16 protein-coding genes (1 of these 16 only partly in view) are annotated in these 46,611 nt (G+C 75.1%); 10 read left to right on the top strand and 6 right to left on the bottom strand.

All coding sequences use genetic code 11. The features are described from left to right. Window positions 1-118: 118 nt before the first annotated feature. From CLV43_RS43855 to CLV43_RS43810, 10 genes are all read left to right on the top strand, one after another. Window positions 119-640 (top strand): DUF6630 family protein, encoded by a 522-nt coding sequence (locus tag CLV43_RS43855; protein WP_106196417.1) that lies wholly within the window; start codon window positions 119-121, stop codon window positions 638-640. A 102-nt stretch (window positions 641-742) separates the two neighbouring features. Next, on the top strand, window positions 743-2,176 hold the full coding sequence (locus tag CLV43_RS43850) for a fatty acid desaturase (RefSeq protein WP_106196415.1): 1,434 nt from the start codon (window positions 743-745) through the stop codon (window positions 2,174-2,176). Between the two features lie 9 nt (window positions 2,177-2,185). Further along, window positions 2,186-2,785, top strand: coding sequence for a TetR family transcriptional regulator (locus tag CLV43_RS43845; RefSeq protein WP_106196413.1), 600 nt, complete (start codon window positions 2,186-2,188; stop codon window positions 2,783-2,785). 4 nt (window positions 2,786-2,789) lie between these two features. Beyond that, complete coding sequence (locus CLV43_RS43840; protein WP_106196412.1) at window positions 2,790-3,389, top strand: class I SAM-dependent methyltransferase; 600 nt, start codon at window positions 2,790-2,792, stop codon at window positions 3,387-3,389. A gap of 136 nt (window positions 3,390-3,525) precedes the next feature. After that, on the top strand, window positions 3,526-4,779 hold the full coding sequence (locus tag CLV43_RS43835; protein ID WP_106196410.1) for a glycosyltransferase: 1,254 nt from the start codon (window positions 3,526-3,528) through the stop codon (window positions 4,777-4,779). Window positions 4,780-4,811: 32 nt separating this feature from the next. Beyond that, window positions 4,812-6,317 carry an NDP-hexose 2,3-dehydratase family protein gene (locus CLV43_RS43830; protein WP_245887480.1) on the top strand — a complete coding sequence of 502 codons (1,506 nt, stop codon included), beginning with the start codon at window positions 4,812-4,814 and terminating at the stop codon, window positions 6,315-6,317. Continuing rightward, window positions 6,317-7,327 (top strand): Gfo/Idh/MocA family protein, encoded by a 1,011-nt coding sequence (locus CLV43_RS43825; RefSeq protein WP_106196409.1) that lies wholly within the window; start codon window positions 6,317-6,319, stop codon window positions 7,325-7,327. Before CLV43_RS43830 ends, CLV43_RS43825 begins: the two co-directional genes overlap by 1 nt. Beyond that, on the top strand, window positions 7,327-8,085 hold the full coding sequence (locus tag CLV43_RS43820) for an NAD-dependent epimerase/dehydratase family protein (protein WP_106196407.1): 759 nt from the start codon (window positions 7,327-7,329) through the stop codon (window positions 8,083-8,085). Before CLV43_RS43825 ends, CLV43_RS43820 begins: the two co-directional genes overlap by 1 nt. Before the next feature lie 1,143 nt (window positions 8,086-9,228). Further along, window positions 9,229-10,038, top strand: coding sequence for an AfsR/SARP family transcriptional regulator (locus CLV43_RS43815; RefSeq protein WP_170156283.1), 810 nt, complete (start codon window positions 9,229-9,231; stop codon window positions 10,036-10,038). 73 nt (window positions 10,039-10,111) lie between these two features. Further along, window positions 10,112-11,248 (top strand): acyl-CoA dehydrogenase family protein, encoded by a 1,137-nt coding sequence (locus CLV43_RS43810; RefSeq protein WP_106196404.1) that lies wholly within the window; start codon window positions 10,112-10,114, stop codon window positions 11,246-11,248. A 61-nt stretch (window positions 11,249-11,309) separates the two neighbouring features. Here CLV43_RS43810 and ccrA read toward each other — a convergent pair whose 3' ends face one another. From ccrA to CLV43_RS43755, 6 genes are all read right to left on the bottom strand, one after another. Then, window positions 11,310-12,644, bottom strand: a complete 1,335-nt coding sequence (gene ccrA / locus CLV43_RS43805) for a crotonyl-CoA carboxylase/reductase (protein WP_106196402.1) — start codon at window positions 12,642-12,644, stop codon at window positions 11,310-11,312. A gap of 33 nt (window positions 12,645-12,677) precedes the next feature. Then, complete coding sequence (locus CLV43_RS43800) at window positions 12,678-13,646, bottom strand: class I SAM-dependent methyltransferase (protein WP_106196401.1); 969 nt, start codon at window positions 13,644-13,646, stop codon at window positions 12,678-12,680. An 80-nt stretch (window positions 13,647-13,726) separates the two neighbouring features. Next, a complete protein-coding gene (locus tag CLV43_RS43795; RefSeq protein ID WP_106196399.1) occupies window positions 13,727-14,929 on the bottom strand; it encodes a cytochrome P450 in 1,203 nt (400 codons plus the stop codon). Then, window positions 14,926-20,772 carry an SDR family NAD(P)-dependent oxidoreductase gene (locus CLV43_RS43790; RefSeq protein ID WP_425445805.1) on the bottom strand — a complete coding sequence of 1,949 codons (5,847 nt, stop codon included), beginning with the start codon at window positions 20,770-20,772 and terminating at the stop codon, window positions 14,926-14,928. Before CLV43_RS43790 ends, CLV43_RS43795 begins: the two co-directional genes overlap by 4 nt. Window positions 20,773-20,789: 17 nt before the next feature. Further along, entirely contained in the window at window positions 20,790-41,651 is a 20,862-nt protein-coding gene (locus CLV43_RS48300) for a type I polyketide synthase (RefSeq protein ID WP_170156285.1), read from the bottom strand. 35 nt (window positions 41,652-41,686) lie between these two features. Then, window positions 41,687-46,611 carry the final stretch of a type I polyketide synthase gene (locus tag CLV43_RS43755; RefSeq protein ID WP_425445803.1) on the bottom strand. The gene runs 9,097 nt beyond the window's last position, so 4,925 of the gene's 14,022 nt are visible here — the last part of the coding sequence; its start codon lies off the right edge, out of view; it ends in the stop codon at window positions 41,687-41,689.

The following is a 46,611-nucleotide window of genomic DNA, read 5'->3' as shown; positions in this document are numbered from 1 at the left end:
ACGAGCCACGGCCCTATGTATGGACCAAGACCGCCGACCAGATCCTCGACTCCATCGCACGCTACTGCACACGAATTAACAACTCGGGACACTAGCTCCCACCGAGCAGGAGAACCCCATGGCGTCGACCGCCCGAGACTCGCTGGCCGCCCTCGCCGCACTGCTCGCCCCCGGCATCCCGGACGTGGCGGAGAGGGTGACGAGCGCGCACGACGACCCCGACGGCCACCTGCGGGCGCACGCGGACCGGCTCGACGACCGCGGCGTCGACGAGCCGGTCCCGAACCTGGCGTGGATCGCGCTGGTCGACGCGCTCACCGACCACGGCCTGCTGGCCGAGGTCGACTGGAAGGAGGAGCCGGAGGAGGTCGTCGCCCGGCTGCGGGCGCTGGGCTCCGCTCCGGACGCGCCCGCGTGGGCGTGGCTGGACGGCGCCGACACCGGGGTCCCCACCTACGACTTCCTCGAGCTCGCGGGCGACGGCCTGCACGAGGCGGGCACCGCGCTCGCCGTCCTCGACATCGAGTCGGACTGCTACCCGCTCGTCCTGCTCCCCGCCGCCCAGGGCCCCGACCTCGTCGACCTGGCCGCCGAGGCGGGCTTCCGGGCCGACGTCCTCGGCACGCCCGAGGCCGAGTAGGACCCCCGACCACCCCGCAGGAGGTTGACAAAAACCTCCCCCTTGTCCAACCCGCTTTACAAAAGCTACCGTCTTGTACAACGGCGGACGCGGGAGGTCGACATGGCGGGAGACGACACCGGCACGGTCACAGCGGGTTCCACGCAGGGGTGGCGGGACCGGAAGCGGTACCTGTGGCTGATCGGGCTGGTGGTGCCGTCGCTGGCGTTCGCGGCGCTCGGGCTGCACGCGTGGACGGGGTGGGGCGCGTGGTTCTGGCTGGGGCCGGTCGTCGTGCTCCTGGTGGTGCCCGCGGTCGACCTGCTGACCGGCCTGGACCGCTCGAACCCGCCGGACGACGTGATCGAGGCGCTGGAGAACGACCGGTACTACCGCTGGATCACGTTCCTGTTCCTGCCGATCCAGTACGCGGGCCTCGCCGTGGCGTTCTGGACGATCGCGCGCGGCGACCTGTCCACTGTGGACAGGATCGGGCTCGCGGTCACCATCGGGTGCGTGGGCGGCATCGGCATCAACACCGCGCACGAGCTGGGGCACAAGAAGGAGAGCCACGAGCGGTGGCTGTCCAAGATCGCGCTCGCGCAGAGCTGCTACGGCCACTTCTACATCGAGCACAACCGCGGCCACCACGTGCGGGTGGCCACGCCGGAGGACCCGGCCAGCAGCAGGGTCGGCGAGAGCTTCTACCGGTTCTGGCCGCGCACTGTGGCCGGGTCGCTGGTCAGCGCGTGGCGGTTGGAGCGCAAGCGGTACGCGCGGCGCGGCAGGCACCCGTTCCGGATCGGCAACGACGTCCTCAACGCGTGGCTGATGTCGGTGGTGCTGTGGGGCGCGATGGTGGCGTGGCTGGGCGTCGGGATCCTGCCCTACCTCCTGGTCCAGGCGGTCGTCGGCTTCTCGCTGCTGGAGGTCGTCAACTACATGGAGCACTACGGCATGGCGCGCCGGGTGGTCGGCGCGCCCGGTCGCAGGCGCTACGAGCGGGTGGCGCCGCGGCACAGCTGGAACTCGAACAACGTCGCCACGAACGTGCTGCTCTACCACCTGCAGCGGCACAGCGACCACCACGCGAACCCGACCCGCCGCTACCAGTCGCTGCGCGACTTCGAGGAGTCGCCCGCGCTGCCGACCGGGTACGCCGGGATGATCCTGCTGGCGCTGGTGCCGCCGCTGTGGCGCCGGGTCATGGACCCCAGGGTGCTGGCGCACTTCGGCGGGGACATGAGCCTGGCGAACGTCGAGCCGCGCCGCCGGGAGGCCGTGCTGGCGAGGTACCCGGTGCCCGTGACGGCCCCGCGCCCGACGGCGGACGACCCGCCCGTCGTGGCGGCCGCCCCGGTCACCGCGGTCGGCGGGCGGTGCCCCGGCTGCGGCTACGTCTACGACGAGCGGGTCGGCGACCCGCGCGAGGGCTTCCCCGCGGGCACGCCGTGGTCCGCCGTGTCGGACTCGTGGTGCTGCCCGGACTGCGGCGTGCGGGACAAGACCGACTTCGTCGTGTCCACACGGGAGCCGACGCGGGAGGCATCCGCCTAGGATGGCGCCATGACGGAGCCAGCCACGGCCGCGCAGGGCACCGGCGGCGCGCACCGGGCGCGGATCATCGCCGCCGCGATCGAGCAGACGGCGCGGGAGGGCTGGTCGACGGTCACCATGGCCAGGCTGGCCGTGGCGGTCGGCGTGAGCAGGCAGACGGTCTACAACGAGATCGGGTCCAAGCAGGCGCTGGCCGAGGCCATGGTCCACGACGAGCTGGGCCGGTTCCTCGCCGTGGTGGAGCGGGCCTTCGACGAGCACGCGGGCGACCTCGCGGAGTCGGTCCGCGGCGCGGTCCGGGGCGTGCTCGACCTGGCCAGGGACAACGTGCTGCTGCGGGCCATCGTGTCCGCGACGCACGACGCGGACACCGACCTGCTGCCGCTGCTCACCACGCACGCCGGTTCCCTGCTGTCCGCCGCGAAGGCCGTGCTCGGCCACCGGCTCGCGGCGTTCGAGCTGCCGCTGGAGGACCACCGGCTGGCCGTGACGATCGACGTCGTCGTGCGCGCGGTGCTCAGCCACGTGATGCAGCCGTCCGACAGCCCGGCGCGCACCGCCGACGACATCACCTGGCTCGTCGGCCGCGTGCTCGGCGCGGCCGCCTGAGCCCGTGCCGTTCGACCACAACGACCACTACCACCGGCTGCTGCTCCGGCACGTGCCGCCCGGCGCCCGGACGGCGCTGGACGTCGGCTGCGGGACCGGCCGGTTCGCCCGGCGGCTCGCGGACCTCGGCCTGGCGGTCGACGCGATCGACCCGGACGAGGCGGTGATCGCGCGGGCCCGTGGGTCGGAGAACCCGCGGTTCACCCTCGCGGACGTCACCGAGGTCGACCTCCCCCGCGGCCACTACGACTTCGTGTCCTGCCTGGCGAGCATCCACCACATGCCGTTCGCCACCGTCACCGCGCTGCGCCGCTCCCTCGCGCCCGGCGGGGTCCTGGTGGTCCTGGGCTGCTACCCCGAGCGGACCCCGGTCGACTGGGCGTGGAGCCTGGCGGCCGTCCCCGTCAACGCCGCCGCCCGGCTCGCCACCGCCGCGGCGGACCGGCTCCGCCCACCACCCGAGCCGTCGGTGCGGGCACCGGTGCGGCCGCCGACCACTCCCCTGCCCGTGATCCGCCGGGAGTCGGCGGTGCTGCTGCCCGGCCGCCGGGTGCGCAGGCTGCTGTTCTGGCGCTACCTGCCGGTGTTCCGCGCCGCCCGGTGACACCCCCGCCCACCAGCGGGTCCGGCCTCGCGCGGCGGCGATATCGGGACGCTACGACGGCGACCTAGCGTGGCGACCGTCCACCACGGTCGTCCCTGGTCGCCCGCTCGACGGTGCCGCCGACACGAGGAGCACCATGCGCGTCGTCCTGCTGACCATCGGTTCCCGCGGCGACGTGCAGCCCTTCGTCGTGCTGGGTGCCGAGCTGCGCGAGCGCGGCCACGAGGCGGTCCTGGTCAGCGGTGCGGACTTCAAGGGCATGGCCGAGCAGGCCGGGATCGGGTTCCAGGCGCTGGACACGATCGGCACCGACCACGCCACCTCCGTGCTGACCGACCCCAAGGTGCGCGCCGCGCTGCTCAAGGGCCCGTCGCTGTACCGGATGGCCGCCGCGGCGCCCCGGCCGAGCCGGGCGGACCGGCAGGCGCTGACCGACGAGATGGTGGCCGCCGCCGAGGGCGCGGACATGATCGTCAACACCACCCTGACCAGGATCGGCGCGCTGACCAAGCCCACGGTGCCGTGGTGCTCGGTCGCGTCCTGGCCCATCACCGGCACCGCCGCCTGGCCCGCGCTCGGCATGCCCGCGCTCCCGCTGGGCGGCGGCTACAACCGGCTCACCCACCGGGCGACCGGCGCGCTGGAGTGGCTGCTGTACCGGCCTGAGGTCAACGCGGGCCGGACCGCGGCGGGCGTGCCGCCGCTCGGCCTGCGATCGCCGTTCCGCGACGACGGGGTGCTCCGGCCGATCCTCTACCAGTTCAGCCCGCACGTGTTCGCGCCGCCCGCCGACTGGCCCGCGCGCTGCCACGTGACCGGGTACTGGTCCGACGACGTGCGCTGGGACCAGCCCGCCGAGCTGACCGACTTCGTCGAGGGCGGACCGCCGCCCCTGGTGGCCGCGTTCGGCAGCGCCTGGCTGGTGGGCGGCAGGCGGCTGCTCGACGCGAGCGTGGCCGCGGCCGTCGAGACCGGGCGCAGGCTCGTGGTCGTGGGCGGCCCGGTCGACGGCCTGCCCGACCACGTCGACGCGATCCGCACCGAGGGCGCCGACTTCACCTGGCTGCTGCCCAGGGCGGCCGCCGTGCTGCACCACGGCGGCCAGGGGACGACCGCCGCCGTCGTGTCCGCGGGCGTCCCCCAGGTCATCGTGCCCACCTACGCCGACCAGCCGGTCTGGGCGGCCAGGATGGCCGCCCTCGGCGTCGCGGCACCGCCGGTGGCCTACTCCCGGCTCACCGCCGGGGCGCTGGCCGCCGCCGTCCGCGCGGCCGTCGACGACCCCTCGGTCGCCGCACGGGCCGCCGCCCTGGCCACCGCCGTGCGCGGGGACCGGGGCGTGCGCGAGGCAGCGGACGTCATCGAGGCCTACGCCGCGACCGCGCGCTGACGCCGACCGGACCACCAAGACCCGGAGGCCCCGTGACCCTGTCCCCGATCACCCCCGGCAGTCCACTGCGGACCCAGGTCTCCGGCCTGCCGCTGCGGATCGCCCGGTCGACGCTGTCCCGCCAGGGCTCCGCGACGTCCACACCGGAGTTCCACCGGTGGTTCGCCGCCCGGCTGGCCAGGGCGCGGGCCACCGTCGTCACCGGGGTCGACTTCGCCGACCTGGTCGGCTGGGGCTTCGACCGCGACACCGGGAACCTGGTGCACGACAGCGGGAAGTTCTTCTGCGTCCAGGGCCTGGCGGTGACCACCGACCACGGCCCGGTGGCGAGCTGGTCGCAGCCGATCATCAACCAGCCGGAGACCGGCGTGCTCGGCATCCTGGTCAAGGAGTTCGACGGGGTCCTGCACTGCCTGATGCAGGCCAAGGTGGAGCCCGGCAACGCGGGCGTGCTCCAGCTGTCCCCGACCGTGCAGGCCACCCGCAGCAACTACACGGCGGTGCACCGCGGCCGGGCCGTGCCCTACCTCGACCTGTTCCTGTCCGCGCGGCCGGAGTCGGTGCTCGCCGACGTGCTGCAGTCCGAGCAGGGGTCGTGGTTCTACCGCAAGCGCAACCGCAACATCGTCGTCGAGGCGACCGGGGACGTCGAGGTGCGCGACGGGTTCCGGTGGCTGACGCTGGGGCAGCTGCACGAGCTGCTGGCGTTCGACAACCTGGTGAACATGAACTCCCGCACGGTGCTGTCCTGCCTGCCGTTCTCCGGACCCGACCTGCTGGAGGCGCTGGGCTGCGACGGCGAGGGCTTCCGGGCGGCGCTGGTGCGGTCGATCGGGTCGGCCTGGGGCGCGGTGCACACCAACGGCGAGATCCTGAGCTGGCTGACCGACCTGCGGTCGCGCCGGGAGGTCGAGGCCACCCCGATCCCGCTGCGCGAGGTGCGCGGCTGGACGCGCGGCGCCGACCGGATCGCCCACGAGACGGGCGCGTTCTTCGACATCCGCGCGGTCGCGGTGGCGGGCGGCGACCGGGAGATCGACACCTGGTCCCAGCCGATCATCGCCCCGCACGGGCTCGGCGTCGTGGCGTTCCTCGCCGCCCGGTTCACCGGTGTGCTGCACCTGCTGGTCAACGCGCGGGTGGAGCCGGGCTACCTGGACTTCGTCGAGCTGGCACCCACGGTGCAGTGCACCCCGGAGTCCTACGAGCACCTGCCCGCGCGGGCGCGGCCGCCGTTCCTGGACCAGGTGCTCGACGCGGCGCCCGACCGGATCCGGTTCGACACGCTGCTGTCCGAGGAGGGCGGCCGGTTCTACCGGGCGGTCAACCGGTACGTGATCGTCGAGGTCGACCCGTCCGAGGTCTCCGAGGACGTCGGCCCGTCGCGCTACCGGTGGATGACCGCGGACCAGGTCGTGGGCCTGCTGCGGCACAGCCACTACGTGAACGTCCAGGCGCGCAGCCTGATCGCGTGCCTGCACAGCCTGGTCGGCGGCTCCGCGGCCGACCCGGTCGCGACGCGGGACGGGGTCCGCTGATGGGCACCGGACCGCTCGAGCCCGTGCGGGTCGGGGTGCTGGGCGCGGCCTCCACGGCGTGGCGGCGGATGCTCCCGGCGCTGGCCGGCACGCCCGGTGTCACCGTCACCGCGATCGCCAGCCGCGACCGCGCCAAGGCCGCCCGGTTCACCGACCGGTTCGGCGGCGAGCCCGTCGAGGGGTACGCGGCGCTGGTCGGGCGCGCCGACGTGGACGCGGTGTACGTGCCGCTGCCCAACGCGCTGCACCACGAGTGGACGACGGCGGCGCTGCTGGCGGGCAAGCACGTGCTGGCCGAGAAGCCGATGACCACCGACGCCGCCGCCACCGCGCGGCTGCTGGGTCTGGCGGAGGCGAACGGGCTGGTGCTGCGGGAGAACTTCACGTTCCTGCACCACCCCGCGCACGCGACCGTGCGGGACCTGTGCGCGGCGGGCAGGCTCGGCGAGGTGCGCTCCTTCACCGGCTCGTTCTGCTTCCCGCCGCTGCCCGCCGACGACGTGCGGTACCGGCCGGACCTCGGCGGCGGGGCGCTGCTGGACGCCGGGGTCTACCCCATCAGGACGGCGCAGCTGCTGTTCGGCGACGACCTGGAGCCCGTCGGCGCCGTGCTGCGGGTGGACGCCGACACCGGCGTGGACGTGGCGGGCACCGCGCTCCTGGTCTCCGCGGCGGGCGTGGCCGTCACCGCCGAGTTCGGCTTCCAGCACAGCTACGCGGGCGGCTACCGATTGTGGGGGTCGACCGGGCGGCTGTCCCTCGACCGGGCGTTCACACCGCCCGCGACGCACCAGCCGGTCCTGCGGATCGACGAGCAGGACCACGCCGAGGAGCTGGTGCTGCCCGCGGCCGACCAGTTCGCCCGGTCGGCGGCGGCGTTCGCGGACGAGGTCCGCGCCGCACGGGCCGGGACGCCACCACAGCGGCAGGCGGGCACGCACCGCACCGCCGAGCTCGTCGACGCCATCCGCGCCCTCGCGCGCACCACCACCACGTCCGGAGGCCGTTGATGCGCATCGTCGGACGAGGGTTCATCGCGGGCAACCTGGCCGGGATCGCCGGGCGGCACCCCGACGCGGTCGTGCTGGCCGCGGGCGTGTCCAGCACCCACGTGACCGACCCGGCCGAGTTCACCCGCGAGCACGATCTGCTCGCCGACGTCGTCCGCCGGTGCGCCGAGGAGGACCTCCGGCTGGTCGTGCTGTCCAGCGCGTCGCACGCCATGTACGGCTCGACCGACGTGCCCGCAACCGAGCTCGACCCGGTCGACCCGGTCTCGCCCTACGGACGGCACAAGCTCGCCCTGGAACGGCGGGTCGCCGAGTCCGGTGTGCCCTGGCTGGTGCTCCGGCTGTCGCACGTGGTCGGTGCGGGCCAGCGCCCGCACCAGCTGCTGCCCGCGTTCGTCGAGCAGGTCCGCTCGGGGGTCGTCCGGCTGCACCGGGACACCTTCCGCGACCTGGTTGACGTGCGCGACGTCGTGTCCGCAGTGGACGGTCTGCTGGCGGCGGGCGTGCGCGACGAGGTCGTCAACGTCGCCTCGGGCACGCCCTACCCGGTCGGCGCGATCGCCGAGGGCGTGCGGGCCAGGATGGGCCTGCCCGCCCGGCAGGAGGTCGTGGACGCCACCCCCGTGCGGACCGCCGTGTCCACGGCCCGGCTGCGCGCCGCGGTGCCGGGCCTGGCGCCGCTCGGGGGCGACGCCTACCTGGAGCGGTTGCTCGACCGGTACGTGCGCCATTACCCGGCCCCGGTGCCGACGCCCTGACGCGACGATTCCGCCGGGGTCCGCCGATCCCCGCGGAATCGACTCCGCCGACCGGGGCGGACGACTCGGGAACAGCGCGGGCCGGACCGGCGCAAAAGGGGAAACCCGTTCGGTCGACCGCATTTCCCGGCGCCCGAACGGCTCACCCCACTTCTCCCCGCCGATCTGCACGTGCAGATGACTTCCACGCTCGACATCCTCACGCGGATCCCGTGCAACCGATTTCATTTCGCCGGTCGGCGATGAACCGATCGGTGCGCTCCCGCGCCGAACGCGAATCGGCGGCGCACGCGGTCCGGTCAATTGACTCCCGCACCGCGGCAAACGGGCACGAAACGGGTCCGGCGATCACGGCGAACGGGCAGGAGCACGATTCCCGGTCGTCCGACCGGAGGCGTCCCGTTTACCGGAAACCAGGTAAATAAGGTTGCCGAATTCCTTCGGGCACCCTACCCGAACACCTTCCCGCACCGCACCAGCACCACGCCCGATCGAGTGACGCACCCCGTGGACCAGGCACAAGGTCGACCACGAGGAGGAAGTCCATTAGCACATGGTCGCGAGTGGTGCGATGTGGACCACTCGACGCACTCCCCGCATCTCACCCAACTGTGGATGAACAAACATTGACCAACCCCGCGACTCCCGGTTATGTCGACCATGAGGCGGAGAGGCGTTGCGACGAACACCGGCACGCATTGCCGGTACCGAAGTTCCAATGCTGCGTGACCTACATCACTGCAATTCACCTTACCAGTGGCGATTTATACGGTTAACACCATCCGGGTGAGCAATACCGAAGGTGATTTTTCACGCTAGACCCCCTGAACCATCACCCGATCGGCCTAGCGATCAGGGCTCTCCGTCACCACGTTCCACCGAACGTGTCAGCACATGGGCTGCCGCGAAGAGCAAGCCAATCAAGACGGTAATCGAAAGGGGAACCACCCGAGTGTGCGCTGTACACACAAAGCCCATTGATCTCCGTGGTATCAACACTCCACGATAGGACCGCATTCACCGAGTCGGCACAGGCACAACAGGGAGAGAGGCCGCTCTATGGGGCGTGCACGGGAGCTTCGTCCACGAGAGACACGAATCCGTTTCGGGATATTCGGGCCAACACAGGCCGTTGTCGACGACGTGGAGGTTGCGATACCGGCCGCCCAGCAGCGGATCATCCTCGCCGGACTGCTGCTCTACAACAACCGCGTGGTGTCCATCGACCGCATCGCGTGGTTCCTGTGGGGCGAGAAGCTCCCGCCGAGCGCGGTGCCCACGATCCGCACGTACGTCATGCGCCTGCGCCGCACGCTCGGCCCGCAGGTCGCCGAGCGGATCGTCACCAAGGCGCCGGGCTACATGATCACCGTGAGCCCCGGCGAGAGCGACCTCGCCTCGTTCTTCGACCTGCACGGCCGCGCGGGCGAGCTGGCCGCGGAGGGCAGGCACGCCGAGGCCTCGACCGCGCTGTCGTCGGCACTGGCGCTGTGGCGCGACGCCCCCCTGCTCGACGTGCCGTCGCCGACGTTGCAGGACATGGAGGTCCCGCCGCTGCTGGAGCTGCGGATGCAGACCCTGGAGTGGTGGATCGACCTGGAGCTGCAGCTGGGCAGGCACGCGCGGCTGGTGCCGCAGCTGTCGCACCTGGTCCGGGCGCACCCGTTGCGGGAGACCCTGACCGCGCAGCTGATGCTCGCCCTGCACGGCGCGGGCCGCCAGTCCGACGCGCTCGCCGCGTTCCTGCACACCCGCAACCTGCTCATCGAGCAGCTGGGCAGCGAGCCGGGCCAGGAGCTGCGCCACGTGCAGCGGCTCATCCTGCGCACCGACGGCGGACCCCGGCACGCCCGGCCGCAGGTGCCCGCGCAGGCCACCGACCGCGGCTCGGCGCACAGCGGCCACCTGGAGAACCGGTGGCGGCTGATCGGCTCGCCCAGCTTCGGCTGGTGACCGGGACGCGGTGCTCACCACTCCCCCGGCGGCCTCGCGCCGCCCGGACCACGGAAGGCGAAGAGGGCAGGGCATGGGCGTGACGACCGCGGTGACCGGATCCCCCGCCGAGCGGGCGGCCGAGCTGGCGGAGCTGGTCGGTGACCGAGCGGGCGCGTGGGACAGGGCGGGGCTGCTGCCGCCGGACCTGCTGCGCGGCCTCGGCGCCGACGGCCTGCTGTGCGCCGAGGTGCCCGTCGAGCACGGCGGCCTCGGTTGGACGAGCCTGGACAACGGCGAGCTCACCGCCGCCACGGGCGCGCTGTGCAGCTCGCTGCGCAGCGTGCAGACGTCGCAGGGCATGGCGGCGTGGACCGTGCAGCGGCTGGCCGGACCGGCCCAACGCGGCGAGTACCTGCGCAGGCTCACCGGCGGCGAGCTGGCCGCGGTCGGGTTCAGCGAGCCGCACGCGGGCAGCGACCTGATGTCGATGTCCACCACCGTGCGCCCCGACGGCGACTCGGTCGTGGTCGACGGGCACAAGGTGTGGGTCACGGCCGCCCACTACGCGGACCTGCTGGTCGTGTTCGGCCGGTACACCGAGGGCGGCGGCGCCGTGGTCGTGGTGCCCGTGGGCACGCCGGGCGTGCGGATCGAGCGGGTCGCGGACCCGCTGGGCTGCCGCGCCGCCGGGCACGCCGCCGTGGTCCTCGACTCGGTGCGCGTACCCGCGTCGGCGGTGCTCGGGGCGGGCGCCGGACTCGGGCTGCTGGTGTCCTCGGCGCTGGCGTACGGGCGCAAGTCGGTGGCGTGGGGCTGCGTCGGCATCCTGCGCGCGTGCCGGGACGCCGCCGCGCGGCACGCCGCGACGCGCGAGCAGTTCGGCCGACCGCTGGCGGAGCACCAGCTCGTGGCCCGGCACCTCGCGACCCTGGTCACCGGCGAGCAGGTGGCGACCCGGTTGTGCGAGCACGCCAGCCGGTGCTGGGACAGCGGGTCGCCGGAGTCGGTGATCGCCACGCTGCTGGCGAAGAACGAGAGCGCGCGCCGGGCGGCCGAGGGCGCGGCCGCGGCGGTGCAGGTGCTGGCGTCCGCGGGGGCCCAGGACGGGCACGTGGTGGCGCGGGCCTTCCGGGACGCGAAGCTGATGGAGATCATCGAGGGCAGCACCGAGATGTGCGAGCTGCTGCTGGCCGAGCACGTGGTCCGCGGCGTCCGGGGCTCCCGGTAGGACGGTCGCCCGATCGGGCGGACGGCCTCGGCGCCCGACCGGGTGCCGAGGCCGTCCGCCGTCACAGGTGGACCTTGGTCTCCAGCACGGGCGGCCGGACCGCGGCCAGCCGCTCGCGCTTGGCCGGGTCGCTCACCCCGAGACCGGCCTCCGGGGCGAGGCAGAGGACCCCGACCTTGCCGACGTGGCCGTTGGCCTGCACGAGCCGGGCCGCGTCGCCGACGTTGTCGAGCGGGTGCACCTCCGACAGCACCGGCAGCACCTGCCCGAGGTCGAACAGGCGGTTGGACTCCCACTGCTCCTGGAGGTTCGCGCCGTGGCTGCCGATGAGCCGCTTGAGCTTCATCCACAGGTACCGGTTGTCGTAGGTGTGCTGGTAGCCGGTGCTGGAACCGCACGTGACGACCGCGCCGCCGCGGCGGGCGACGAACATCGAGATGCCGAACGTGGCGCGGCCGACGTGGTCGAACACGATGTGCGGGTCGTCGCCGGTCTCCTTGCGGATGATCGACCCGATCCGCTTGCCCGCCTTGAGCACCGCCTGCGGGTCGCCGGGGTCGCCCATGCCGATCTCGGAGCGGTCGATGACCACGTCGCAGCCGAGCCTGCGGACCAGGTCCGCCTTCTCGCCGGACCCGACCACGCCGACCGCGATCCCGCCCGCCTGCTTGACCATCTGCACGCCGAACACGCCGAGACCGCCCGCCGCGCCCCAGACCAGCACGACGTCGCCGAGCTTCATCCGGGCACCGCGCTCGCTGATGAGCATCCGGTAGGCGGTGGCCGCGCACACCGGGGTGCTGGCGGCCTCCTCCCAGGTGAGGTGCGCGGGCTTGGGCACGAGCTGGCTGGCCCGCACGACCGCGTAGTGGCCGAGACCGCCGTAGTTGGTCTCGTACCCCCACGCCCGCTGCGACGTGCCGATCATGCCGTCGCCGTGCACGGCCGGTTCCTGGTCGTCCACGTGCACCGGGGTCACGACCACGCGGTCGCCGACCTGCCAGCGCCGCACGCCGACGCCCGTGCGGACGATGACGCCGGAGGCGTCCGAGCCGAGCACGTGGAACGGCTGGTCGTGCCGCCGCGCCCACCCGCCCTCGCGCCCGAAGTGCTTGAGGAACGCGAACGTCGGCACCGGGTCGAAGGTGGCCGACCAGACGGTGTTGTAGTTGATGGAGCTGGCCATCAGCGCCACCAGCACCTCGTCCGGCGCGAGCTCGGGCATCGGCACGTCGCCGACCCGGATGGACTTGCGGACGTCCTTGTCCTCGACGCCCTGGAACATGTCGGCGTCCTCGGCTCGGATGTGCGCGGCCCGGTACCGCTCGGGCACCGCGTGCCCGAGCAGCTCGTCCGCGTCTGCGCCGCGCACCGCGGCCGCTGCGAGAGCATCCATGGCTGTTCGTCTCCTCGGTCGGGTCGGACGCGGCTACTCGGGGCGCCTGCGGGCGACGCTGTGGACGTAGCTCTCCACCGGGAGCGTCCACGCCGAGGGCAACTTGCCCATCTTCTGCAGGGCCCGCACTGCCGGGCTGGTCTCCATGCCGATGAAGGGGCTGCCCATGGTGGTCGCCTGCATCTGGAAGGCGACGTGCCGCTTGAGCTTGCTGGTTCCCACCTCGGACACCCGGCGGAAGTGGCTGCCCGGAGCCATCCTCTTGCGGATGCCCGCGCGCACGAGCTCGGAGATGTCCACTTCGGACAGCCACTCGAACCCCGGCACGTCCCGCTTGAGCAGGGTCGTCTGGTCGTAGCGGTGCTCGGTGAAGCCGTCGAGGTAGGAGAAGTACCCGCCCGGCTTGAGCACCCTGGCCACCTCGGCGATGAACCGGTCCGGGTGCGGGTAGTTGTGCGAGCTCTCGACGCTGATCACGACGTCGGCCGAGGCGTCCTCCAGCGGCAGCGACTCGGCGTCGCCCTGGACGTAGCGCAGCTCGTCGCCGCGGGCCAGCAGGGCGTTGGCCCGCCGCACGGCCATCGGGGACAGCTCGACGCCGAGGAACCGGCCACCGGGCGCGGCGCGGGACAGGAAGTTCAGCCCCTCACCGGCGCCGCTGCCGATCTCCAGCACGGTCTTGCCCGCGTAGTCGCCCAGCGCGAGCGGCAGCTCCCGCAGGGCGCGGAAGTAGAGCTGCTCGGACACGCCGTCGGTGCAGAAGTCCAGGCTGCCGGGGAGGACCTCGTCGATCTCCTTGGCCAGCACCGGGTCGTCCATGCCCCAGTTCCAGATCTCGCCGCGCGCGGCCATCATCGCGGCCACGTCGTAGAGCCAGATGGAGTGGCCCTTGAACTCGTCGCTGGCCTCGGCGTCGAGCACCGCGGACTCGCTGGGACCGTTGAACCGGCTGACGGTGTCCATGAACGCGTTGATCGCGGCCGGACCGCCGGTGGATTCCATGTGCTACCCCTGTCGGTTCGCTGATGGGCTCGAGTCTCGCGGGGCGCCGTAGCGCCCGGATATCTGCGCGGTGGCGGCGGTCACCAGGTGACGGGCAGCGAGTTGAGGCCGTACGCGGCGGCCTCGTCCTTGAACGACAGCTCCTCCGCGGGCACCGCGAGGCGCAGCCCCGGCACGCGGCGGAAGAGCGTCTCGAAGACGATCTGCAGCTCGGTCCTGGCCATGTGCTGGCCGATGCACATGTGCGCGCCGTAGCCGAACGATAGGTGCCGTCCGTCGGTGCGGGTGACGTCGAGCCGGTCGGGGTCGGCGAACACCTCCGGGTCGCGGTTGACCGCGGTGCCCAGCGCCACCACGCCCTCGCCGCGGCTCATGGCCACGCCCGCGATCGTGACGTCCTCCTTGACCACGCGGTAGGACACCGGGTTGAGGATGCTGCAGTAGCGCAGCAGCTCCTCGACGGCGGCGGGCCAGCGCTCCGGCTCCCGCCGCAGCAGCTCCAGCTGGTCGGGGTGCTGGAGCAGGGCGGCGATGCTGAGCGAGATCTGGTTGGCGGTGCTCTCGAACCCCGCCACCAGCAACGTGAGCGCGAGCTCCACCAGGGACTGGTGGTCGGTGCCGTCGCCGTCCTCGCGGGCCTTGAGGACGCGGCGGCCGATCAGGTCGTCGGAGGGGTTCTCCTCCTTGCCCGTCACGAGCTGGTCGATGTAGCCGAGCAGCGCGCCGATCGCGGCCATCCGCTCCTGCGGCGGGGTGAACAGGTCGATCATCGTGGACGACCGGTCGCGGAAGGTGTCGCGGTCGGCGTCGGGCACACCGAGCAGGTCGCAGATCAGCGTGGTCGGCACCGGCAGCGCCAGCGCGGGCACCAGGTCCGCGGGCTTGGGACCGTCCAGCATGGCGTCGATCAGCTCGTCGACGACCTTCTGCATGTCGGCCCGCATGGTGTCCACGCGGCGCTGGGTGAACTCGCCGTTGATGGCGCGGCGCGCGGCCCCGTGCTCGGGGGCGTCCATCTCGCCGATGGAGGCGCGGAACCCGACGTCGGCGTTGTAGGGCACGAGAGCCGGGAAGTCGGGCTGCTTGCGGTCCACGCTGAACGCGTCCGACAGCAGCAGCTCGCGGGCGGCCGCGTGCGTCCACACCGCCCACGCCTCCTTCCCGGACCCGAGGCGCACGCGGGTGACCGGTCCCTCCTCGCGGAGCTCGGCGTTGCCGTCGGGCTCGCCGTACGGGCAGCCCCGCCGGATGGCGAGATCGGGCGCGGACGGGGTCTCGGTCATGCGGTCGCCTCTTCCTTGTCGACGTCTTCGCGGTGACCCGGCGGAACCGGGTCGAGGGTTCGGAGCCACTTCTCCACCGCGGCGGTGCAGTGCTCCAGGTGCTGCTCGGCGAGGGTGAAGTGGTTGCCGGGGACGTCCACGACGGTCTGCGCGGTGTCCCAGCTGGCCCGCCAGTCGTCGGACTCCGGGTCGTCGGTCATGCCGTCGATCGGCTCGGAGGCCCGCACCAGCAGCAGCGGCGCGGCGCACGGCCCCGGCGTCCAGTCCTCGAACATGCCGCCGTACCAGGCCATCGCGGTGAGCCGGTCGGCGTCCATCCGCACGTACTGGTCCTCGCGGTCGAACATGCCGCCCATCAGGTACTCCTGGACGCGGTCCTTCATGATCGTCGGGTCGCCGATCAGGTAGGTGTCCAGCAGCGCCACGCCGGCCGGGCGGACGCCGCGGGCCTCCAGCGCGGTCGCGGTGGCGTGGGCGAGGTAGCCGCCCGACGAGCTGCCCAGCAGCACGAACGACCCGCCGACCCGCTCGGCGATCGAGTCGGCGTACGCCCCGACGAGGGTGTCGACGTCGGCGGCGAGCAGCTCACCGGGGCCGAAGCCGGGGACGTCGAACGCCAGGAAGGGCCGCACGCCGCGGAACTGGCCCGCGAACCGGGCGAACTGGTGGGCGCCCGCGATGGCCACGATGGACGAGAAGCACACCAGCGCGGGGCCTTCCGGGCCGTCGGCCAGGCTCACCGGCTCCGGCGGGGCGGGCCACTGGTCGGGCGAGGTGGCCATGGGCCGCAGCCGGGCCGCCTCGCGGACCAGCCGCTGGCCGGCCTTGCGGTGGCCGAGGCTCAGCGCGTGCCGGAACAGCCCGTCGAGCGCGTCCATCGGGTTGGCGGTGGGAGCCGGGGGCTCCGGCGCCGGGCGGGTGACCCGCGCGAGCTCGCGGACCAGCTCGTCCGGCGTACCCGCGTCGAACGCGACCGTCGCCTTGAGCCGCAGCCCGGTGACGCGGCTCAGCCCGTTGCGCAGCTCGACCGCGGTCAACGAGTCCAGCCCCAGCTCCAGGAACCCGCGGTCGCCCACGACGGCCTCCGCGCCGGGGTAGCCGAGGACCTCGGCGACCTGGCCGAACACGGCGTCCCGCAGCGCGGGGCCGTCGAGCGCCACGACCGGGCGGCGCTGGGCCGGAGCGGCGCCGCGGACGAGGGCGCGCAGCAGCGGCGGCACGTCGGCGGTGAGCCCCTTCGGCAGGGCCAGCCGGGCGGGCACCAGCAGCGGTGCGCCGTCGGCCACCGCGGTGTCGAACAGGTCCAGCGCCTCGGCGGGGCTCAACGGAGCGCCGAACCGGCGCAGCCGTTCCCGTTGCGCCCGGTCGAGGTCGCCGACCACGCCCTCCTCGACGTCCCAGGTGCCCCAGGCCAGTGACTGCGCGGGCAGGCCCGCGGCGCGGCGGTGGTGGGCGAGCGCGTCCAGGAAGGAGTTCGCGGCGGCGTAGGCGCTCTGGCCGGGGCTGCCGAACACCCCGGCGGCCGAGGAGAACAGCACGAACGCGGACAGGTCGAGGTCGCGGGTCAGCTCGTGCAGGTGCAGCGCGCCGTCGACCTTCGGGCGCAGCACGAGGTCCGCGCGCTCGGCGTCGGTGTCCTCCAGCAGACCGTCGGCCAGCACGCCCGCGGCGTGGACGACGGCGGTCAGCGGGTGCTCGGCGGGGATCGCCGCCAGCACGGCGGCCAGCGCGTCCCGGTCGGTCACGTCGCAGGCGACGACGTCCACGTGCGCGCCGGGTACCGACACCTCGGCCTGCGTGCGGCCGACCAGGAGCAGCCTGGTGACGCCGTGCGCGGCGACCAGGTGGCGGGCCAGCCGCGAGCCCAGTGCCCCGGCTCCGCCGGTGACGAGCACGGTGCCGTGGGAGGGGAACGCGGTCCCGTCGTTCCCGGCGGGAGCCCGGACGAGCCGCGGCGCGAGGAGCGCGCCCGCGCGGACGGCGATCTGGGGCTCGCCGGTGGCGAGCGCGGCGGCCACCGGCGGATCGTCCGCGGTGTCCACGTCGACCAGCACGAACCGGTCCGGGTGCTCGGACTGCGCCGCGCGCACCAGCCCCCGCACCGCCGCACCGGCCAGGTCCTCGACGTCCTCGGTGGCGGTCGCCCGGCGGGTGAGGACCACCAGGGTGGTCCGCTCGCGGCGCTCGTCGGCCAGCCAGTCGCGCAGGGTGTCCCGCACCCGGTGCACGGCCTCGCGGACGGTCGCCCGCTCGTCCACCAGGGACAGCACGACGAAGTCGGCCGTGTGGTCGGGCACGGGGGTCGGGACCGGCTGCCACTGGACGCGGAACAGCGAGTCCGCCGCGGACCGCGGGGGCGCGCCGGCCTCGCGGAGCACCAGGGAGTCGATGGTCAGCACCGGGACGCCGTGGTGGTCGGTGGCCTCGATGGTCAGCCCGCCTCCGGCCGGGCGGGTGCGGACGCGCAGCGCGGTCGCGCCGGGCCGGTGCACGGTGACGCCGCCGAAGCCGAACGGCAGCGCGCCCTGCGGCACGGTTCCCGACGGCAGCAGGCCCGCAGTCTGGACTGCGGCGTCCAGCAGGGCCGGGTGCACGGCGAACCCGGCGGCGTGGCAGCGCTGGTCGTCGGCGAGCGCGACCTCGGCGTACACGTCGTCGCCGAGCCGCCACGCGGACCGCAGGCCGCGGAACGCGGGTCCGTAGTGGACACCGGCCGCGGCGAAGTCCTCGTAGCGCCCGACCAGGTCGACCGGCTCGGCACCGGCGGGCGGCCACTCCCCCAGCCCGTCCGGGGTCCGGTCGGAGTCGGACACCGTGCCGGTGGCGTGCACTGTCCACCCGGTGTCCTGGCGGGAGTGGACCTCGACCTCGCGGACGCCGTCGTCGGCGGGCGGGCCGATCCGCACCTGCACGGCCACCTCGCCGGAGGCGGGGAGCACCAGCGGGGCCGACACGGTGAGGTCGTCCACGGTGGCGTCGGCCGCGTGCAGGACCAGGTCGACGAACGCCGCCCCCGGCAGCACGGCGGTGGAGCCGAGGGCGTGGTCGGCCAGCCACGGACTGGTGGCCAGCGAGAGGACACCGGTGAGCACCGCGCCACCGCCCGCCAGCTCGACCCGTGCCCCGAGCAGCGGGTGCGGTGAGGTCTCCAGGCCCGCCGCGGCGAGGTCGGCGGGTCCGGTCGTGGCCGGGCCGAGCCAGTACCGGTCCCGTTGGAACGCGTAGGTGGGCAACGGGATCCGGCGGGCGGTGGTGCCCGCGAACACCGGCGCCCAGTCCACCGGCACGCCCCGCACGTGGGCCTCGGCGAGCGACCGGGTCATCCGGTCCGCGCCGCCGTCGTCGCGGCGCAGCGAGCCGACGGCCACGACGTCCTCGCCCGCGTCCTGGGCGGTGTCGAGCACGGCGGGGACCAGCAGCGGGTGCGGGCTGCACTCGACGAAGGTGCGGTGGCCGGAGCCGAGCAGGTCGCGCACCGCCCCCAGGAAGTCCACGGGCCTGCGGGCGTTGGCGAACCAGTACTCCGGACCCAGGTCGGCGCCGCGGACCCAGTCGCCGGTCGCGGTGGAGCGCAGCGGGATGCGCGGCACGAGCGGCCGGATCCCCGCTACGACGTCGAGCAGCCGGTCCCGGATCTGGTCCACCTGCGGGGAGTGCGAGGCGTAGCCGATCGGGATCCGCCGGGTGCGGACGCCCGCCGCGGTCAGCTCGGCGGCCAGCTCGTCCAGGTCGCCCAGCGGTCCGGACACGGCGACGGCCTCGGGGCCGTTGACCGCGGCGACCGACAGCGCGGGCCTGCCCACCAGCCGTCGGCCCACCTCGTCCGGGGACGCGGACACCGACAGCATCCCCTCCAGGCCGGCCAACGCGGTCAGCTCGTGGCCGCGGCGGGCCACGACGAGCGCGGCGTCCTCCAGCGACAGCGCGCCCGCGAAGCAGGCGGCGGCGATCTCGCCCTGCGAGTGCCCGACGACCGCGGCGGGCCGCAGGCCGTGCGAGCGCCACACCTCGGCCAGCGACACCATCACCGCGAACAGCACCGGCTGGATGACGCCGTCGGAGTCCAGCGGACGCCCGTCGCGCAAGGCCGCGGTGAGCGACCAGTCCAGGTGGGGCGCGAACGCGGCCTCGCACTCGGCCATGCGGTCGGCGAAGACCGGTGAGGTGTCCAGCAGCCCGGCGCCCATGCCCGCCCACTGCGAACCCTGGCCGGGGAAGACGAACACGACCCGGCCGCCACGCCGGACGCGGCCGGTGACGAGCCCCGCGGCCCGACCGCCGTCCGCGAGGGCCGCCAGGCCGTCGGCGTGGTCCGGGCCCAGCACGGCGGCGCGGTGCTCGAAGTGGGTGCGGGTCAGGGCGAGCGAGCACCCGACGTCGGCGGCCTCCCCAGCGGCGTGCGGGGCGAGCCTGGCGGCCTGGTCGGCCAGACCGCGTTCGGTGCGGGACGACAGCAGCCACGGCACGGAGGCCGGACGCGATCCTTCGGGGACCGGTGCGGGAGCAGGTGGTTCCTCCAGGATCACGTGCACGTTCGTGCCGCTCGCGCCGAACGACGACACCCCGCCGCGGCGCGGGCGCTCCCCGCGCGGCCACGGGCGGCCGCCGGTGAGCAGTCGGACGTCGCCCTCGGTCCAGTCGACCTGGCGGGTCGGCGCGTCCACGTGCAGGGTCGGCGGCATGGTCTCGTGCCGCAGCGCCAGCAGCACCTTGAGCACTCCCGCCGCACCCGCGGCTGCCTGGGTGTGGCCGATGTTCGACTTGAGCGAGCCGAACCACAGCGGGTCGGCGCGGTCCTGGCCGTAGGCGGCGAGCACGGCCTGCGCCTCGATCGGGTCGCCCAGGGTCGTGCCGGTGCCGTGCGCCTCCACCAGGTCCACGTCGGACGGTCGCAGCCGGGCGTCGGCCAGCGCGCTCGCGATGACCCGTTGCTGCGACGGGCCGTTGGGGGCGCTCAGGCCGTTGCTGGCACCGTCGGAGTTCACCGCCGAACCGCGCACGACGGCCAGCACGGGGTGGCCGCGGCGCAGGGCGTCGGCCAGCCGTTCGACCAGCAGCACCACCACGCCCTCGCTGAACCCGGTGCCGTCGGCGGCGTCCGCGAAGGACTTGCAGCGGCCGTCCGGGGCGAGCGCGCCCGCCGCGGACGCGGCCCGCAGGTACTCCGCCGGGTCGGGCAGCACGGTGGCGCCCGCGGCCAGCGCGAGGTCGCACTCCCCCGCGCGCAGGGCACTGGTGGCCAGGTGCAGCGCGACCAGCGACGACGAGCACGCGGTGTCGACCGTGACCGTCGGCCCCTCCAGGCCGAACGCGTAGGCCAGCCGTCCCGACGCCACGTTGACCTGGGTGCCCATGGTGACGAAGTTCGCCACGCCCTCGGGGAGGTCGTAGGCCGACGCGTGGGCGTAGTGGGTGCCCATCACGCCCGCGTAGACGCCGGTGCGGCTGCCCTTGAGCTCGGGTTGGGTGAGCCCGGCCCGTTCGAACGCCTCCCACGACGTCTCCAGCAGCAGCCGCTGCTGCGGGTCCATCGCCAGCGCCTCGCGGGGTGAGATGCCGAAGAACGCGGCGTCGAAGTGCCCGGCGTCGCGCAGGAACCCACCGCGCAGGTCCTCGCGCACCGGGCGTTCGCGGTCGGTCGGCAGCGGGCCCACGGCGTCGCCGCCCTCGGCCAGCAGCCGCCACAGGGCCTCGGGCGTGTCGATGCCGCCCGGCAGCCTGCACGCCGCGGCGACGATCGCGACCGGGGCGTGCGCGGCCTCCGCCAGCGCGCGGTTCTCGGCGCGCAGGTGCTCGTTGTCCTGCAACGACTTCCGCAGGGCTTCGACGATCTTGTCAGGCACAGCCATCGGTCGCTCCGTCATTCGTCGTCGGGGAGACCGGAGCCGCCCATGGCCAGCCGGACCAGGTCGTCGGCGTCCAGCTCGCTCAGGTCCCTGGGGGCGGCGTCGGGCACGGGTACAGCATCGGGCGCAGGGGTCGCGGCGAGCCGCAGGAGGCCGTCCAGCAGCCCGGCGGCCCGCAGTCGGTCCACCGGGATCGTGCGCAGCAGGTCGCGGACCTCGCCGTCGCCCACGACGGCCACCGGTCGCGCCGGAACGGCCGGGGCCAGGCGGACCGCGAGGTGCGCGGCCACGGCCGCGGGTGTCGGGTGGTCGAACACCAGCGTCGGCGGCAGCCGCAGCCCGGTCGCCGCGCCGAGCCGGTTGCGCAGCTCCACGGCGGTGATCGAGTCGAACCCGGCCTCGCCGAACGCCCGGTCGGGGTCGACCGCGGCCGGTCCGGTGTGGCCGAGCACGGCCGCGACCTGGGTGCGCACCAGCTCGTCCAGCAGCAGCCCGACGCCCTCGGCGTCCAGTCCGGCCAGCTTCCGCCGCAGGTCGGCTCCCCCGTCGGCGGGAACGGCGGCCGCCGCCGTCCGGCGGGTGCGCCTGCCCGTGACGAGTCCGCGCAGCAGCGGCGGCTCGTCGCCGGGGCGGACGCCGCGCAGGTCGATCCGCAACGGCAGCAGCAGTGCCCGGTCCGGTCGGGCCAGGGCGGCGTCGAACAGGGCGAGCCCGTCGGCGTCGGAGAGCTCACCGACGCCGTCGCGGTAGCCGCGGGCGACCTGGGCGTCACCGAGACCACCGGTCATCGCACCGCGCCGGGCCCACAGGCCCCAGCCGAGCGACTGCGCGGGCAGCCCGCCCGCGCGACGGCGGCGGACCAAGGCGTCGACGAACGCGTTGGCGGCGGTGTAGGCGGCCTGCCCCGGTGACCCGGTCGTGCCGGACGCCGAGGAGAACAGCGCGAACACCGGCAGCGGCAGGTGCGCGGTCAGCTCGTGCAGGTTCAGCGCGCCGTCGACCTTGGGCCGCAGCACGCGGTCGAGCCGGTCGTCGGTGAGCGCGGTGACGGGGGCGTCGTCGGTCACGCCCGCGCAGTGCACGACCCCGACCAGCGGCCGGTCGGCGGGAACGGACTCGAGGACGGCGGCGAGCGCCGTCCGGTCGGCGACGTCGCACACGGCGAACGCGACGTCGGCGCCCAGGGCGCGCAGGTCGGCCACCAGCTCGTCCGCGGTGTCGCTCCGGCCGACCAGCAGCAGGCTGGTGACCCCGCACGCGGTGACCAGGTGCCTGCTGACCGCCCCGCCGAGGACGCCGCCCGCTCCGGTCACCAGCACGGTGCCGTCCGGGAGCCACGGGGACTCCGCGGCGGTGGGGTCGCCCGCCCGTGCCAGCCGGGGCACGCGGATCCCGCCGTCGCGCAAGGCGATCTGGGGTTCCCCGGTGGCCACGGCCGCGGCGAGGCCGTTCTCCGACGTCCCGTCGGTGTCGACTAGCACGAACCGGCCGGGGTGTTCGGCCTGCGCGGTGCGGACCAGACCCCAGACGGCGGCACCCGCGAGGTCGAGCACGTCCTCGTCGTCGACGCCGACGGCCCGGCGCGTCACCACGACGAGCGGCCGGTCGTCGGTCTCGTCCCGCTCCAGCCGGACCCGCACGGCCTCCAACGCACGCCGGAGAGCCGCGCGCACGTCGGTGTCGGCCGGGTCGAACCGGACCACGACGGGCTCGGCGTCCACCTGTTCGGGCTGTGCGGGCGGCACTTCCGGCCAGTCGAGGACGAACAACGCGTCCGGCACCGACACCGCCCTCGGGTCCGGCAAGGGCCGGGCGACCAGGGAGTCGACCGAGGCGACCGGCGCACCGGTCGGGTCGGCCAGCAGCACCCGCGTACCGCCGTCAGAGGTCGGCGCGAGCCTGACCCGCACGGCCGTGGCGCCTGCCGAGTGCAGTCGCAACCCGGTCCAGGAGAACGGCATGGACACCCCGGTGCCGCCGGATCCCGCCGCGTCCAGCCAGGACGGGTGCAGGGCGGCGTCGAGCAGCGCGGGGTGGATGCCGAACGCGCCGGGCTCGCCGGGCAATGTCACCTCGGCGAACACCTCGTCGCCCCGGCGCCACGCCGCGGTCAGCCCGCGGAACACCGGCCCGTAGTCGTACCCGGCGGTGGCGAAGTCGTCGTACAACCGGCTGATGTCCACCGTGGACACCCCGGCCGGAGGCCATTCCCCGGCCAGCGCGCGGAACCCGTCGGGCAGCGGTGGCTCGTCCGGGGCCAGCACGCAGGTCGCGTGCGGCCGCCACGGGCCGTCGTCGTCGGAGCGGGAGTAGATCCGCGCCTGCCGGGTGCCGTCGGGACCGGGCTCGTCGACCTGGACCTGCACGGTGAGCCCGCCGGTCTCGGGGACGACGACCGGCGCCTGGAGCGTGAGCTCCTCGACGTGCGGGCAGCCGACCTCGTCGCCGACCCGGATCGCCGTCTCCGCCAGCGCCGCGCCGGGCACGACGACCGCGCCGAGGAGGGCGTGCTCGGCGAGCCACGGCTGCGCGGCCAGGGACAGCTGGGCCGTGAACAGGTAGGCGTCACCGCCCGCGAGCGAGACGCCCGCGCCGAGCAGCGGGTGGGCCAGGTCGAGCAGCCCGGCGCCGGTGACGTCGCCGGTGCTCGTGGCGGGGGTGTCGGGCCAGAACCGCTCGTGCTGGAACGGGTAGGTGGGCAGGTCGACGCGGGTGCCGCCGGACAGGCTCGTCCAGTCGACGTCGACACCACCCACCCACGCGCGGGCCACCGACTCGAGCACCCGCTCCAGGCCGCCCTCGTCGCGCCGGAGGGTGCCGGTCACCGCGACCTCGCGGCCCAGCCCGAACGCGGTCTCCTCGATGCCGGGCACCAGCACCGGGTGCGGGCTCGGCTCCACGAACACGCCGTAGCCGTCGCCCACCAAGCCGTCCACGACATCGGCGAGCCGCACCCGTTCGCGCAGGTTGCGGAACCAGTAGTCGCCGACGGCGGCGGCCTCGCGCACCCACTCGCCGGTGACCGTCGACCGCCAGGGGATCACGGGCAGAAGCGGCTCGACGTCCCGCAGCAGGTCGGCGAGCTCGTCGCGGATCTCCTCCACCACGGCCGAGTGCGACGCGTAGTCCACCGCGATCCGCCGCACCCTCAGCGCACCGCACCGGGCGACGAAGCCGTCCAACGCGGCCGACTCCCCCGACACCACCACCGACGCCGGTCCGTTCACCGCCGCGATGGACACGCCCTCACCCAGCAGCGCCTCGACCTCGGCCAGTGGCGCGGCCACCGACACCATCCCACCACGGCCCGCCAACCGCCCGATCGCCTTGCTGCGCAACGAGACCACACGGGCGCCGTCCTCCAACGACAACGCCCCGGCCACCACAGCAGCCGCGATCTCACCCTGCGAATGACCCACCACGGCCGAGGGCTCGACACCCGCCGAACGCCACACCTCGGCCAGTGACACCATCACCGCCCACAACACCGGCTGCACCACGTCCACGCGCAGCAACAGGGCCTCGTCGGACAACGCCTCCCGCAACGACCAGTCCACGAACGGCGCCAACGCCCGCTCGCACTCGGCCATCCGCTCCGCGAACACCGGCGAGGACGCCAACAGCTCGACACCCATCCCGACCCACTGCGACCCCTGACCGGGGAAAACGAACACCACCCGGCCGTCGGACCTCACCGTGCCGCTCACGACGTGGGCTCCGAAGTCGCCAGCGGCCACCACGTCCAGCCCGGCCACCAGGTCCGCGCGGCCGTGGCCCACCACGACCGCGCGGTGCGCGAACGCCGCCCGCCCGGCCAGGGACAGGCCGACGTCCGCGGCACTCCCGTCGACACCGGCCAGCCGCGCCGCCTGCGTCCGCAGCGCCGGGCCGGTCTTGGCCGACAGCACCCACGGCACCACCGCGGGCACCGGTGCGGAAGCCGGTTCCGCGGCAGGAGCCTCCTCGATGATCAGGTGGGCGTTCGTGCCGCTGATCCCGAACGCCGACACCCCGGCCCGCCGGGGACGGTCCGTGCGGGGCCACGCCACCGGTTCGGTCAGCAGCGACACCGCGCCCGCCGACCAGTCGACCTCGGACGTCGGCTCGTCCACGTGCAGGGTGCGCGGCAGGACACCGTGCTTGAGCGACAGCACCACCTTCAGCACTCCCGCCACACCGGCGGCGAGCTGGGTGTGGCCGATGTTGGACTTCACCGAGCCCAGCCGCAGCGGGTCTCCCGAACGGTCCTTGCCGTAGGTGGCCAGCAGCGCGTCCGCCTCGATCGGGTCGCCCAGGGTCGTGCCGGTGCCGTGCGCCTCGACCGCGTCCACGTCGTCCGCGCTCAGCCCGGCGGCGGCCAGCGCCTGGCCGATCACCCGGCGCTGCGCGAGCCCGCTGGGCGCGGTCAGGCCGTTGGAGGCGCCGTCGGAGTTCACCGCGGACCCGCGCACCACGGCCAGGACGCGGTGCCCGAGCCGCTGGGCGTCGGAGAGGCGTTCGAGCAGCACCATCCCGGCGCCCTCGGACATGCTCATGCCGTCGGCGGCACTCGTGAACGGCTTGCACACGCCGTCCGGCGCGAGCCCGCGCGTCTGGCTGAAGCCGACGAACCCGGCCAGGTTCGCCATGACCGTCACACCGCCCGCGAGCGCGAGCGTGCACTCACCACCGCGCAGCGCCTGGGCGGCCAGGTGGATGGCCACGAGCGACGACGAGCACGCCGTGTCCACGGTCAGCGCCGGGCCTTCCAGACCGAGCGCGTAGGAGATGCGACCGGACGCGACGCTGCCGGAGCCGCCGGTCACCGAGTGGCTGTCCACGACGCCGGACGTGTCGCCGGGGCGCGGGGTGTAGCCGTTGACCGCGCAGCCCACGAACACACCGGTCCGGGTGCCCCGGCAGGACGCCGGGTCGATGCCCGCGCTCTCGATGACCTCCCACGAGGTCTCCAGCAGCAGCCGCTGCTGCGGGTCCATCGCCAGTGCCTCGCGCGGCGAGATGCCGAAGAAGTCCGCGTCGAAGTCGCCCGCGCCGCGCAGGAACCCGCCGCGGCGGGTGGAGGACTTGCCGGGCACGGCGGGTTCCGGGTCGTAGAGCCCGTCGAGCGCCCAGCCGCGGTCCTCCGGCCAGTCGGTGATCACGTCGCGGCCCTGCTCCAGCACGGCCCAGAGGTCGTCGGGTGTGCGCACGCCGCCGGGGAACCGGCCGCTGATCCCGACGATCGCGATCGGCTCGTCCACGGCGGCCGGGGACGCCTGCGCCTGAGGTGCCTCCTGCTCACCGCGCAGCACCTCGCGCAGGTGGCGGGCCAGCTCGTGCACCGTCGGGTAGTCGAACACCACGGCGGCGGGCAGCCGCAGGCCGGTGAGGGCGGAGAGCCGGTTGCGCAGGTCCACGGCCGTGAGCGACTCGAACCCGAGGTCGCGGAACGCGCGGGACGGGTCGAGGTCGCCGTCGGTGTGACCGAGCACCTCGGCCGCCTGCGCGCGGACCAGGTCGTGCAGGACGCGGTCGGCCTCGGCGGTGTTCAGGCCCGCCAGCCCGCGCAGCAGCTCGGACTCGACGACCGGCGGCGCGGTGTCGTCCGCCGCGACCTCCGGGATCTCGGCGAACAGCCGGGACGGGCGGGCGGAGGTGAACACGTCCAGGAACCGCGACCAGTCCACGTCGGCGACGGCCAACGTGATCTCGTCGTCGTCCAGGCACCGGCCCAGCGCGCGCGCGGCCACCTCGGGGTCCAGGAACGGCAGGCCGCGCCCGCGCAGCCGGGCCAGGTCCAGCCCGCCGGGCAGGACCAGGTCGTCGGTGAAGCCCGGCGAGTCCCACACGCCCCAGGCGATCGACGTCGCCGTCAACCCGCGGGCCCGGCGGCGGCGCGCGAAGGCGTCGAGGTAGGCGTTGGCGGCGGCGTAGGCGCCGTGGTCGCCACTGCCCCACACGCCCGCGATGGACGAGAACAGCACGAACGCGTCCAGGTCGGCGTCGGCCAGCGCGACGGCGAGGTGCTCGGCGCCCATCGCCTTCGCGTCGAAGCCGCGCGCGAGGTCGCCCAGCGGCGTGGTGGCCAGCGACCCCAGCTCCATCGCGGCCGCGGCGTGCACCACCGCGCGGACCGGCGTGCCCTCGTCGGCCAGGCGGCGCACCAGCGCGGCCACGGCGACCGGGTCGGCGACGTCGCAGACGGCGGCGGTGAGCCGGACACCGGGCAGGTCGAGGTCGAGTTCGGTGCCACGACGGCTGGGCAGCACGATGTGCTCCGCACCGGCACCCGCCAGCCAGCGCACGACGTGCGGGCCGACCGCGCCGGTGCCGCCGGTGACCAGCACCGTGCCGGTCGGTCGCCACGTCCGCCGCTTCGCGGAGGTGGCCTGCGCCCGTACCAGGCGGCGGACCAGGACACCCTGCCCGCGCACGGCCAGCTGGTCCTCGTCACCGCCCGCGGTGAGGGCTTGGGCGAGCAGCGCGGGAGCGCAGTCGACGGGCACGTCGACCAGACCGCCCCACGAGCGCGGGTGCTCCAGCGCGGCGACGCGGCCGATGCCCCACACGGCGGCGGAGGCCGGGTCGACGTCCTCGGAGCCCTGCGCCACGGCGTTCCGGGTGACCGTCCACAACGGGCCGTCCACGCCGGAGTCCAGCAGTGCTTGCAGCAGGAGCGTGGTCAGCGCGAGCCCGGACGGCAGGGCCGGGTGCTCGGGGTGGTGGCCGTCGGCGAAGGCGAGCAGCGAGAGCACACCGGTCACCGGACCGGCGGGCAGCAGACCGGCGAGCGCGGCCCGGTCCGGGAAGCCGGGCACCTCCACGACCAGCGGGGAGTCGAAGGCCTCCAGTGCCCATCCGGCGTCGAGCCCGGTCGGCACGACGACCAGCCACGTACCCGTGACGCGGGTGGCCGGCTTCGCGGGCAGGGGACGCCACGCCTCGCGGTAGCGCCAGCCGTCCACGATGGACGACTGCTTCGTCCGGCGGCGCCACGTCGACAGCGCCTTCAGCGCCGGGGCGAACGCCTCGGCGGGGGTGTCGAGCGTGTCGGTCAGCGCGTCGAGGTCCTCGCGGTCGACGGCGTGCCAGAAGGCGTCGTCCACCGGGTCGGCCACGGGGGTCGCGCGCAGCCAGAAGTGCTTGTGCTCGAACGGGTACGTGGGCAGCTCGACCCGCCTGCCGCTGCCGCCGAACACACCGGTCCAGTCCACCGGGACGCCGTGCACCCAGGCCCACGCGGCGGCTTCGAGCAGCCGGTCCCGGCCGCCTTCGTCGCGGCGCAGCGTGCCGGTCACCGCGACCTCGCGGCCCAGCCCGAACGCGGTCTCCTCGATGCCGGGCACCAGCACCGGGTGCGGGCTCGGCTCCACGAACACGCCGAACCCGTCGCCGACGAGGGCCTGGACCACGTGGTCCAGCCGGACCCGGTCGCGCAGGTTGCGGAACCAGTAGTCGCCGTCGGCGTCCGCGCCGCGCATCCAGTCACCGGTCACCGTCGAGCGCCACGCGACCTCGGGCACCCGCGGCGCCACGTCGCGGAGCAGGTCGGCCAGCTCGTCGCGGATCTCCTCGACCACGGCGGAGTGCGAGGCGTAGTCGACGGCGATCCGCCGGACCCTCGTCGAGCCGCAGCGGGCGACGAACGCGTCCAGCGCGGCCGACTCGCCGGACACGACGACGGACGTGGGCCCGTTGACGGCGGCGATGGACACACCGTCGTCGAGCAGCGCCTCGACCTCGGCCACCGAGGCCGAGACCGAGACCATCCCGCCACGACCGGCCAGGCGTCCGATCGCCTTGCTGCGCAGCGCGACGACCCGTGCGCCGTCCTCCAGCGACAACGCTCCGGCCACCACGGCCGCCGCGATCTCGCCCTGCGAGTGCCCGACGACCGCCGAGGGCTCGACGCCGACGGACCGCCACACCGCCGCGAGCGACACCATCACGGCCCACAGCACCGGCTGCACGACGTCCACGCGCAGCAACAGGGCCTCGTCCGCCAGCGCCTCGCGCAGCGGCCAGTCCACGAACGGCGCCAACGCCCGTTCGCACTCGGCCATCCGCTCCGCGAACACCTTCGAGGACTCCAGGAGTTCGACACCCATGCCGACCCACTGCGACCCCTGGCCGGGGAACACGAACACCACCCGGCCGTCCGTCCCGGCCATCCCGCTCACCACCCCGGTACCGAGCCCACCGCCCGCGACCGACTCGATCCCGGCCAGCAGCTCGTCGCGTTCGCGGCCGACGACGACCGCGCGGTGCGCGAAGGCCGTGCGCCCGGCCGCCAGCGACAGGCCGACGTCGGCGGTACCGACGTCCGCGGAGCCCGCCACCAGGTCGGCCAGTCGGCGGGCCTGCCTGCGCAGTCCGTCGGCGCTGCGGGCGGACAGCACCCACGGCAGCACGCCGGACACGACCGCGGGGGTCTCGACCGCCGGGGGCTCCTCGATGATCACGTGCGCGTTGGTGCCGCTGATCCCGAACGACGACACACCCGCCCGGCGCGGCCGGTCGGTCCGGGGCCACGGCACCGGCTCGGCCAGCAGCGACACCGCGCCCGACGACCAGTCCACCTCGGACGACGGCTCGGCCACGTGCAGCGTGCGCGGCAGTTCCTCGTGACGCAGGGCGAGCACCATCTTCAGCACGCCCGCGACACCCGCGGCGGCCTGGGTGTGCCCGATGTTCGACTTGACCGACCCCAGCCACAGCGGGTCGCCCGCGCGGTCCTGACCGTAGGTCGCCAGCAGTGCCCCGGCCTCGATCGGGTCACCGAGCCGGGTGCCGGTGCCGTGCGCCTCCACGGCGTCCACGTCGGCCGCCGACAGCCCGGCGGCGGCCAGCGCCTGCCGGATCACGCGTTCCTGCGACGGCCCGTTGGGCGCGGTCAGCCCGTTGGAGGCACCGTCCTGGTTGACCGCGCTGCCGCGCACCACCGCCAGCACCGGGTGGCCCATGCGCCGGGCGTCGGAGAGCCGTTGCAGCAGCACCACACCGACGCCCTCGGCGACGCCGAAGCCGTCCGCCCGCTCGCTGAACGCCTTGCTCCGGCCGTCGGCGGCGAGCCCGCCCTTCTGGCCGAACTCCAGCAGCCCGTCGGGCGCGGCCATCACGGTCGAACCGCCGGCGATCGCGAGCGTGCACTCGCCTGCCCGCAGCGCCTGGGCGGCGAGGTGGATCGCGACCAGGGACGACGAGCACGCCGTGTCCACGGTGACCGCGGGACCCTCGAACCCGAGGGCGTAGGAGATGCGGCCGGACGCGACGCTGCCGGAGTTGCCGGTGGCCACGAACCCGGCGGCGGCCTCGTCCGAACGCGCCACCAGCATCAGGTAGTCGTGGCTGCTCAGGCCGATGAACACACCGGTCGACGAGCCGCGCAGGCCCGCCGGGTCGATACCCGCGCGTTCCAGCGTCTCCCACGACGTCTCCAGCAGCAGCCGCTGCTGCGGGTCCATGGTCAGCGCCTCGCGGGGCGAGATGCCGAAGAAGTCCGCGTCGAACCCGGCCGCGTCGGCCAGGAACGCGCCCTGGGCGACCCGGTGTTCCAGGTCCGAACCGGAGTAGAGGGCGTCGAGGTCCCAGCCGCGGTCCACCGGCGGTGGGCCAACGGCGTCGCCGCCGGCGTGCAGCAGGTCCCACAGCTCGGCGGGTGTGCTCACGCCGCCGGGGTAGCGGCAGCCCATGCCGACGATGACCACCGGGTCGTCGCCGGTCACGACGGGGGCGACCGGCGTCGTCGCGCGGTCGGCCGTGCCCAGCGCGGTGGTGCGCAGGTGCGTGGCCAGCCGGATCGCCGACGGGTGGTCGAACACCAGCGTGGCGGGCAGTCGGAGACCGGTGGCGGCGGCGAGACGGTTGCGCAGCTCCACGGCCGTGAGCGAGTCGACGCCGAGGTCCCGGAACGCCGTGTCGACGGGCACCGAGTCGGCGGAGGGGTGGCCGAGCACGACGGCCACGGTGGTGCGGACCAGGTCGGTCAGCAGCCGGTCGGCCTCGGGGGTGGTCAGCGCGGCGAGCTTCCGCGCGAACGCGGGCAGGTCCGCGGCCGCCGCCCCGGTGCTGCGCCGCCGCTTCGCGGCGACCAGGCCGCGCAGCAGCGGCGGCACGTCCGAGTCCGACCGCACGGAGGTGTCCAGGGCGACGGCGACGACCAGTGCCTCGTCGAGGACGTCCCCGGCGTCGAAGAGGGCGAGGCCGTCGGCCGTGGTCAGGGCGCCGACGCCGGAGCGGTGCATCCGGTCCAGGCCGGACGCCGCCCCGCTGTCGCGCCACAGGCCCCACGCGATCGACCGCGCGGGCAGGCCCCGTGCGCGGCGGTGCTGGGCGAGGCCGTCGAGGAAGGCGTTGGCCGCCGCGTAGTTGGCCTGGCCGGGGCTGCCGAACACCGACGCCCCGGAGGAGAACAGCACGAACGCGGCCAGGTCCAGGTGCGCGGTGAGGTCGTGCAGGTGCCGGGCGCCGTCCGCCTTCGCGCGGAGCACGGCGTCCAGGCGGTCCGGGGTGAGGTCGGCGACGAGGCCGTCGTCCAGGACGGCGGCCGTGTGCACGACGGCGGTCAGCGGGTGCTCGACGTCGGCCAGCACGCGGGCCAGGGCGTCGCGGTCGGCCACGTCGCAGTCCACGAGCACGACGGTCGCACCCAGCGCGACCAGGTCGTTCCTCAGTTCGGTGGCGGCGGACGCGGTGCGCGAGAGCAGCAGCAGGTGCCGCACCCCGCGTTCGGCGACGAGGTGCCGGGCGACCTGACCGGCCAGGGCTCCGGTGGCCCCGGTGACCAGCACCGTGCCGTCCGGGTCCCACGGCCTCGGCAGCCGCACGGCGACCTTGCCGACGTGGCGGGCCTGGCCGATGTGCCGCAGTGCCTCGGGCAGCCGGGTGATGTCCCAGGTCCGCAGCGGCAGCGGCCGCAGCGCGCCCGCCTCGAACAGGGCCAGGAGCTCGCCGAGCATCTCCTGGGTCCGGTCGGGACCGGCTTCGCCGAGCCCGAACCCGCGGTACCGCACGCCGGGGTGGGCCCGTGCGACCTCGGCCGGGTCGCGGACGTCGGTCATGCCCAGCTCGACGAACCGGCCGCCGCGCGGCAGCAGCCGCAGGGAGGCGTCCACGAAGTCGCCCGCCAGCGCGTTGAGCACGACGTCCACGCCGTGCTCGAACCGCTGCTCGAACTCCAGGGTCCGTGACGACGCAAGGTGCGCCTCGTCCAAGCCGGTCGAGGCCCACTTGGCCGGGCTCGCCGTGCCGTGGACCTCGGCGCCGAGGTGGCGGGCCAGCTGCACCGCGGCCATGCCCACGCCACCCGCGGCGGCGTGCACGAGGACCGACTCGCCCGCCTGGAGCCCGGCGACGTCCACCAGCCCGTAGTAGGCGGTGAGGAACACCGCGGGCACGGCGGCGGCCTGCTCGAAGGACCACAGGTGTGGCATCGGCGCGACCAGCCGCCGATCCACCACGGCTGTGGTGCCGTAGGCGTGGAAGATGCCGAACACCCGGTCCCCAGGAGCCAGGTCGGTGACGCCCGGACCGGTCTCGACGACCACGCCGGAGCCCTCGACGCCGAGCGGTCCGGCGGCCTCGGCGGGCATCATGCCGAGCGCGTTCAGGGCGTCGCGGAAGTTCACGCCCGCCGCGCGCACCGAGATCCGCACCTCGCCCTCGGCGAGGGGGACGTCGGGCCACGGGGTGACGACCAGGCTCTCCAGGGTGCCGCGGCCGGTGTGCCCGATCCGCCACCCCTGCCGCTGTCCGGGCGGCACGAGCCTGCCGCCGGCCGCCGCGCGCACCAGGCGTGGCGCGAACGCGGTGCCTCCACGCAGCGCGACCTGCGGTTCCGGCGAGCACGCCACCGCGGCGGGCACCTCGGCACCGTCGAGGTCGAGCAACCCGAACCGACCGGGGTGCTCCGACTGGGCCGACCGCACCAGACCCCACAGCGGGGCCTGCTCCACGTCCACGTCGTCGTCTTCGGCGGTCGCGACGGCCCGCCGGGTCACCACGACCAGCCGGGCCGCGGTGAACCGGTCGTCGGCCAGCCACTCCTGGAGCGCGCCGAGCACCCGACCGAGCTGGTCCCGGACGTCGCCGGGGGCCGGGGCGAGCAGCACGACCTCGGGCACTTGCCCGAGGTCGGCCAGGTCAGCGCTCTGCTGTGCACCGGGGACGATGAGCCCAGTACCCACGACCGCGACCGGCAGGGTGTCCTCGACGGCGACCGGGGACCACTCGACGCGGAACAGCGACTCCCGGACGACCGGGTCGCCCACGGCGAGCTGGTCGGCCGAGAACGGCCGGGCCACCAGCGAGTCGATGGACACGACGGGCGCGCCGGAGGTGTCCACGGCGTCGATGGCCACGGCCTCGGACCCCGCGGCGCGGATCCGCACCCGCAGGGCGGACGCGCCCGCGGCGTGCAGGGACACGCCGGACCAGGAGAACGGCAGCCGGAAGCGGTCGTCGCCGTCGAAGAAGTCGCCGAACGCGGTCGCCTGCACGGCGGCGTCGAGCAGCGCGGGGTGCAGGCCGAACTCGTCCGCCTCGCCGACCAGGCCGTCGGGCAGCGCGACCTCGGCGAACACCTCGGCACCGGACCGCCACGCCGCCCGCAGCCCGCGGAAGGCGGGCCCGTAGGCGTGGTCGGTGCCCTCGGCGGCGGCGTAGTGGGCCTCCACGTCGACCGGCTCGGCGCCGGGCGGGGGCCACTGGGCGGACGGCGCCGCGGGTGCGGGCTCGTCGGGGACCAGGACGCCGGAGGCGTACCGGGTCCACGGCAGGTCGTCGGGGGCGTCATCGGGTCGGGCGTGCACGTGGACCGTGCGCGCGCCGGTGCCGTCCGCGGCACCCGCCACGACCTGCACCGCCATGCCACCGCGCTCCGGGAGCAGCAGCGGCGCCTCCAGCACCAGCTCGTCGACGCGGCCGCAGCCGACCTGGTCACCGGCCCGGACGGCGAGCTCCAGGAACGCGGTGCCGGGCAGCAGCACCGTGCCGCCCAGGGCGTGGTCGGCCAGCCACCCGTGGGTGCCGGTGGACAGCCGCCCGGTCAGCAGCAGGCCCTCCTGTTCGGCCAGCAGGACCGACGCGCCCAGCAGCGGGTGGTCGGCGGTGGCCTGGCCGACCGACCGGACGTCCCCCGAGGTGCGGGCGGACTCCAGCCAGTAGCGGCGGCGCTGGAACGGGTAGGTCGGCAGCTCCACGTGCCTGCCGCCGGGCACCGGGGCCCACTCGACCGGACCGCGCCGGACGTGCAGCTCCGCCACGGACTTGAGGAACCGGTCCGTGCCCCCGTCGTCGCGGCGCAGGGACCCCACCGCCACGGCGTCGCCGCCCGCGTCCTCGGCGATCTCGACCAGGGCCGAGACCAGCGCGGGGTGCGGGCTGCACTCCACGAACAGGTCGTGACCGTCGGCGAGCACGCGCCGCACGGCGCCGACGAAGTCGACCGGCAGGCGGGCGTTGTCGAACCAGTAGTCGGCGTCCAGCGCGGTGCCGGGCATCGGCTCCGCGGTGACCGTGGAGTAGAAGACCAGGTCGCCGTCGGTCGGACGCAGGTCCGACAGCGCCGCCAGCAGCGGTCCGCGCACCGGCTCCACCTGCGGGCTGTGGGTCGCGCCGCTGGCCGGGACCACCCTGGCCCGCTCCCCCGCCGCCTTCCAGCCCGCCACCAGCTCGGTGACCGCCTCCGTCTCACCCGAGATCGACGTGGCGGTCGGCCCGTTGACGCCGGACACGACGACCCGGTCGCCCCACGGTGCGAGGTCCGCGCGCACCCGCTCGGCGGGCAGCGCGACGACGGCGATGACGCCCTTGCCGACGAGCTCCGCGGCGAGCAGCGTGCTGCGCAGCACGAGCATCCGGGCGGCGTCGGCCAGCGGCAGCACACCCGCGACCACCGCCGCGGCGACCTCGCCCTGCGAGTGGCCGACCACGGCCGCGGGCTCGACGCCCAGGGAGCGCCACAGCGCGGCCAGCGACACCATCACCGAGAACAGCACCGGCTGCACGACGGTCGTGTGGTCGAGCTTCGGGGCGCCCTCGGCCTCGGTGAGCACGTCGAGCACGGACCACCCGGTGTGCGGGCGGAACGCCTCGTCGCACTCGCGCAGCCGGGCCGCGAACACCGGGTGCGCGGCGGCCAGGTCACGGCCCATGCCGACCCACTCGGAGCCCTGGCCGGGGAACACGAACACCGGTCGGCCGCCGCCACGCCCCGCCTGGCCGGACACCACGGAGGGGTCGGGCAGGCCGTCGGCGAGCGCGGCGAGCCCGCGCAGCAGGTCGTCCCGGCCGGTGCCGACCACGACGGCCCGGTGGTCGAACGCCGTCCGCCCGGTGGCCAGCGTGCGGGCCACGTCCGCGACCGCTAGGTCCGGGTGCCGGTCGACGTGGTCGCGCAGGTCGCCGGCCTGGGCCCGCAGCGCCTCGGCACCGCGGGCGGACAGCGGGAAGGCCAGCAGGCCGGGCTCGGCGGCCGGGACGCGGGCCGGTTCGGGGAACTCCTCGATGATCAGGTGGGCGTTGGTGCCGCTCACGCCGAACGACGACACCCCGGCCCGGCGCGGCCGCCCGTTGGGCGCCCAGTCGCGCGCCTCGGTCAGCAGCTCCACCGCACCGGTGGACCAGTCCACCTCGGGCGTCGGGGCGTCCACGTGCAGGGTGCGCGGCAGCGTCGCGTGCCGCAGGGCGAGCACCATCTTGATCACGCCCGCCACCCCGGCGGCGGCCTGGGCGTGGCCGATGTTCGACTTCACCGACCCCAGCCACAGCGGGTCGCCCGCGCGGTCGCGGCCGTAGGTGGACAGGAGCGCGTTGGCCTCGATCGGGTCGCCGAGCCGGGTACCGGTGCCGTGCGCCTCCACCGCGTCCACGTCGGCCGCCGACAGCCCGGACGCGGCCAGCGCCTGCTGGATGACCCGGCGCTGCGCGGCGCCGTTGGGGGCGGCGAGGCCGTTGGACGCGCCGTCCTGGTTCACCGCGCTGCCGCGCACGACGGCCAGCACCGGGTGGCCGTGGCGGACGGCGTCGGACAGCCGTTCCAGCAGCACGACACCGGCGCCCTCGGCCATGCCGACGCCGTCGGCCGCGGCGGCGAACGCCTTGCTCCGGCCGTTGGGGGCCAGACCGCGCGTGCGGCTGGAGTCGACGAACAGCAGCGGCGTGGACATGACGGTGACGCCGCCCGCGACCGCCAGCGAGCACTCGCCGTTGCGCAGGGCCTGTGCGGCGAGGTGGATGGCCACCAGCGACGACGAGCACGCTGTGTCCACGGTGATCGCGGGGCCCTGGAAGCCGAACGTGTAGGAGACCCGGCCGGACAGCACGCTGGGCGAGTTGCCGAGGCCGACGAAGTCGACGGCCTCTTCGGGGATGCGGTCCAGGCGCAGTGTGTAGTCGTTGGACATCACCCCGGCGAACACGCCGGTGTCGCTGCCGCGCAGCGAGGCCGGGTCGATGCCGCCGCGCTCGAACGCCTCCCAGGTGACCTCCAGCAGCAGCCGGTGCTGCGGGTCGGTGGCGATGGCCTCGCGCGGGGAGATGCCGAAGAACGCGGGGTCGAAGTCGGCGGGGTCGACCAGGAACCCGCCTTCACGGGTGTAGGTCGTGCCGGGGTGGTCGGGGTCGGGGTGGTAGAGCCCGTCGACGTCCCAGCCGCGGTCGCGCGGGAACTCCGACACGGCGTCGGCCTCGCCGGACACCAGGTCCCAGAACCGCTCGGGGGTGTCGGCGCCGCCGGGCAGGCGGCAGCTCATCGCCACCACGACGACCGGGTCGCCGTCGACGGCCGCCACGGGGGCGGCCGGGGTGATGACGGGCGCGTCCGCGGCGTCGAACAGCCGCTCCAGCAGGTGGGCGGCGAGCTCGGCCGGGGACGGGTGGTCGAACACCAGCGTCGCGGGCAGCCGCAGACCGGTCGCGGCGGCCAGCCGGTTGCGCAGCGCGACGGCGGCCAGCGAGTCGAAGCCCAGGTCGCGGAAGGCGCGGCGGGCGTCGACCTCGGCCGCGGAGCCGTGGCCGAGGACGGCGGCCACGTGCCCGCGCAGGGTCTCGGTGAGCAGCCGGATCCGACCGTCGGTCGGGAGTGCGGCCAGGTCGCGGGCCAGGCCCGACGCGCCGTCACCGGCCAGTGCGGCCAGCGGGCGGCGCACCGGCGTGCGGACCAGGGCCCGGAGCACCGGGGCGAACGGCTGGTCGCGCAGCACGGCCAGGTCGAGGGCCATCGCGGTCAGGAACGCCGGCCCGGCGTCCACGGCCGCGTCGAACAGGGCGAGGCCGAGCGCGGTGGGCAGCGGCCGCATCCCGGACTCGGCGATCCGCCGCAGGTCGTCCGCGCCGAGGTGGCCGGTGAGCCCGGTCGGGGTCTCCCACAGCCCCCACGCCACCGACACCGCGGGCAGGCCGCGGGCCCGGCGGTGCTGGGCGAACGCGTCGACGAAGGCGTTGGCGGCGGTGTAGCCGCCCTGGCCCGCGCCGCCGAGCAGGCCCGCGCCCGAGGAGAACAGCACGAACGCCGACAGGTCGAGGTCGCGGGTCAGCTCGTCCAGGTGCACGAGGGCGTCGACCTTGGGCCGCAGCACCGGGCCGAGCCGGTCGGGGGTCAGCGAGGTGACCACCCCGTCGCTGAGCACGCCGGCGGCGTGCACCACGGCGGTCGGCGGGTGGGCGGCGATCACGGCGGCCAGGGCGTCCCGGTCGGCGACGTCGCAGGCCACGGCGGTCGCGGTGGCGCCGTGCGCGGCCAGCTCGGCCACCAGCTCCGCCGCCCGACCACCGCGTCCGGCCAGCACCAGGTTGCGGACGCCGTGCTCCACCACCAGGTGCCGGGCCACGATCCCGCCGAGCACACCGGTGCCGCCGGTGACCAGGACCGTGCCCTCCGGGTCCCACGCGGGCCGCGGGCCCGCCGGGGTGCGGACCAGCCGCGGCACGAGGACCTCTCCCCCGCGCACGGCGACCTGGTCCTCGTCGGGGCCGAGCGCGCCGAGCCCGACGGCCAGGTCGGCGTCGGCGTCGAGGTCGAGCAGGCCGAAGCGGTCGGGGTGCTCGGACTGGGCGGAGCGGACGAGGCCGCGCGCCGCCGCGGCGGGCAGGTCGAGCACGTCCTCGTCGTCGTGCGCGGCGACCGCGCGGCGGGTGACGACCACCAGCCGGGAGTCGCGGTACCGCTCGTCGGCCAGCCAGGTCCGCACCAGCTCCAGCGCGGCCCGCACGGCCTCGTGGGTGGCCGCGACGACGTCCGCGGCGTCCGGGTCGCCGATCCGCGCGACCACGACCGGCGCCACGTCGGGCAGCTCGGCCCACCCGGTCGCCGGGGCCGTGCCGGGCAGCCGCACCCAGTCCAGCCGGAACAGGGCGTCGCGCAGCGGGTCGCGGCCGGTCCTCAGGCCACCGGCCGGGGTCGGGCGCAGCAGCAGCGACTCGACGGTCAGGACGGGGGCGCCCGCACCGTCGCGGGCTTCGAGCGCGAACCCGTAGGGCCCGGCCGGGGTCAGCCGCATCCGCAGCGCCGCCGCGCCCGAGGCGTGCAGCGTGACGCCGGACCAGGAGAACGGCAGCCAGCCCGCCGGGGTCGACCCCGCGCCGGAGGCGTGCAGCGAGGCGTCGAGCAGCAGCGGGTGCAGCCCGTACGCGGTGGCCGTGGCGCGGTGGTCCTCTGGCAGCTCGACCTCGGCGAACACCTCCGCGCCGAGTCGCCACGCGGCCCGCAGGCCGCGGAAGGCGGGCCCGTAGTGGAAGCCGACGCCCGCGAAGTCGTCGTACAAGGTGGACACGTCGATCGGCTCGGCCCCGGCGGGCGGCCACGCGGTCGCGGTGGCGGGCGCGGGTGCCGGGGTCGCGGCGAGGACGCCGCCCGCGTGGCGGGTCCAGTCGTCGTCGCCGACGCGGCCGAACACCGTCAGCGGACGGCGGCCCTGCTCGTCCGGCGTGCCGACGGCGACCTGGATGGTCACGGCCCCGTCGTCGGGGAGCAGCAGCGGCGCTTCGAGGGTCAGCTCCTCGACCCGGCCGCAGCCGACCTGGTCACCCGCGCGGATGGCGAGCTCCAGCAGCGCGGCCCCCGGCAGCAGGACGGCGTCGCCGACGGCGTGGTCGGCCAGCCACGGGTGGGTGCGGCGGGAGAGCTGCCCGGTGAACAGCACACCGTCGCCGTCGGCCACCGACACGACGGCACCGAGCAGCGGGTGGTCCGGGGTGCCCAGTCCGGCGGCGCGCAGGTCGCCGGTCGCGGGCACGGTCTCCAGCCAGTAGTGCTTGCGCTGGAAGGCGTACGTGGGCAGGGCGATCACGCGGGGCGAGCGCGCGGCGTTCACCGCGGCCCAGTCCACGACCACGCCCGCCGCGTGCAGCTCGCCCAGCGTGGTGAGCACGCGGCTGGGGCCGCCGTCGTCGCGGCGCAGCGACCCGAGCGCCACGGCGGTCGACCCGGCGGTGTCGGCGGTCTCCTGCACGGCGTTGGTGAGCACCGGGTGCGGCCCGACCTCCAGCACCACGCCGTGGCCGTCGGCGAGCGCGGCACGGGTGGCCTGCTCGAACTCCACGGTGCGGCGCAGGTTGCGGTACCAGTAGGCGGCGTCGAGCGCGGCCGTGTCGAGCAGGCCGCCGGTCACCGACGAGTAGAACGCGATGTCCGCCGACACCGCCGAGACGTCGGCCAGCGCGGTGAGCAGGTCCTGCTCGATCCGTTCGACGTGCGCCGAGTGGGACGCGTAGTCCACCGGCAGGATCGTGGCCCGGACGTCGCGGCCGTGCAGCTCGTCGCGCAGTGCCACGAGCTCGGCCGGATCACCGGACACGACCACCGACGAGGGCCCGTTCACGGCCGCCAGGGAAAGGTCACCGGTCAGCCGGAGCTCGGCGGCGGGCAGCGCGACGGACATCATGCCGCCCGCGCCGCTCAACGCCCGCAGGGCTCGGCTGCGCAAGGCGACCACGCGCGCACCGTCCTCAAGCGACAGTGCTCCCGCGACCACGGCGGCGGCGATCTCGCCCTGCGAGTGGCCGACCACGCCGGCCGGGGTGACCCCGCACGACTCCCACAGCGCCGCCAGCGACACCATGACCGCGAACAGCACCGGCTGCACGACGTCCACCCGGTCCAGGCCGGGTCCCTCGCCGCGCAGCACGTCGACCAGCGACCAGTCCACGTGCGGGGCCAGCGCGTCGGCGCACTCCAGCAGGCGGTCGCGGAACACCGGGGCCGTGTCGAGCAGGTCGACCGCCATGCCCGCCCACTGCGTGCCCTGGCCGGGGAAAGCGAACAGGACGTCCGGCGGGTCGCCCGCGACCACCCCGCGGACGGCGTCGGCCGTGGGCGCGTCGGCGGCCAGGTCGGTCAGCTTGGCCAGGAAGGCGGCCGGGTCGGCCGCGACCACCACGGCCCGGTGCTCCAGCGCCGCGCGGGTGGTGGCCAGCGAGTGCGCCACGTCCACGGGCCGCACGCCGGGCCGTTCGGCGAGGAAGTCCGCCAGCCGTCCGGCCTGGCCGCGCAGGGCCGCCTCGGTGCGACCGGACAGCACCCACGCCACGGGGCCGTCGACGGCGTCCGGCTCGGCCTCGGCGTCGGGTTCGGGTGCCTGTTCGAGGATGACGTGGCTGTTGGTGCCGCTCACGCCGAACGACGACACGGCGGACCGGCGTGGCCTGCCGGTGTCCGGCCACTCCTGCGCCGACGTCACCAGCCGCACGGTGCCGTCCGACCAGTCCACCGCGGGCGTCGGCGCGTCCACGTGCAGGGTCGCGGGCACGATCCCGGCCCGCATGGCGAGCACCATCTTGATCACGCCGCCGACCCCGGCCGCGGCCTGGGTGTGCGCGATGTTGGACTTGAGCGACCCCAGCAGCAGCGGCCGCTCCCGGTCCTTGCCGTAGGTGGCGATCAGCGCCTGGGCCTCGATCGGGTCGCCGAGCGGGGTGCCGGTGCCGTGCGCCTCGACGACGTCCACCTCGGACGGTGCGAGCCCGGCGCCCGCCAGCGCGGTGCGGATGAGGCGTTGCTGCGCGGGACCGTTGGGCGCGGTGAGCCTGCTGCTGGCGCCGTCCTGGTTGACCGCGGACCCTCGGATCACCGCGAGCACCGGGTGCCCGTTGCGGCGCGCGTCGGACAGCCGTTCCAGCAGGAGCAGGCCGACGCCCTCGCCCCAGCCGGTGCCGTCGGCGGTGGCGGAGAAGGACTTGCAGCGGCCGTCGGCGGCGAGGCCGCCCTGGACGGCCATCTCGGCGAACGCGGCATCGGTGGACATCACCATCACGCCGCCCGCCAGGGCGAGGTCGCACTCGCCGGACCGCAGCGACTGCCCGGCCAGGTGGATGCCGACCAGCGACGACGAGCACGCGGTGTCGATGGAGACGGCCGGGCCCTCCAGGCCGAACGCGTAGGCCACGCGTCCGGACACGATGTTGTCCGAGCTGCCCTGGCCGAGGTAGGGCCGCACCTCGTCGGACACGGCCAGCGGGCGGGAGGCGTAGTCCTGGTACTGCACCCCGGCGAACACCCCGGTCTTGCTGGTCTTCAGCGACGTGGGGTCGATCCCGGCCCGTTCGAACACCTCCCACGCGGTCTCCAGCAGGAGCCGCTGCTGCGGGTCCATCGCCAGCGCCTCGTGCGGGGAGATGCCGAACAGGTCCGCGTCGAACCCGGCGACGTCGTCCACGAACGCGCCGGTGCCCTCGATGGCCCAGCCGCGCTCGGCCGGGAACGCCGTGACCGCGTCGACCTCGCCCGCGACCAGGTCCCACAGCTCCTCGGGGCTGGTCACGCCGCCGGGGTAGCGGCAGCCCATCGCCACGATGGCGATCGGTTCGCCGCCGCCCTCCTCGACCTCGCGCAGGCGGGCCTTGGTGCGCTGGAGGTCCGCCGTCACGCGCTTGAGGTAGTCGCGGAGCTTGTTCTCGTTCACGGGAGTCCTCACGGTCGGCACTTCGCGGGCACCCGTCACGAGGTGCCGAGTTCGTTGTCGATCAGGTCGAACAGCTCGTCGTCCGTGGTGACGTCCAGCACGCTGACCAGCTCTTCCACGACGTCGGCGGGGACCAGCTCGGCCACCAGGTGGTCGGCGATGGCGCCCGCGGTCGGGTGGTCGAACAGCAGCGTCGCGGGCAGCCGCAGGCCGGTGGCCGAGGCGAGCCGGTTGCGCAGCTCGACCGCGGTGAGCGAGTCGAACCCGAGGTCCAGCAGCCCCTTGCCCGCCGGGACGGTCGCGTCCGGCGCGCCCAGCACCGTGGCGACCTGCGCGCGCACCAGGTCCAGCAGCGTGCGGCGACGTCGTTCGGGGGTCAGCGGCAGCAGCCGGGCGGCCAGGTCGGTGGTGTCCTGGCCCGCCGCGGTGGCGGTGCGGCGCACGACCGGGACGAGACCGCGCAGGAACGCGGGCACGTCCTGCCCGGCGAGCGCGGTGGTGTCCAGGCGCAGCGGGGCCACGACCGGCAGGTCCGCGGCGACGGCCCGGTCGAACAGCGCCAGGCCTTCGGCCACGGTGAACGGCACGATGCCGCCGCGCGCGATCCGGCGCAGGTCGCCGTCGGTGAGCTGACCGCTCATCCCGCGCTTGGTGGCCCACAGGCCCCACTGGATCGACAGCGCGGGCAGCCCTTCGGCACGGCGCCGGTGGGCGAGCCCGTCCAGGAACGCGTTGCCCGCGGCGTAGTTGGCCTGCGCCGCCCCGCCGAACGCGGCGGCGATCGACGAGAACAGCACGAACCGGGCGGGTGCGCGGGACGCGGTCAGCTCGTGCAGGAGCGCGGCGGCGTCGACCTTCGGTCGCAGCGCGGTCGTCACCTGCTCGTCGGTGAGGGTCTCCAGCAGGCCGTCGGCGACCACGCCGGCGCAGTGCACGACCCCGGCCAGGGGCCGGTCCGGCAGGCTGTCGACGAGCGCGGCCAACGCCGTCCGGTCGGCGATGTCGCAGGCGACGATCCGGACGTCCGCGTCGAGGGCGGCCAGCTCGGCCGCGCCCTCGGCGTCCGGGCCGCCGCGGCTCACCAGCACCAGGTGCCGCACGCCGTGGGCGGTCACCAGGTGGCGGGCCACCTCGGCGCCGATCCCGCCCGTGCCGCCGGTGACGAGCACGGTGCCGGTGGTGTCCCAGCCCGCGTCGCCCGCGGTGTCGGCGGAGCGGACCCAGCGGCCCGCCCGCACGACACCGGCGCGCAGCACCAGCTGGGGCTCACCGCTGGCGACGGCGTCGGCCAGCACGGCGTCGGAGGCCGGGTCGTCGTCGGTGTCGACGAGCACGAACCGGCCGGGGTGCTCGGTCTGCGCGGTGCGCACCAGGCCCCACACCGCCGCGTGCACGAGGTCCGGCACGTCGTCGTCCGCCTCGGCCGGGATCGCGCCGTGGGTGACGAGCACCAGCCGGGTGGTGGGGCGGTCGGCCAGCCGGTCCCGCAGCAGCGCGAGCGTGCGGGTGGTCGCGGCGTGCACGGCGGCCGGGAGGTCGTCGGGGTCGGTGATCCGGGGCAGGTCCACGACTTCCGCGTCCGGCGCGTCCGCGGCACCGGGCAGCGGCTCCTGCCACACCATCCGGTAGAGCGGGTCGAGCACGGCGGCGGGGCGCACCCGGTCGGCCGACACCGGTCGCAGGACGAGGGAGTCGATCGTGGCGACCGGCAGGCCCGCCGGGTCGGCCACGTGCACGGCCACCGAGTCGCGGCCGTTCGGGACGAGCCGCAGCCGCACCGACCCGGCGCCGGAGGCGTGCACCTGGACACCGCTGAGCGCGAACGGCAGCCAGCCGCCGTCGCGACCGTCCAGGACGCTGAACGCGAGCGAGTGCAGCGCGCTGTCCAGCAGCGCCGGGTGCAGGGCGAACGCCCCGGCCTCCGGCAGCCGGTCCTCGGGCAGCACGGCCTCGGCGAACACCTCGTCCCCGCGCCGCCACACCGCGCGCAGCCTGCGGAACGCAGGCCCGTAGGCGAACCCGCCCGCTTCGAGCCGGTCGTACAGGTCGGAGACGTCCATCTGCTCGGCACCCGGCGGCGGCCACTCGGCGAGGTCGACGTCGGCCACGGGCAGCGGTCCGGAGAGCACGGCGCTCGCGTGCCGCGTCCACGGCCCGCCAGGCGTCGTGCGGGCGTGCACGGTGAGGGTGCGGTGCCCGGCCGCGTCCGCCGCGGCGGCGGTGAGCCGCAGGTCGGCACCGCCGGACGGCGGCAGGGCGAGCGGGGCCTCCAGGGTCAGCTCGGCCACCCGCGGGCAGCCGGTCTCGTCGCCCACCCGGACGGCCAGCTCCAGGAACGCCGTCGCCGGGAAGATCGCCGTACCGAAGACGCCGTGGTCGGCCAGCCAGGGCTGGGTGGCGGTGCCGACGCGGGCGGAGAACAGGTGACCGCCGGTCTCGGGCAGCTCGGCACCCGCGCCGAGCAGCGGGTGACCCACCGGGTCGAGCCCGGCCGCGGCCGCGCCGCCCGCGCCGGGCGGGGCGTCGAGCCAGTAGCGGCGGCGTTGGAAGGCGTAGGTGGGCAGGTCGACCCGGCGGCCGGGCAGCGCCGTCCAGTCGACCGGGACTCCCCTGGCGTGCGCGCGGGCCAGTGCGGTCACCGCGGACCGCTGCTCCGGCAGCCGCCGGTCCAGCACGGGGATCGCCGCGCGGTCGGTGTCGTCGGCGGACAGCGACTCCGGTACCAGCGCCGTGAGCTGGGCGTCCGGCCCGAGCTCGAGGAACGTCGTGACGCCCTCGCGGACCAGGGTCGTGACGCCGTCGGCGAACCGGACGGCCCGCCGGGCGTGCTCGACCCAGTAGCCGGGGGTCGCGATGTCCTCGGCGAGGCCCCCCGTCACGTTGGACACGACGGGCAGCGTCGGCGCGTGCAGCGCCAGGCCTTCCGCGACCTCGCGGAACTCGGCGAGCACCGGGTCGAGGTGGGTCGAGTGGAACGCGTGGCTGGTGCGCAGCCGCTTCACCCGGCGGCCGAGGCCGCTGAAGTGCGCGGCGACGGCCAGCACCTCGGTCTCGTCACCGGACACGACCGTGGCGGTGGGGCCGTTGACCGCGGCGATGTCGACCGCGGCGCCGAACCCGACCACCTCGGCCTCGGTCGCCCGCAGGGAGACCATCAGCCCGTCGGCGCGGGCGGACTGCATCAGCCGACCCCGTGCGGCGACCAGGGTGGCCGCGTCGGGCAGCGAGAACACGCCCGCCACGTGCGCGGCGGCCAGTTCGCCGATGGAGTGGCCGAGCAGGAAGTCCGGGCGGACGCCCCAGTGCTCCAGCAGCCGGAAGAGCGCCACCTCGACGGCGAACAGCGCGGGCTGGGTGTACTCGGTGCGGTCGAGCGCCGTCGGGTCCTGGTCGAACACGACGTCGCGCAGCGGCCGGTCCAGCAGTGGCTCGAACGCCGCGCAGACGGCGTCGAACGCATCGGTGTAGACGGGGAACACCGAGTGCAGCTCGGCGCCCATGCCCGCCCGTTGGCTGCCCTGTCCGGGGAACAGGAACGCCGTGCGGCCGGTGCGCGCCGCCACCGCCCGCACGCCGTCCCAGGCCTCGCCCTGGTCGGCGAGGGCGGTCAGCCGTTCGACGAGCTCGGCGCCGTCGTCGCCGATGACCACCGCGCGGTGCTCCAGCGCGGCACGGGTGGTGGCCAGCGAGAAAGCCACGTCGGCCGGGCTCGGGTCCTGCCCGGCCAGCGCGTCCCGCAGCCGGGCGGCCTGGGCGCGCAGCGCTTCGGGGCTGTGGCCGGACAGCGGCCACGCCGTGGTCGTCCCGATCGGCTCGGCGACCACCGCGGGCTCGGGCGCGTCCGGTGCCTGTTCGATGATGGTGTGCGCGTTGGTGCCGCTCACGCCGAACCCGGACACGCCCGCCCGGCGGGGCCGGCCGACCTCGGGCCACGGCGTCCGCTCGGCCACGACCTCCATGGACCCGGCGGTCCAGTCCACGTGCGGGCTGGGCGCGTCGAAGTGCAGGGTCGCGGGCACCACGCCGTGGCGCAGCGCGAGCACGACCTTGAGGATGCCCGCCATGCCCGCGGCGGCCTGGGTGTGGCCGATGTTCGACTTCACCGAGCCGAGCAGCACCGGGTGCGCGCGGTCGCGGCCGTAGGTGGACAGCAGGGCCTGCGCCTCGATCGGGTCGCCCAGCTTCGTGCCGGTGCCGTGCGCCTCCACCACGTCCACGCCGGCCGCGGTGATCCCGGCGTCGGCGAGCGCGGCCCGGATGACCCGTTGCTGCGACGGCCCGTTCGGCGCCGTCAGGCCGTTCGAGGCGCCGTCCTGGTTCACGGCGGTGCCCTTGACGACGGCGAGCACGGGGTGGCCGTTGCGGCGGGCGTCGGACAGGCGCTCCACCAGCATCAGGGCCACGCCCTCGCCCCACGCGGTGCCGTCGGCGCTCGCGGAGAACGGCTTGCAGCGGCTGTCGGTGGCGAGCCCGGCCTGCCTGCTGAACTCGACGAACGTGGTGGGCGTGGCCATGATCGTCGCCCCGCCGACCAGGGCGAGCGAGGACTCGCCGTTCCGCAGGGAGCGGACGGCCATGTGCAGCGCGACCAGCGACGACGAGCACGCGGTGTCCACCGTGACGGCGGGTCCTTCCAGGCCCAGCACGTAGGAGATGCGGCCGGAGGCCACGCTGCCCGCGCTGCCGATGCCGAGGTAGCCCTCGTACTCCTCGGCGGGCTCGGTCAGCCGCGAGCCGTACTCGTGGTGGCTGGACCCGACGTAGACGCCCGTGTCGCTGCCGCGCAGCGACGCCGGGTCGATGCCCGCGCGTTCCAGCGCCTCCCACGCGGTCTCCAGCAGCAGCCGCTGCTGGGGGTCGATGGTCAGCGCTTCGCGCGGGGAGATGCCGAAGAACGCCGGGTCGAAGTCGGCGGCGTCGTGCAGGAACCCGCCCTGCCGCGCGGACGTCTGGCCGGCGC

This window comes from Umezawaea tangerina, from assembly GCF_003002815.1.
Classification (GTDB): Bacteria; Actinomycetota; Actinomycetes; order Mycobacteriales; family Pseudonocardiaceae; genus Umezawaea; species Umezawaea tangerina.
The sequence above is the reverse complement of the archived record's forward strand: the minus strand, read 5'-3'. Positions and strand labels throughout refer to the sequence as shown.

Excerpts from the sequence above, each read along its gene's own strand:
- CLV43_RS43850 (WP_106196415.1), top strand. The coding sequence starts at position 743 with ATGGCGGGAGACGACACCGGCACGGTCACAGCGGGTTCCACGCAGGGG.
- CLV43_RS43820 (WP_106196407.1), top strand. The coding sequence starts at position 7,327 with ATGCGCATCGTCGGACGAGGGTTCATCGCGGGCAACCTGGCCGGGATC.
- CLV43_RS43800 (WP_106196401.1), bottom strand. The coding sequence starts at position 13,646 with ATGGAATCCACCGGCGGTCCGGCCGCGATCAACGCGTTCATGGACACC.
- ccrA (WP_106196402.1), bottom strand. The coding sequence starts at position 12,644 with ATGGATGCTCTCGCAGCGGCCGCGGTGCGCGGCGCAGACGCGGACGAG.
- CLV43_RS43810 (WP_106196404.1), top strand. The coding sequence starts at position 10,112 with ATGGGCGTGACGACCGCGGTGACCGGATCCCCCGCCGAGCGGGCGGCC.
- CLV43_RS43825 (WP_106196409.1), top strand. The coding sequence starts at position 6,317 with ATGGGCACCGGACCGCTCGAGCCCGTGCGGGTCGGGGTGCTGGGCGCG.
- CLV43_RS43835 (WP_106196410.1), top strand. The coding sequence starts at position 3,526 with ATGCGCGTCGTCCTGCTGACCATCGGTTCCCGCGGCGACGTGCAGCCC.
- CLV43_RS43855 (WP_106196417.1), top strand. The coding sequence starts at position 119 with ATGGCGTCGACCGCCCGAGACTCGCTGGCCGCCCTCGCCGCACTGCTC.
- CLV43_RS43795 (WP_106196399.1), bottom strand. The coding sequence starts at position 14,929 with ATGACCGAGACCCCGTCCGCGCCCGATCTCGCCATCCGGCGGGGCTGC.
- CLV43_RS43845 (WP_106196413.1), top strand. The coding sequence starts at position 2,186 with ATGACGGAGCCAGCCACGGCCGCGCAGGGCACCGGCGGCGCGCACCGG.